This is a genomic window from Bacillus sp. M5A3_1b, assembly GCF_053345335.1.
Map to the genome: position 1 here is coordinate 1 of NZ_JBKEZY010000018.1, position 48,485 is coordinate 48,485.

General features: G+C 36.3%; 50 protein-coding genes, 2 tRNA genes and 1 rRNA gene. 1 reads left to right on the forward strand and 52 read right to left on the reverse strand.

What is annotated here, in order from left to right:
- Positions 1-429: 429 nt before the first annotated feature.
- From lysS to metG, 42 genes are all read right to left on the reverse strand, one after another.
- The gene (gene lysS, locus ACLBWW_RS27535; RefSeq protein WP_000369672.1) at positions 430-1,929 is read right to left on the reverse strand and encodes a lysine--tRNA ligase; all 1,500 of its coding nucleotides are present in this window, start codon (positions 1,927-1,929) and stop codon (positions 430-432) included.
- 159 nt (positions 1,930-2,088) lie between these two features.
- The gene (dusB, locus tag ACLBWW_RS27540) at positions 2,089-3,087 is read right to left on the reverse strand and encodes a tRNA dihydrouridine synthase DusB (protein ID WP_141520079.1); all 999 of its coding nucleotides are present in this window, start codon (positions 3,085-3,087) and stop codon (positions 2,089-2,091) included.
- Between the two features lie 23 nt (positions 3,088-3,110).
- The gene (locus tag ACLBWW_RS27545) at positions 3,111-3,314 is read right to left on the reverse strand and encodes a helix-turn-helix domain-containing protein (protein WP_000387029.1); all 204 of its coding nucleotides are present in this window, start codon (positions 3,312-3,314) and stop codon (positions 3,111-3,113) included.
- On the reverse strand, positions 3,266-3,781 hold the full coding sequence (folK, locus tag ACLBWW_RS27550; RefSeq protein WP_001059453.1) for a 2-amino-4-hydroxy-6-hydroxymethyldihydropteridine diphosphokinase: 516 nt from the start codon (positions 3,779-3,781) through the stop codon (positions 3,266-3,268). Before folK ends, ACLBWW_RS27545 begins: the two co-directional genes overlap by 49 nt.
- Positions 3,778-4,140 carry a dihydroneopterin aldolase gene (gene folB / locus ACLBWW_RS27555; RefSeq protein ID WP_000358076.1) on the reverse strand — a complete coding sequence of 121 codons (363 nt, stop codon included), beginning with the start codon at positions 4,138-4,140 and terminating at the stop codon, positions 3,778-3,780. The genes folK and folB overlap by 4 nt, the downstream gene beginning before the upstream one ends.
- Entirely contained in the window at positions 4,141-5,001 is an 861-nt protein-coding gene (gene folP / locus ACLBWW_RS27560; protein ID WP_048542168.1) for a dihydropteroate synthase, read from the reverse strand.
- The gene (gene pabC, locus ACLBWW_RS27565) at positions 4,976-5,848 is read right to left on the reverse strand and encodes an aminodeoxychorismate lyase (RefSeq protein ID WP_048542169.1); all 873 of its coding nucleotides are present in this window, start codon (positions 5,846-5,848) and stop codon (positions 4,976-4,978) included. Before pabC ends, folP begins: the two co-directional genes overlap by 26 nt.
- Positions 5,842-6,429, reverse strand: a complete 588-nt coding sequence (pabA, locus tag ACLBWW_RS27570) for an aminodeoxychorismate/anthranilate synthase component II (protein ID WP_000602298.1) — start codon at positions 6,427-6,429, stop codon at positions 5,842-5,844. Before pabA ends, pabC begins: the two co-directional genes overlap by 7 nt.
- Positions 6,430-6,434: 5 nt before the next feature.
- Entirely contained in the window at positions 6,435-7,832 is a 1,398-nt protein-coding gene (gene pabB / locus ACLBWW_RS27575; RefSeq protein WP_001189683.1) for an aminodeoxychorismate synthase component I, read from the reverse strand.
- A gap of 219 nt (positions 7,833-8,051) precedes the next feature.
- Positions 8,052-8,975: a cysteine synthase A gene (gene cysK, locus ACLBWW_RS27580; RefSeq protein WP_048542170.1), complete on the reverse strand. Its 924-nt coding sequence runs from the start codon at positions 8,973-8,975 to the stop codon at positions 8,052-8,054.
- A gap of 113 nt (positions 8,976-9,088) precedes the next feature.
- Complete coding sequence (gene hslO, locus ACLBWW_RS27585; protein ID WP_447614376.1) at positions 9,089-9,964, reverse strand: redox-regulated molecular chaperone HslO; 876 nt, start codon at positions 9,962-9,964, stop codon at positions 9,089-9,091.
- A gap of 6 nt (positions 9,965-9,970) precedes the next feature.
- A complete protein-coding gene (locus tag ACLBWW_RS27590; RefSeq protein ID WP_000578367.1) occupies positions 9,971-10,759 on the reverse strand; it encodes a type III pantothenate kinase in 789 nt (262 codons plus the stop codon).
- Positions 10,760-10,982: 223 nt separating this feature from the next.
- Positions 10,983-12,884 (reverse strand): ATP-dependent zinc metalloprotease FtsH, encoded by a 1,902-nt coding sequence (ftsH, locus tag ACLBWW_RS27595; RefSeq protein ID WP_001079657.1) that lies wholly within the window; start codon positions 12,882-12,884, stop codon positions 10,983-10,985.
- An 85-nt stretch (positions 12,885-12,969) separates the two neighbouring features.
- Complete coding sequence (hpt, locus tag ACLBWW_RS27600) at positions 12,970-13,512, reverse strand: hypoxanthine phosphoribosyltransferase (RefSeq protein ID WP_000981845.1); 543 nt, start codon at positions 13,510-13,512, stop codon at positions 12,970-12,972.
- Entirely contained in the window at positions 13,509-14,939 is a 1,431-nt protein-coding gene (gene tilS, locus ACLBWW_RS27605) for a tRNA lysidine(34) synthetase TilS (RefSeq protein WP_447614377.1), read from the reverse strand. The genes hpt and tilS overlap by 4 nt, the downstream gene beginning before the upstream one ends.
- 219 nt (positions 14,940-15,158) lie before the next feature.
- Complete coding sequence (gene spoIIE, locus ACLBWW_RS27610) at positions 15,159-17,630, reverse strand: stage II sporulation protein E (protein ID WP_048542175.1); 2,472 nt, start codon at positions 17,628-17,630, stop codon at positions 15,159-15,161.
- 260 nt (positions 17,631-17,890) lie between these two features.
- Positions 17,891-17,962 (reverse strand) — tRNA-Glu (locus ACLBWW_RS27615).
- A gap of 13 nt (positions 17,963-17,975) precedes the next feature.
- A tRNA-Met gene (locus ACLBWW_RS27620) sits at positions 17,976-18,049 on the reverse strand.
- Positions 18,050-18,209: 160 nt separating this feature from the next.
- Positions 18,210-18,698 (reverse strand): S1 domain-containing RNA-binding protein, encoded by a 489-nt coding sequence (locus ACLBWW_RS27625; RefSeq protein WP_000021454.1) that lies wholly within the window; start codon positions 18,696-18,698, stop codon positions 18,210-18,212.
- A gap of 87 nt (positions 18,699-18,785) precedes the next feature.
- A complete protein-coding gene (divIC, locus tag ACLBWW_RS27630; RefSeq protein WP_048542177.1) occupies positions 18,786-19,145 on the reverse strand; it encodes a cell division protein DivIC in 360 nt (119 codons plus the stop codon).
- Positions 19,142-19,795 (reverse strand): spore cortex biosynthesis protein YabQ, encoded by a 654-nt coding sequence (gene yabQ, locus ACLBWW_RS27635; RefSeq protein WP_000059764.1) that lies wholly within the window; start codon positions 19,793-19,795, stop codon positions 19,142-19,144. Before yabQ ends, divIC begins: the two co-directional genes overlap by 4 nt.
- A complete protein-coding gene (gene yabP / locus ACLBWW_RS27640) occupies positions 19,792-20,100 on the reverse strand; it encodes a sporulation protein YabP (RefSeq protein ID WP_048542180.1) in 309 nt (102 codons plus the stop codon). The genes yabQ and yabP overlap by 4 nt, the downstream gene beginning before the upstream one ends.
- A gap of 58 nt (positions 20,101-20,158) precedes the next feature.
- Entirely contained in the window at positions 20,159-20,434 is a 276-nt protein-coding gene (locus ACLBWW_RS27645) for an RNA-binding S4 domain-containing protein (protein ID WP_001234876.1), read from the reverse strand.
- A 14-nt stretch (positions 20,435-20,448) separates the two neighbouring features.
- On the reverse strand, positions 20,449-21,909 hold the full coding sequence (locus ACLBWW_RS27650; RefSeq protein ID WP_048542182.1) for a bifunctional methyltransferase/pyrophosphohydrolase YabN: 1,461 nt from the start codon (positions 21,907-21,909) through the stop codon (positions 20,449-20,451).
- Positions 21,910-21,921: 12 nt separating this feature from the next.
- Positions 21,922-23,523, reverse strand: a complete 1,602-nt coding sequence (locus tag ACLBWW_RS27655) for a putative polysaccharide biosynthesis protein (RefSeq protein ID WP_048542185.1) — start codon at positions 23,521-23,523, stop codon at positions 21,922-21,924.
- 232 nt (positions 23,524-23,755) lie between these two features.
- Positions 23,756-24,292, reverse strand: coding sequence for a stage V sporulation protein T (spoVT, locus tag ACLBWW_RS27660; protein ID WP_048542186.1), 537 nt, complete (start codon positions 24,290-24,292; stop codon positions 23,756-23,758).
- Between the two features lie 136 nt (positions 24,293-24,428).
- Positions 24,429-27,959, reverse strand: a complete 3,531-nt coding sequence (gene mfd / locus ACLBWW_RS27665) for a transcription-repair coupling factor (RefSeq protein WP_000579706.1) — start codon at positions 27,957-27,959, stop codon at positions 24,429-24,431.
- 105 nt (positions 27,960-28,064) lie between these two features.
- On the reverse strand, positions 28,065-28,289 hold the full coding sequence (locus ACLBWW_RS27670) for an anti-sigma-F factor Fin family protein (RefSeq protein WP_000399441.1): 225 nt from the start codon (positions 28,287-28,289) through the stop codon (positions 28,065-28,067).
- Between the two features lie 70 nt (positions 28,290-28,359).
- Positions 28,360-28,920, reverse strand: coding sequence for an aminoacyl-tRNA hydrolase (gene pth, locus ACLBWW_RS27675; RefSeq protein WP_080377450.1), 561 nt, complete (start codon positions 28,918-28,920; stop codon positions 28,360-28,362).
- A gap of 72 nt (positions 28,921-28,992) precedes the next feature.
- Positions 28,993-29,946 carry a ribose-phosphate diphosphokinase gene (locus tag ACLBWW_RS27680; RefSeq protein ID WP_000107420.1) on the reverse strand — a complete coding sequence of 318 codons (954 nt, stop codon included), beginning with the start codon at positions 29,944-29,946 and terminating at the stop codon, positions 28,993-28,995.
- An 18-nt stretch (positions 29,947-29,964) separates the two neighbouring features.
- On the reverse strand, positions 29,965-31,344 hold the full coding sequence (glmU, locus tag ACLBWW_RS27685; protein WP_447614378.1) for a bifunctional UDP-N-acetylglucosamine diphosphorylase/glucosamine-1-phosphate N-acetyltransferase GlmU: 1,380 nt from the start codon (positions 31,342-31,344) through the stop codon (positions 29,965-29,967).
- Between the two features lie 327 nt (positions 31,345-31,671).
- Positions 31,672-31,965 (reverse strand): septation regulator SpoVG, encoded by a 294-nt coding sequence (spoVG, locus tag ACLBWW_RS27690; protein WP_000454041.1) that lies wholly within the window; start codon positions 31,963-31,965, stop codon positions 31,672-31,674.
- A gap of 152 nt (positions 31,966-32,117) precedes the next feature.
- Complete coding sequence (locus ACLBWW_RS27695) at positions 32,118-32,492, reverse strand: RidA family protein (protein ID WP_048542187.1); 375 nt, start codon at positions 32,490-32,492, stop codon at positions 32,118-32,120.
- Positions 32,493-32,616: 124 nt separating this feature from the next.
- Entirely contained in the window at positions 32,617-33,465 is an 849-nt protein-coding gene (gene purR, locus ACLBWW_RS27700) for a pur operon repressor (RefSeq protein ID WP_000702482.1), read from the reverse strand.
- Between the two features lie 54 nt (positions 33,466-33,519).
- Positions 33,520-34,389, reverse strand: coding sequence for a 4-(cytidine 5'-diphospho)-2-C-methyl-D-erythritol kinase (gene ispE / locus ACLBWW_RS27705; RefSeq protein WP_000772096.1), 870 nt, complete (start codon positions 34,387-34,389; stop codon positions 33,520-33,522).
- A gap of 196 nt (positions 34,390-34,585) precedes the next feature.
- Positions 34,586-34,765 carry an acid-soluble spore protein SspF gene (gene sspF / locus ACLBWW_RS27710; protein WP_001985066.1) on the reverse strand — a complete coding sequence of 60 codons (180 nt, stop codon included), beginning with the start codon at positions 34,763-34,765 and terminating at the stop codon, positions 34,586-34,588.
- Between the two features lie 91 nt (positions 34,766-34,856).
- Positions 34,857-35,117: a biofilm formation stimulator Veg gene (gene veg / locus ACLBWW_RS27715; protein WP_000044349.1), complete on the reverse strand. Its 261-nt coding sequence runs from the start codon at positions 35,115-35,117 to the stop codon at positions 34,857-34,859.
- A 238-nt stretch (positions 35,118-35,355) separates the two neighbouring features.
- Positions 35,356-36,219 carry a sporulation peptidase YabG gene (yabG, locus tag ACLBWW_RS27720; RefSeq protein WP_447614379.1) on the reverse strand — a complete coding sequence of 288 codons (864 nt, stop codon included), beginning with the start codon at positions 36,217-36,219 and terminating at the stop codon, positions 35,356-35,358.
- A gap of 110 nt (positions 36,220-36,329) precedes the next feature.
- Positions 36,330-37,208, reverse strand: coding sequence for a 16S rRNA (adenine(1518)-N(6)/adenine(1519)-N(6))-dimethyltransferase RsmA (gene rsmA, locus ACLBWW_RS27725; protein ID WP_000651555.1), 879 nt, complete (start codon positions 37,206-37,208; stop codon positions 36,330-36,332).
- A complete protein-coding gene (gene rnmV / locus ACLBWW_RS27730; protein ID WP_000692830.1) occupies positions 37,205-37,762 on the reverse strand; it encodes a ribonuclease M5 in 558 nt (185 codons plus the stop codon). Before rnmV ends, rsmA begins: the two co-directional genes overlap by 4 nt.
- 194 nt (positions 37,763-37,956) lie before the next feature.
- Positions 37,957-38,724, reverse strand: a complete 768-nt coding sequence (locus tag ACLBWW_RS27735; protein WP_048542189.1) for a TatD family hydrolase — start codon at positions 38,722-38,724, stop codon at positions 37,957-37,959.
- Positions 38,725-38,889: 165 nt separating this feature from the next.
- Positions 38,890-40,872: a methionine--tRNA ligase gene (gene metG, locus ACLBWW_RS27740; RefSeq protein ID WP_048542191.1), complete on the reverse strand. Its 1,983-nt coding sequence runs from the start codon at positions 40,870-40,872 to the stop codon at positions 38,890-38,892.
- Positions 40,873-41,393: 521 nt separating this feature from the next.
- Between metG and ACLBWW_RS27745 the strand changes: the two genes are divergently transcribed.
- Positions 41,394-41,678, forward strand: a complete 285-nt coding sequence (locus ACLBWW_RS27745) for an AbrB/MazE/SpoVT family DNA-binding domain-containing protein (RefSeq protein WP_000843039.1) — start codon at positions 41,394-41,396, stop codon at positions 41,676-41,678.
- Positions 41,679-41,698: 20 nt separating this feature from the next.
- Here ACLBWW_RS27745 and rsmI read toward each other — a convergent pair whose 3' ends face one another.
- The 10 genes from rsmI to rrf all read right to left on the reverse strand — a co-directional run.
- Positions 41,699-42,574: a 16S rRNA (cytidine(1402)-2'-O)-methyltransferase gene (rsmI, locus tag ACLBWW_RS27750; protein WP_000267812.1), complete on the reverse strand. Its 876-nt coding sequence runs from the start codon at positions 42,572-42,574 to the stop codon at positions 41,699-41,701.
- The gene (locus tag ACLBWW_RS27755) at positions 42,543-42,833 is read right to left on the reverse strand and encodes a GIY-YIG nuclease family protein (protein ID WP_000414343.1); all 291 of its coding nucleotides are present in this window, start codon (positions 42,831-42,833) and stop codon (positions 42,543-42,545) included. The genes rsmI and ACLBWW_RS27755 overlap by 32 nt, the downstream gene beginning before the upstream one ends.
- Positions 42,820-43,560: a tRNA1(Val) (adenine(37)-N6)-methyltransferase gene (locus ACLBWW_RS27760; protein ID WP_048542193.1), complete on the reverse strand. Its 741-nt coding sequence runs from the start codon at positions 43,558-43,560 to the stop codon at positions 42,820-42,822. The genes ACLBWW_RS27755 and ACLBWW_RS27760 overlap by 14 nt, the downstream gene beginning before the upstream one ends.
- Positions 43,561-43,681: 121 nt before the next feature.
- Entirely contained in the window at positions 43,682-44,035 is a 354-nt protein-coding gene (gene yabA / locus ACLBWW_RS27765; protein WP_000412057.1) for a DNA replication initiation control protein YabA, read from the reverse strand.
- A gap of 14 nt (positions 44,036-44,049) precedes the next feature.
- Entirely contained in the window at positions 44,050-44,877 is an 828-nt protein-coding gene (locus tag ACLBWW_RS27770; RefSeq protein WP_000272429.1) for a PSP1 domain-containing protein, read from the reverse strand.
- 5 nt (positions 44,878-44,882) lie between these two features.
- On the reverse strand, positions 44,883-45,866 hold the full coding sequence (holB, locus tag ACLBWW_RS27775; protein WP_046954526.1) for a DNA polymerase III subunit delta': 984 nt from the start codon (positions 45,864-45,866) through the stop codon (positions 44,883-44,885).
- A 35-nt stretch (positions 45,867-45,901) separates the two neighbouring features.
- A complete protein-coding gene (gene tmk / locus ACLBWW_RS27780; protein ID WP_048542197.1) occupies positions 45,902-46,528 on the reverse strand; it encodes a dTMP kinase in 627 nt (208 codons plus the stop codon).
- A gap of 1 nt (position 46,529) precedes the next feature.
- A complete protein-coding gene (locus ACLBWW_RS27785; RefSeq protein ID WP_088047077.1) occupies positions 46,530-47,951 on the reverse strand; it encodes an aminotransferase class I/II-fold pyridoxal phosphate-dependent enzyme in 1,422 nt (473 codons plus the stop codon).
- Between the two features lie 72 nt (positions 47,952-48,023).
- Positions 48,024-48,203: a sigma factor G inhibitor Gin gene (locus tag ACLBWW_RS27790; protein WP_048542201.1), complete on the reverse strand. Its 180-nt coding sequence runs from the start codon at positions 48,201-48,203 to the stop codon at positions 48,024-48,026.
- Between the two features lie 190 nt (positions 48,204-48,393).
- Positions 48,394-48,485, reverse strand: a 5S ribosomal RNA gene (gene rrf, locus ACLBWW_RS27795); the annotation flags it as partial.

Below are 48,485 nucleotides of genomic sequence, written 5' to 3' on the forward strand. Positions count from 1 at the left end.
ATGTATTAGGCACGCCGCCAGCGTTCATCCTGAGCCAGGATCAAACTCTCCAATAAAGTTAGTTTGTCTAGCATCTAAAAATAAAAATTGACGTTTCACATTGTTTGTTTCGTTCAGTTTTCAAAGAACTCATCCGCCGCTCGGAAGCGACTTTATCAATATAACATTTCGTTATATTTTCGTCAACAACTTTTTTCAATAAGTTGTTTTTCGTTTGTTTTGCTTGTTACCTTTCGTGGCAACGAATATAAATATACCAGTTTGATTATTAAAATGCAATAGTTTTTCTAATAAAATTTTTAACTTAGTAAAAAAGTATAAAAACAGCACATTTCTTCTATATAAATATAATTTCTCGCACCATCAAGAGCTACTATCCCTGCGTAGCTCATACTCAAATAAAAAAAGCTTTGGAGAAATCTCCAAAGCTTAGTCTTGTTTATGACGCATAGCAGGGAATAATAATACATCACGAATAGATGGTGCATTCGTTAACAACATAACAAGACGATCAATACCAATTCCTAGCCCACCTGTAGGAGGCATACCGTACTCAAGAGCTTCAATATAATCATCATCCATCATGTGAGCTTCATCATTACCTTGTTCGCGCTCTTTTAATTGCGCTTCAAAGCGTTCTTTTTGATCAATCGGATCATTTAGCTCAGTGAATGCATTTGCATGTTCACGTGCAACGATAAATAATTCGAAACGATCTGTGAATCGTGGATCTTCGTCATTCTTTTTCGCAAGTGGCGAAATTTCTACCGGATGACCGTAAATAAATGTTGGTTGAATTAATTTATCTTCTACTTTTTGTTCGAAGAATTCGTTTATAATATGACCAACTTCCATCGTATCCTTAATACCTACATTATGTTCTTTTGCAAGTTCACGCGCTTCTTCTACACTCATTGGATTCCAGAAATCCGCTCCAGAATGTTCCTTGATTGCATCTACCATATGAAGACGTGTCCATTCTGGTTCTAGATTAATTTCATAATCACCATATTGGATTGTTGTTGTACCTAGTACTTGCTTCGCAATATGCGCAACCATATTTTCTGTTAGTTTCATAATATCTTTATAATCAGCATACGCTTCATATAATTCAATCATTGTAAACTCTGGATTATGACGAGTTGATACACCCTCATTACGGAATACACGACCGATTTCATAAACTTTTTCTAATCCACCCACAATAAGGCGTTTTAAATGAAGTTCAATTGCGATACGCATATATAATTCCATATCTAACGCATTATGGTGCGTAATGAAAGGACGCGCAGAAGCTCCACCTGCAATTGCATGCATCATAGGTGTTTCCACTTCAAGATAACCATTGTCATCTAAGTATCTTCTCATTTCACGAATGATTTTACTACGAGTAACGAATGTTTCACGGCTTTCCATACTTGTGATTAAGTCTAAGTAACGTTGACGGTAGCGTTGTTCAACATCTTTTAATCCATGATATTTATCCGGTAACGGACGAAGAGATTTCGTTAATAGTGTAAAGCCCGTTGCCTTCACCGAAAGTTCTCCAACGTTCGTTTTGAACACTTTACCTTCAATACCTACTAAATCACCTAAATCTGCTGTTTTAAATAATTCGTACTCTTCATCTCCAACAGCATCTTTACGAACATAAATTTGAACTTGTCCATGTAAATCTTGAATATGTGCAAATCCAGCTTTTCCTTTACCGCGTTTTGTCATAATACGACCAGCGATAGAAACAGAGATTTCTTTCTCTTCTAATTCTTCTTTAGAGAACTCTCCATATAAGCTTAATAAGTCATTTGTTGCATTTGTACGTTCAAATCGTTTACCAAACGGATCGATTCCTTGCTCACGTAAGTTATGTAACTTTTCACGACGAACAAGCAATTGGTCGTTTAATTCTTCGTGGTTCATGTTATCCATGGTATTGATATCACTCCAGCTCTATTAATTTTTACAATATATACAGTATAGCATTTTCTACTCAACTAGAAAAACTGCCAGCAACTAGCTGGCAGTTCTTCTTTCTTTCACGTAATTATAGGAAGTGTATAGAAGAATGTCAATCTTCCCTATCTATTATTAACCAACGTGAATTGTTTGTTGTTTCGCTTCTACTTCTTCTACAAATGCACTTAATACATTCGCAAGGTCCTCACGCGTATTACAAGCATTGATACCATTACGTACAGTTGCATTACCACGAACACCCTTTAAATACCAGGCTGCATGCTTTCTCATCTCTCTTACAGCGACATTTTCGTTCTTTAAATCGATAAGACGATCTAGATGCAACATACATACGTCAATTTTCTCACGCACTGTCGGTTCCGGCATTAATTCACCTGTTTCCAAATACTTTACCGTACGATAAATCATCCACGGGTCCCCAAGGGCAGCGCGACCAATCATAACACCGTCTACACCAATTTCATCAAGCATACGCTTTGCATCTTGTGGCGTTTCGACATCACCATTTCCGATAACCGGGATATTTACAGCTTGCTTTACTTGTTTAATAATATCCCAATCCGCTTTCCCTTCATACATTTGTACTCGTGTACGTCCATGAACCGCTACTGCTTGTCCGCCAGCACGCTCAACAGCTTTCGCATTCTCAATTGCAAAAATATGATCTGCATCCCAACCAATACGCATCTTAACTGTAACCGGCTTTTCAACAGCATCTACAACTGCCGCTACCATTTCATATATTTTATTTGGGTCTAAAAGCCACTTTGCTCCCGCGTCACACTTAATGATTTTCGGTACTGGGCAACCCATATTAATATCAATAATGTCTGCTGTCGTATATTTATCTACGTATTTCGCAGCATCTACAAGAGTTTCTTTCTCTCCACCAAAAATTTGTAAACTTAATGGCTTTTCTCTTTCATCAATATATAACATATCTAATGTTCTTTTGTTATTAAGTAATATCGCTTTATCACTTACCATTTCAGCACAAACTAAACCTGCACCAAATTCTTTTACTGTTAAACGGAATGCAGAGTTACACACTCCCGCCATCGGTGCTAATACAACCGGGTTTTTCATCTCAATATTTGCAATCTTTAACACTCGACTTACTCCTTCCTTCATAGTCACTTCGGCATTAATTCCTCCACTGAAACCTTTAATGCCTTAGCAACTTCCACTACAAAATCTTGGGAAGGCGATCGATTCCCTCTCTCAACTTCACCTAAAACAGATACAGATACCCCTAACTCTTTCGCAAAACCTTCTTGTGTATAACCTTTTAGCTTTCGAAAAGCACGAATGCGTCTTCCCCATTTTTCTGCTTCCATACCGTTACTCCCTCTCGCCTTTTCATTTCTTCTACTTGTGAACGTGAAATGTTTTGTTTTATATCTTGATTAATCTCTAACAACGGAACGATAACAAAAGCTCTTTCGAACATCCGCGGATGCGGAACAATAAGATTCTCTGCTTCAATATTTTCTTGATTATATAGTAAAATGTCAAGGTCGATGGTCCTCGGACCCCATCTAATTTCCCTTTTTCTTCCTAAATCATTCTCTACTCTTTGTGTAATTTTCAATAATTCTTGCGGTGATAAATTGGTAGAAATTTTTATAACTAAATTTAAAAAGCAACTTTGGTCAGTATAGCCAACTGGCTCTGTTTCATATACAGATGAAATATCGTTAACTTGGATATACGGGTTTTTGTTTAAAAACTGAATCGCTTCAGTTAAATACGTATAACGTTCTCCGATATTTGAACCTAATGCAATGTAAGCTATATTATTCATGGACGTTCTCTCGTAATTTCCACTGCTACAGCACGATAATGCCCAGGTATCGGCGGATCTGGTTTAATTACTTTAATTGTACAACGGAAAATACTCTCATATTGTTTTAATATATCTGCAGCAATATTTTCAGCGATACTCTCTACAAGCTTATACGTTCTATCTTCAACAACTTTTCTACATAACTCGAAAAGCTCTCCATAATTGACAGAATGCTCTAAGTCATCACTTTCTCCTGCCTGTTTCAAATCCAACTCCACCGTTAAGTCCACTTTAAATCTCTGACCCAATTTATTTTCCTCTGGGAATACACCATGATAACCGTAAAACTCCATATCATGAACATAAATTTTATCCAATTACTTTACCCCCTTACCAATCATCGCATCCATCATCTTAGCCATACGTGCCATTTCCTTCACATCATGAACACGAACAAACTCACAACCCTTTTCAATGCCGAGACAAACGGTAGCTCCTGTTCCCTCAAGACGTTCCTCTACCGGTAAATCTAACACATGTCCAATAAAGGACTTTCTTGAAGTACCTAAGAGAACTGGATAACCCAGTACGTTTAACTGTTCTAAATTACGCATCGCTTCTAAATTTTGTTCAGGTGTTTTAGCAAAACCGATGCCTGGGTCTAAAATGATATTCTCATCTCGCACCCCAGCATCTTTAGCAATTTTGATGCTTTCATATAAATCAGCAATCATATCAGCCATTAAATTGCGGTAATTCATGTTATCGCGATTATGCATCAAGATAATAGGTACATCATAATGAGCTGCAACTTCAGCGATTTTTGGTTCCGCCTTTGCTCCCCAAACGTCATTAATAATATGAGCGCCAGCTTCGATTGCTTGTTTTGCAACTTCAGCTTTATACGTGTCGATAGAAATAGGCAACTCCACTTCTTTTGCAACCGCCTGAATCATCGGAACAACTCGCTTTATTTCTTCTTCCACCGATACTTTAGCAAAACCCGGGCGAGTAGATTCACCGCCGATATCAATAATATGAGCACCTTCATCTCGCATTTCTTTCGCATGGCGCACCGCAGCCTCTACCTCGTTGTAACTCCCACCATCAGAAAACGAATCTGGTGTTACATTTAAAATCCCCATAATTAAAGTTTTTTCATTTAAGTTCAATGTATATTCGCCGCAGCGCAAATCATAATCCCACTTCAAACTACACATCTCCTCTTCGCAATTCATTTCTGCTCCACAATTTCTCTCTCTGCATTTCATAAAGACTCATAAACCTTTTTGTAACCATACCTACTTTACCCGGGAAATCTCGTCCCTCTATATGATAAAGCGGGACAATTTCTTGAATCGAGTTTGTTACGAAGACTTCATCAGCTGAAAGTAATTCATCTTTTGTAAAGAAACCTTCCTTCACTTCGATGCCCAGCTCTTCAGCAACCTTTATAATAAACGCACGAGTGATACCATTTAAAATCCCTGTTTTTAGCGAAGGTGTATACAAAATATCACCTTTCACGAAAAAGAGATTCGAAACAATACCCTCTGCAACATAACCTGTTTCAGTAAGGAAAATACCTTCCTTATTCACAACATTTCCAATTTCACGTTTCCCTAAAATGTTATTTAAATAATGATGAGACTTTAAGCGAGACGCACCCTCTGGTGTATTTCGCACTTGTTTTAAAACAACCCCTTCTTTTTCCACTACATCTTCGGGGGCTGCTAAAGGTTTTATAAAAACAATAACAGACGGCTCTTCATACATTTCCGTTTGCAATCCAATTTCATCTATACCCGCTGATACATTAAAACGTACATATGCATGCTCTAATTCATTCTTAACGAGTAAATTCTGCAAAATAAGCAGTACTTCATCTTTCGTCATTGTCCATTTAATTTGCAATGTATCCAGTGCATCTATTAAACGGTCATAATGATCATCCAATAAGAAAGGATGACCATTATAAATACGAAATGTCTCAAAAACTCCAAGACCATATAAATAACCATGATCATAAGGAGAAATTCTCGCTTCACTTGCTTCTACATACTCACCATTTACGTAAATTAACACGATGTCACACTTGGGCTGTATTTACGAATGAAATTCTGCAACAACTCTTTCCCGTGGGAAGTCATAATTGATTCTGGATGGAACTGTACACCTTCAATCGGTAATGTTGTATGACGGAGCGCCATAATTTCCCCTTCTTCTGTCCAAGATGTTACCTCTAAGCAATCAGGTAACGTCTCTTTCTTAACGATAAGGGAATGATAACGTGTCGCAGTAAACGGATTAGGGATATCCGAAAAAATCGTCTTTCCGTCATGATGCATAAGCGACGTTTTCCCATGCATTAAGCGCTCCGCACGTATAACCTCTCCGCCAAACACTTGTGCAATGGATTGATGTCCAAGACAAACCCCAAAAATCGGAATCTTCCCAGCAAAGTATTGAATAACCTCCATACTAATACCCGCTTCATTAGGACTACACGGACCTGGCGAAATCATTAAAAAGTCTGGTTTCATATTCTCAATATCTGAAATAGTCACTTCATCGTTACGTTTAACAACAAGCTCTTGTCCAAGTTCTCCAAGAAACTGCACTAAATTAAATGTAAAAGAATCATAATTATCAATCATTAATATCATTTCTCTCACCTAACCGTTTCTTCGCTACGTTCTTTTGCACGCCATAAAGCAATCGCCTTTTTTAACGACTCTTTATATTCATTTTCCGGATTCGAATCAATTACAATTCCCGCTCCTGCTTGTACATGCGCTTTTCCATCTTTAGCAAGCAGTGTTCTAATTACAATATTCAATTCTGTATCTCCAGAATAACCGATCCACCCGATTGAACCTGTGTAAATCCCTCGACGAACAGGTTCTAATTCTTCAATAATTTCCATCGTACGTATTTTCGGAGCACCAGTAATTGTTCCCCCAGGGAATACAGCCTTCACTAAATCAAAAGCATCTTTATCTTCTTCCACCTCACCACGCACATTAGAAACAATATGCATAACATGTGAGTATTTCTCAATTACCATAAATTCATCTACTTCTACAGTGCCATATTTACAAACACGCCCTAAATCATTTCGTTCTAAATCCACAAGCATGACGTGCTCTGCTCTTTCTTTTTCATTCTCAATTAATTCTTTTGCTAATTCTTCATCCTCTTGCTCATTCGCCCCTCTAGATCTCGTTCCAGCAATCGGTCTTGTACTTACTTCGGTTCCCTCTTTCTTAATTAGCAACTCTGGCGATCCACTAACAATTTGAAAATCCCCGAGCTCCAAGTAACCCATATATGGAGATGGGTTAATCTCACGAAGACTTGTATAGATTTCTAGTGGGTGTGTTTGTAACGTTCTTTCTTGCCTTGTCGACAAGTTTACTTGGAACACATCACCAGCCCCAATATATTCTTGAATACATTCAACCGCCTTCATAAAACTTTCTTCTGTAAAAGCAACTGTTTCACTTTTCTCTTCAGGACATGCAAAAGGTATATTCACTTCTGGCGCTTCTGTCGCCCAAAGAATCTTCCATTCATTTAATCGCTCTTTTGCCTCTTCATGCTTATCTACATAATGTGTAATAATCCATAATACTTTTTCTTTTTGATCATAAACAAACACATCATCAAATAATAAAAAGAATATATCAGGTATATTAATGTCATCCTCCGCATGGGAAGGGAGTTTTTCAATATAACGGATGCAATCATAACTAAAGTAACCAATTGCACCACCTTGAAATGGAGGGTATTCCGGATTATAGTCCGTTTTCCATCGCTCCATATATTCCTGCATTAAATCTAATGGGTTTCCTTGTTTTATTGTTTCCTTACCACTTTCGCTTATATGTAACGTTTCACCCTTCCCTCGGATTACCGCTACTGGGTTCAACCCCACAATGTTATAACGACCGCCACGTCCACTCTCTAACAAAATATGTTGCGGTTTATCCTTAGAAAGAAATTTATACTGCTTAAAGAAATCTAACTGATATGGAATAGAAAGCGCTAAAGATTTTCTTCGTTGCATATCAACACCCCGTCTTCTTTTATCCCACCCTCTTAGATTAACCACCTCAAACTATATTCGTTATATATATAAAGTGGTTATACTCGAAGGCTAGTGAAAATAAATTAATTATACTACCTCTTATTTTACATGAAGTTTTCTAGTCATTCACTCTTTTCCTATTTCCAATCTAAAAAGAAAAAGCATCCTTTTCAAGGATGCTTTTTCAATCACATATAATTAAGACTCAAATTGATAAAGCGGTGTACTTAAATAACGTTCACCGTTACTTGGGATAATAACAAGTACTTTTTTCCCTTTACCTAACTTTTTCGCAACTTCTGTCGCTGCATAAATAACTGCTCCAGAAGAGATACCCACTAAAATACCTTCCTCTTTAGCCACTCTTCTTGCATATTCAAATGCTTGCTCTGCTTTTACTTGAATAATTTCATCATATACCTCTACATCCAATGTCTCTGGGATGAATCCCGCGCCGATTCCTTGGATTTTATGTGGACCCGGTTTCCCACCAGATAGTACTGGTGAATCCGCAGGTTCTACTGCATAAATTTTAATATCTTTATACGCTTCCTTCAGCACTTCACCAGCACCAGTAATCGTTCCACCTGTACCAATACCTGCAATAAACGCATCTAATTGGTCACCCATTTGTTCAACAATTTCTGGCCCTGTTGTTAAACGATGAATTTCTGGATTCGATTGGTTTTTGAACTGTTGTGGTATAAAGTAGCCATGCTCTTTTGCTAATTCAGTCGCTTGACGAATCGCTCCACCCATTCCTTCAGGCCCTGGAGTCAATACTAATTCCGCACCGTAAGCACGTAATAAATTACGACGCTCAATACTCATTGTTTCTGGCATTACTAAAATTGCCTTATATCCTTTAGCGGCCGCTACCATCGCTAAACCAATTCCTGTGTTACCACTTGTTGGCTCAATGATTGTATCGCCTTCTTTTAATAATCCTTTTTTTTCAGCATCTTCAATCATAGCTAATGCAATACGATCTTTAACACTGCTCCCTGGATTCATAAATTCTAATTTTAAGTATATATCTGCGCTGTTTGATTCTACGATGCGGTTCAACTTAACGATCGGCGTTTTCCCGATTAATTCTGAAACTGATTGTGCCACTCGCATTCCTGTCACTCCTAACACCGAGTATTTTTATTGGTTTTATCTATATTTAGATTTTGTCAGAAAATTCCCTGTTTGTCAATCTATTTAGAGGGTGGATTCCCTCACTTCCCTTATTACAAACTCTCAATTAAATTTGTAATATCTTCTTTAGAGAACTTGTATCGCTCATTACAGAAATGACAATGAACTTCTGTCTCTTCTTCTTCTTCGCGAATTTGCTCTAACTCTGTTTTACCTAAACTAATTAACACACTCTCAATACGTTCGCGTGAGCATGTGCAATTAAATTGAACATCCATCGTTTCTAATACTTTCACTTTACCTTCTCCAAGAACTGCATACAGTAACTCTTCTGGAGAAAGCCCTTGTTCAATTAACGTTGATACAGGAGGAATCTTCTGCAAACGATCTTCAATGAATGCAATTGTTTCTTCCTGTGCACCTGGCATAATTTGAAGGATAAATCCACCCGCCGCTAATACGCTGTCATCTCCATTTACAAGAACGCCAACTCCTACAGAAGAAGGTGTTTGCTCAGAAACTGCAAAATAATACGTGAAGTCTTCCCCTAATTCTCCTGAAACAATTGGAGATTGACCAATAAACGGCTCACGCATACCAATATCTTTAATTACTGTTACAAATCCCTCAGTACCTACCGCTTGATATACACGTAATTTCCCTTGTTCCGTTCCTTCAAAATCAACATGTGGATTCGTTACATAACCACGTACATCCCCATTTGCATGAGCATCTACTAAGATAGGACCAATCGGACCATTACCTTCTACCTTAATCGTTAACTTTTGGTCACCTTTTAACATCGCGCCCATCATTGTACCCGCAGTTAAAGAACGACCAAGTGCTGCCGAAGCTGTTCTCCATGTATCATGACGTCTTTGTGCCTCACTTACTGTGTTTGTAGTACGCACACTATATGCACGCACTTCTCCATCAAATGCTAACGCTTTTACTAAATAATCTTTCATACTCATTTATTCACCTTTCTCATGCTGTAAATTTGCATTACGCTCGTATAACATATACAAACCTTTTAATGTTAAAAATGGATCTACAACGTCAATTACATTCGATTCTTCTGAAATTAATTTCGCCAATCCACCTGTTGCAATAACTTTCGGTTCTTGTTTAGCTTCCTCTTTCATACGCTTAACAATACCTTCCACTTGTCCAACATAACCATAAAGAATACCAGATTGCATTGCACTTACCGTATTCTTTCCAACAACACTGCTTGGTTTTGTAATTTCAATACGAGGAAGTTTTGCTGCTCTACTATATAAAGCCTCTGCTGAAATCATAATTCCCGGCGTAATAACTCCACCCATATAATGCTTTTCTTCGTTAATATAACAATATGTAGTAGCCGTACCGAAATCGACAATAATAAGCGGACTTCCATACAAGTGGATTCCTGCTACCGCATTTACAATTCGGTCCGCGCCTACTTCACGTGGATTTTCATATTTAATATTTAGCCCTGTTTTTATTCCAGGACCTACTACAAGCGGTTTAATTTTAAAATACTTTTCACACATGCGCTCTAATGCAAACATAATTGGTGGTACGACTGAAGACACGATAATACCTTTCACATCTTCAAACGAAAGACCTTCATGCTCAAGCAACTGCTTTACAAGCATTCCATATTCATCTTCTGTCTTATGACGATCTGTTTCCATGCGCCAATGTTGACGAAGTTCCCCCTCTTCAAACACGCCTAGCACAGCATTTGTGTTCCCTACATCCAATACAAAAATCATATTCTCACCACTTATCTTATTTAATCTATATTTGTGCAGTATGTATAAAACTTATAAAAACATCATATCACACATACTTATATAATCAGCTTTTCTATCCTCATCATTTTACAAAAAGATTACGCTCTATTTCAATTTTTAATACCAGATTTACTTAAATTTTTTCTACTTCATTTCGTTCCACAAATAAAAAAAGGAGTGACTATCGTCACTCCTTCATCTCTTACTTATCTTCTGATTCTTCATCGTCCTTCTTCATATTGATGTTTACTTTCACATCATCTGAAGATGTTGGACGCTCTGGCAATCTGCCGTAATCATATAAATGATTGATTTGCTCTGCATCTAACGTTTCTACTTCAAGTAACGTTTTCGCAATAATATCTAGCTTATCACGTTTTTCAGTAAGAATTTGTTTCGCGCGAGCATAACATTCTTTTATAATAGTTTGCATTTCCACATCGATTTCATGTGCAATTGCATCACTGTAGTTTTGTTCTGAATGGAAGTCTCTTCCTAAGAACACTTGACCACCTTGTGAGCTACCGAATTGCATCGGTCCAAGCTTATCACTCATACCGAATTCGGTAACCATACGTCTTGCAATACCAGTCGCACGTTGGAAGTCGTTGTGAGCACCTGTACTTGCTTCACCAAACACAATCTCTTCAGCTACTCGACCACCAAGTAAACCAGTGATTTTATCAAGTAACTCTGGTTTTGTCATGAAGTAACGATCTTCTTTCGGAAGCATTACTGCATATCCACCAGCTTGACCACGAGGGACAATTGTTACTTTATGAACGATATCTGCTTCATCAAGGACAACACCAATTACAGTATGGCCAGCTTCATGGAATGCAACGATATTACGTTCTTTTTCAGAGATAACACGACTTTTCTTAGCTGGACCTGCAATAACACGATCCGTTGCTTCATCAATGTCACTCATATCAATTTTCTTCTTATCTTGACGCGCAGCCACTAAAGCAGCTTCGTTTAATAAGTTTTCAAGATCCGCACCAGAGAACCCTGGTGTACGAGTTGCAATTGCTCTTAAGTTGATATGATCATCAAGCGGTTTATTACGAGCATGTACTTTCAACACAGCTTCACGGCCATTTACATCTGGACGATCTACTGTAATTTGACGGTCAAAACGACCTGGACGTAATAACGCTGGATCAAGAATATCAGGACGGTTTGTTGCAGCAATGATAATAATACCTTCATTTGCACCGAATCCATCCATTTCAACAAGTAATTGGTTCAACGTTTGCTCACGCTCATCATGGCCACCACCAAGACCTGCGCCACGTTGACGTCCTACCGCATCAATTTCATCAATGAAAATGATACAAGGAGCATTTTTCTTTGCATTTTCGAATAAATCACGTACACGTGATGCACCGACACCGACGAACATCTCTACGAAATCAGAACCACTGATAGAGAAGAATGGAACGCCTGCCTCACCTGCAACAGCACGTGCTAGTAAAGTTTTACCTGTACCTGGAGGTCCTACTAATAGAACACCCTTCGGAATACGGGCACCAACTTCAGCGAACTTACGAGGATCTTTCAAGAATTCAACTACCTCAACAAGCTCTTGTTTCTCTTCATCCGCTCCAGCAACATCTCTGAAACGAACTTTTTTCTTTTCGTCATTATATAACTTCGCCTTACTTTTCCCGAAGTTCATAACACGGCTACCGCCGCCCTGAGCCTGGTTTAATAAGAAGAAGAATAAAATGAAGATAATGACGAACGGAATGATAGAAGTAAAGAACGTTACCCAAGCACTTGTTTCTTCTGCTGGTTGATACTTAACTTCAGCACCTTGCGCTTTGTCATTAATTTTCTTTTGTAATTCCTCAGTATTTGGTGCATAAGTAACAAATTGTTCTCCTTGGCTAGAGTTGTTAAATTGTCCTTTTACCTCAAATACACCATTTTTCGGTTGAAGTTGCACATTACGCACTTCACCCTTTTCTAGTTTAGTAATGAATTTATCGTAGCTAACTGATGTCGTTTTTTGTGTCGAACCATTAAAATAGCTCACGATTCCAATTACTACTAGGAATATCAGTAAATAAAAGATGGTATTACGGAAGATACGATTCATTCCTAACCTCCTCTCACGGCATAAACACTATAGTAAATCGTAACATAGAAAAACTTTCCTATACAATTGTGACGCCTGTATTTAATTAATTTGAGTAAACACTTGGTTTTAATACTCCTACATAAGGAAGATTACGGTACTGCTCTTTATAATCTAATCCATACCCTACAACAAATTCATGTGGAACAGTAAACCCAACATAATCCGCTTTCAAATCTACCTTACGGCCTGTCGGCTTATCTAATAACGTAACAATTTTTACAGACTTCGCTTTACGATATTTGAATAGGTCTACTAAGTAACTTAGCGTAAGACCGCTATCAATAATATCTTCAACGATTAAAATATCGCGACCCTCTACAGAAGTATCAAGGTCTTTTAAAATTTTCACTTCGCCTGTTGAAACAGTAGAGTGACCGTAACTAGATACAGCCATAAAATCCATTTCAAGATATGTATCTGTTCTCTTTAATAAATCTGCCATGAATGGCATTGCGCCCTTTAATACACCAATCGCAAGAGGTATTGTGTTTTTATAATCCTCTGCAATAACCGCACCTAATTCGCGCACCTTTTCTTGTATTTGTTCTTCAGAAATTAATACTTTTTCGATATCTTGATTCATCATTTCATTATCCTCCCGGAAGACTCCTTGCTTTTGTAGTGAATAATCATATATTTATCCTTCTTTGCCGCCTCTTTCGAGATAGCAAATGCAGATCGCTTCAACAAGGGTACCCAAATAATATTCCCACTTGCATCACAAACGACCGGCCATTCTTCTCTTTTTTCTCTTGGTACTTTTGCTTCGATAAAAATAGTTTTTATCTTTTTTGTGCCATTCATACCTTGTATTGACATGCGATCTCCATTTTCTCTAGAACGAATACGAAGTGGATATGATATATCATTATACTTAGCAACAAATACTGTTTCATTCATGTTACTTGGTATGTCTTCGCTCACCTCTGTTACAAGCTTATCTCCGTTCGATAGCGTAATTGTCCCGGGCACTGATAAATCTTGTAAAAAAGGAGAAACAATTTCTTGTTTAAATCCAAAGCTGCACTCCTCGTATGCGCGAACAATTTTTAAATCACCTGGGAAATCAAGTGAACCCGAAGGTTGTGTCCGCTTAAAAAACTCGATCACTTTGTCAATATGTATAGAAGAAAGAGAAGATGGAATCTTATATTCATAAAGATAGTTTAATATTAGTTGAATCCCTCTTCTTTGTAAAGGCATAGACATGGATTCAAAGGCAGGAATTGATAAGCTAATTTGTTTATCACTTTTTTTTGTAATTACTTTATTCATTTTCTCAAAAGCTAATTCCTGCAAATACGCCTCATCCTCTTGCATCTGCATGCTAAATTTTTGAAATTTCTCATGCACTTGTGAACTTTCTTCTTTCAAATGAGGGAGAACATATTTACGTAATCGATTCCTTGTATATACTTCCTTTTTATTACTTGGATCTATACGGGGAATTATTTTTAGCTTATTACAGTAATCAACAATCTCTTCCTTCGTTACTCCAAGTAACGGCCTAATTAAATATCCATTATGAAAAGGACGCTTCACTGCAATTCCTGCATATCCTTTCGGAGTACTCCCTCGTACAAGGCGCATTAAAATCGTCTCTACTTGATCATCACCATGATGTCCAAGAGCTACATATCTCGCATCATATTTCTTCATTATTCTTTCCAAAAATGCATATCTGCATTCTCTAGCAGCAACCTGTGCATTCATTCCGTGTTGCTGTTGATATTGCGACACATTAATCCTTATCGTTTCGCAAATAACTCCCAGCCCTTTACAAAGGTCCTGCACAAACTGTAGGTCCTCATGAGATTCATCACCTCTAAACATATGGTCCACATGTGCCACTACAATTTCGAACTGTTTTGCTGCTCTTTTTTCTAACAAATAATATAGAAGAGCCAAAGAGTCAGGACCACCAGAAACCCCTACAACAATTGTTGAACGTTCCTTTAATACATCATGCTGCTTTACAAAGTCATCTACCTTTTCAACAAATGTATCTTTCAACTTCGTAATCACCTTTCATTAAACAAGAACAGCAACGTTAGTTACCTTGTTTATAATGGTACAACTTTTACAAACATTGTGCAAAAAAAAGATATACAAAAATTACATTTTTATCTTACATCATCCGTACATATTCACAAAAGTAATAACATTATCTTTTAAAGTAAAAAAACCTAGGCATCCACCTAGGTTTTTAGAAAGAAACATCACACTTAAAATTTATTGTGCCTGCATTCCTACAATTGGAATCGTAGCCCACTTCGGCATATTTTTCTTCACTTTCGCCACAACGATAGTCATATCATCATTTATATAACCATCACAAGAGCGAATCACCTCTTCCATAATGATATCAGCAATTTCTTGCGGATCTTCGGTTTGTAATTCTTTAATTTTTCGTTTCATCCATAGTTCATGATTTTCTACATGTTGCGCTCCCTCGAAAATCCCATCGCTCATCATAATAAGGATATCGCCCGTTTTTAATTGTTCACCTACTACATCAACTTCAACATCCTCAATAATGCCCATCGGCAAATTACTTGCCTCAATTTTCAAAATATTATTCGCGCGTTTCACAAAACTCGGCGTCGATCCAATCTTTAAAAATTTCGCACTCGCATCCCGCAAATCCACCATAGCTAAATCTAACGTCGTAAACATCTCTTCTGTTGTTCTTAAAGAAAGAATAGAATTGATAGATTTAATCGCTATTTCCTCATCAATGCCTGATTGAAGTATTTTTTGTAATAATTTTACCGTTTCTTTACTCTCCATATGAGCTCTTTGCCCATTTCCCATACCATCACTGATTGCAAGTGCATATTTACCAACACTTAAATCCATCATCGCATAAGAGTCACCAGAAACAAACCCACCGCCTTTTGCAGCTGTGGCCAACCCAGTATCAAGAGAATACGTTTTTGCCGAACCAAATGATATTAAGCTGTGGCCGTTCGGATAAGAAGATTTTTCTTCATGTTTAACAACAATATTTTCCTTTAGAATGTCAGAAAGCATCGGCGCAACTAACTTTTCACATTCTCCATGTTCATTAGATGCAACTGGAATCAACATTTCAATATCAATACTTCCTCTATCTAAACAATATATATCAACATGCTCTACTTCTACGCCAAAATCACGAAACGCTTGCATAATCTGTTCTTCCTGCACTTGATGATTTTCTCGTTCTCTTTGGATCTCCTTAGCAAAATCCTCCATAACTTTTGATACACCTAATAGTTGCTCCGCTACTATTCTACGGTTTTCTTTCATTTGTTTTCGTAATTTTTGTCCTTCATAGAAGTGATCTAATTCACCCGCTACTAAATCCGTCACTTTCTTCCCTCTCACACAATGCTTGTCCCATTCACGAACTAACTTCCGATTATGCTGCAACGTCCCCTCTTCCGTTTCACTCATTATTTGTTTCATATAATCGTACGTTTTGTCGAAATTAACTACCCAGCATTGGTCCTTTTTAAAGCATGTTTGACATGTTTTTGCAGTAATTGTACTTAAGAACAAATCCGCTTCTGTCTCTTTATCTTCCTCCTCCACATATCCATATACAGAAAAGCTATTAGATAAAGCAGCAAATACATGGGCAAATTGATTAATTTTATTCGCTGTAACATCACGCATCCTTCTTAAATACTGTTGTTGATCTTGCGAATGTTCCTGTGTGCCTGGCATGAATTTAGCAATACGATCCATAACAAGTTTCGGTGTTAATAAGAAGAACATAATCGCCACACCAGATTCAATTAAAGTTGTCACAATGTTTGTTTGCTTGTCTACATATAGCGTAATCAAGCTCGTCCCAATTAATAAACCTAAACTAACACCTAAACGCTTCCCTTCTTTTAACAAACCACCAAGCAACCCAGAAAAAGCAAGTAGACTAAGTTGAGACAAACTGGAGACATTGGCTAAACTTAATATTAATCCAGTGACGACCCCCACCGTAGATCCTGTAGCAGCCCCCGCAATAAATGCAAACACGAGCACTAAATACCTAGTAAAAATATGTTGAATAGAAGCGTCATATACAAACCAATCTGTTGTACCTGTTAAAACAGATGCTAGTAATATAATTAAACAAACAATTTCTTCTGTCTCTAGCGCTTGTTGTTTACCTTTTCGTTCTACTAAAAGCGGAACACTTTGTAAAAATATCATAGTTAATACGAAGCTAAGCCCTGCCTCAATCGTACTAACGAGTAAATCGTACATGGTGACAGTTTGTTGCGCGAAATATACGACAACTAAATGTGCGGTTAATGCGGAGATAAATACTTGGAATGGAACAAGTCCAACAGTTTTACGTGTAAACCGACTAAAGAAGATATTATAAATGAAGAAAGTAAAAATAGATGCAAAGGTAAAGAATAAATTATCTATCGAAACTGAAAGTGCGCCCCCCATAAGAGCCAAGAACGCGAGCGGCATTTTATCCCGCTTCATAACATAAACAGCAGCAAAAAACGGCAGTGCAAACGGCAAAATGTTTGTTAATATATATGCTCGTCCCAAAAGAAAACCAATAACAACAATAATAAATCCCCATCTAAAGAAAACCTGTTCAAACTTCATTCGCAACTTACTCGTCCACTTTACTGCTCCAAGCTGACTCTCATTCATTGCCAATGCACTTGTATTCATAGTATTCCTTCCTGCTTTAGGCATATTTTTAACACCACCTGCATAGTTTAATTACTGTCATTATAAAAGATGATTATTGGGATTTTTGTCAAAACAACAGTTTTCACTTTTATAATCGTTCGACTTTTTATTCGAAATAACTCTACATATATACACGGTATGTAATTTATTCTCACCATTTTAATTGAACATTCAGAAAATATAGGGTGATTTTGTAGAAGTGTTGTATGTCTTAATTTATTTAACAAAAAAAGATCATGCAAATTTGCATGATCTTTTTAGGATGACCCGTACGGGATTCGAACCCGTGTTACCGCCGTGAAAGGGCGGTGTCTTAACCACTTGACCAACGGGCCGTTAAATTAAATATAGCGGCGGAGGGGATCGAACCCCCGACCTCACGGGTATGAACCGTACGCTCTAGCCAGCTGAGCTACACCGCCATGTCGTCTTATTTAACGGACAATTAGTATCTTACCTCAGATATATTTTAAAGTCAACACATCTTGAAAACTTTTTTTAAAATATATTTTCACATATAAAAAAGCACCCCGAGCAATCGCCCTGGGTACCTCTCTATATGCTAAGAATTAAACGTTCTTATTATCCGCGACGTGCGCCACGGCCACCACGTTTAGATTCTGTGTTACGCTTTAAAGAAGTTAAACGATCTTCACTGTCCTTTAAGAAACGTGCCATCTTTTGCTCGAATGTTTCTTTTGGAGCTCGTTCGTTACCGCCGCCACGGTTATCTCTGTTGAAAGAACGATTACGTTGTGGACGTCCAGAACGTTGTTGATCGCCACCGCCACCGCGTTGGTATTCACCACGTGGACGATCTCCTTCTGTTTTTTCACGCTCTTTCGCTTTTTTAATAGATAGACCGATCTTACCATCTTTTTCAACGTTAATAACTTTTACTTCTACTTGGTCGCCCACTTTTAAGTGATCGTTAATATCTTTCACATAATTATCAGCAACTTCACTAATATGAACAAGACCCGTTAAGCCTTCTGGCAGCTCCACAAAAGCCCCAAAATTTGTAATACCTGTTACTTTACCCTGTAACTTGCTGCCTACCTCGATTGACATAAAAAAAATGCTCCTCCTTAGTGGTTAAAAAGTCAAATTTTACTTTATTATATATAATCCTAAAATATAGTGTCAATAAGACATACTCTACTTAGAAACAGGAAAAATTATCTCCCCTTTTCCAGAGAAGAAATAATCCCTTCTAGCAATCTTTAATACGTACTCTTCATCATTTAACTTTTGAACTTCGTCTTTTAGACTCTTTTCTTTATTCGTTAATGAATCCAGTTCTTTTTTCATGTCCTTAACTTTTGCTTCTTTTGCTCTAATGGAACTGTTTTGTTGATAAAACGTTACACCAATACTCGCAATAATTGTAAAAGCAAAGACAAGAAAAACCGCTAAACGGCGATAAAGTCGCTTCCTGTTCTCATCCGTTTGTATTATATGCTCTTTAACAGGATTTGGACTCTGTTTTTCGATTGTTCTTTGTCTCAGTTCCCTCATTTCCGAGGTCCCCCTAACTTCTTTTTTATACGCCCCCATAATTGGAAGATGTGTCCCTTCAATTTTGCTATATATTGCAGGAACCCTACATGTTTCATTATAAAAAGTTTAACACGATTAGGGAGAAGTTTCCATATGAGCGAAGCAATAAATCGAACAGGCCAGAAAAAAACTTTCCATATGAAAAGTAATATCCAAATCACCATTTTCCATAACACATGTCCAATTGAAAGCAGTATACGAAATAAGAATAATATAAATGCAATAAATAGCTGCGCTATAATAATAACAGGTTTTATCATGAGTAGCTTTATAATTTGAACAAAAAAGTGTGTTGTTTGCATAAAAATATAGATGAGAAAATTTAACAGTCTCATGTATATTGCTTTCAATAAGCTTTGATATGCCGCAAAACCACATAATAATGCCAAAAATACATATATACGTAGTTCAGCTTCATTTACAAGAAGCAGTACATAAAAAACGAATAATGCTTGGACAATCCAAAATAGTATATCATGTATAAATACAAGCCAACGTTTACGTTCTTGCCGCTTTAAAAATCGTTGGTATGTATCTAAAGACGCTCCAATCCAAGCACCCATTCCGATCATTGAGAGCATCGTATACAACTGAATTGTTAGACTCATTTAAACAACTTACTAAAGAATCCTTTAGTTTTCTCCCCTTGATTCTCATCAATATACAGCATCTCATGAACTTTCCCTTTAATCGATACAACACCTTTTTCTACATCTAAATTTTTCATTTGCAAATTTTGACCACGAATTGTTAAAAAACCCATTACGGTCTCAAGTAAAAACTCCTCGCTATCAAAACTCTCTACCTGCTTTACACCGGTAATATCAATTACACGCCTGCCACGCATAATAATATCATGCTCTACCGAAATATTTTGTTGGTTAGAAGACATAGGTGAGTAACCATTATCCACGTAAATCCCCCCATAGATTTATACTAGCTAATAGTAATGTATGAAGGGATAATTGATTTTAGAACAAGCCTTCTTCAGCCTTTACTTTTTCTTCGCGAACTAAACTATACATATTTGCTGCATCTTCTTTTTTAGTCGTTTCTTTCAATTCGTTTATTTTTACAGTTACTATTTTTTGACCAAAACGAATTGTTAATTCATCAGCTACTTTTACATCTGAACTCGCTTTTGCCACTTGACCATTAATTGATATTCTTCCTTGATCAGCTACTTCTTTCGCTAATGTTCTTCTTTTAATTAAACGTGATACTTTTAAAAACTTATCTAGACGCATATCAAATCCCCCTATTAACGCTCTGTTTGTTTTGCCTCTTCCCATAAAACGTCTAACTGCTCTAATGATAAATCTTGCATCTCTTTATTCATTTCAGCTACCTTTGCTTCCATGTATAAGAAACGACCGACAAATTTCTCATTCGTTGAACGTAACGCCTCTTCGGGATCTATTTTATAATGACGAGCTATATTCACAAACGCAAATAGTAAATCGCCAAATTCACCTAACATTTTCGCCTCATCCATATTTTTAACTTCTTGTTGGAACTCTTGCCATTCTTCTAAGGCTTTCTCTATCATCGGTTGTACATCAACCCAATCGAAACCAACTTTGCCAGCTTTTTTCTGGATTTCATAGGCGCGTAGTAACTGTGGCAAACTTTTTGGAACCCCATTTAAAACAGATTCTTTCACGAATCCTTTTTCTTGTTTTTTAATTTCTTCCCAATTGGCAATTACTTCATCGGCATTATTTACATCCGTATTCCCAAATACATGCGGGTGGCGGCGAACCATTTTCTCAGATAAAGTTCGAATAATATCATCTATAGAGAACCAACCTTCATCCTCCCCGATTTGAGCATGCAACATAACTTGTAATAATATATCACCCAGTTCTTCTACTAAGTGATCATCATCCTCTTCATCAATTGCTTCCAACACTTCATAAGCTTCCTCAATTAAATACTTCTTTAAAGATTGATGTGTTTGCTTTTTATCCCACGGACAACCATCCGGTCCACGAAGGTCTGCAATAATTTCTCTAAGCACATCAAACTGTTGATACAAGGACGCACGTTCTTTAACTGGTGGTACATATACACTCGTTAAATTATTCAACTCTGTTTCATGATCTAACATGTACAACGGCACCTTTTTAACTTGTTCAAATGAAGTCCCTGCAGCTGTTACGATATACACTTCATAATCATCTGATAGCATCTCCATTAATGTTAATTTCACATCAGATGCAACGAATGCGTCATATACTTGGCAAAAGATTAAATGTTGACGTAATTCTAATTGTCCTCTTTCAAATGATGTGGCGTCAATTAATTGGAATCCTTCAATCGGATCAATCTTTAGACTCGCAAACATAGGATCAAGGAAACTTTGTCCACCTTCAATGCGCACTTCAACATTCGCTACTTCACCTTTTTCCAACAGTAGCTGAACCGTTCTTTCCGCTACAAGCGGATGCCCTGGCACGGCATAGATGATTTCTGTGCCTTCAGCTTGTTCTAACAATGTATTTGCGATTGTTTCATATACAATTTCAAATGTATCATACGCTTCATATACACTGTCAAAGGCTGTATATTGTATACCTTCTTTCTCCAACTCTTCTATAACGGGATGTTCCTTCGTTCTAACAAACATGTGATCTGCTTCTTTTATTTTTCGATATACACCCATCGTTAACTGATCTAACTCACCAGCACCTAATCCTAAAATAGTAATGATTCCACTCACAACCTGCCACCTCTATCCACTCTTCTTCAATGAACCTTCTTTTTTCTCTTTTTTCATAAAGGTTCCTATTTCCGCTTTTGTAAATACACGTAATTTTAAAATTAAAAACACATATGTTAATCCACCGATAGCTACACCTAATAATGCCTCAAGTGTTGCAATTCCTCTATGCCTTGTATCAATCACCAATCCAGACATTTGCATCAAACGTATAAATATTATTAATACAAACCCCATACCGATACCACTAATAACTACACCTAACATATTACGCTTATCGATAAGCGATTCGGATACAGCTTGCATAAGTAATGCACTATTTAGCACAGAAATTACAATTAACGCAACTAGTGTTGCAATTGCAGCTCCCTTCACACCAAAATACGGCATTAATGTATAATTTAAAGCTAACTTTAAACAACCCCCAAATATAACGAATATTGCTGGTTTTAATGTTTGTCCTAACCCTTGCAAAATAGAAGCAGTTGTAATCGACAATGAACTAAATAAAATAGATAAAGATAAAATGGATAAAACATCTGACCCATCACTATTTTCAAACAACATAATATTCGTAGGCTGAATAATACAAGTTAATCCAATGGCAGCTGCAAATCCAATAACAAATGTTATTTTCATTGCTAACTTTACCTTTTCTCGAATAAAGGAAAGATCTCCTCTTTCCTTCGCCGCCGTAATAATTGGAATAAGTGACAATGAGAAAGAAGTTGTCACGACAGTACCTAATTGCATAAGCGGGATACTTCTGTCGTAAACACCTTTTAATACCTTTGCACTTTCAGCTTGCTCTCCTGCCCCAATAAGTAAGGAATAGAAGGAAATGGAATCAGCCATTTGTATAAAAATAAGTACTAAGTTACTAACACAAATCGCCAATCCCTGCCAAAACAGAATTTTAATGATCCTCTTTTTTCCCTTAATTCTCTTTACACTCTTGAAAAATATAGAACGAAAGTCATGACGCATATAAAGTACAAGTACGATAATCCCAATTAGTCCGCCTGCGATTGAACCTAACATAGCACCTGCACCGACTGTATATAAATCAAATCCGCGAGCAATTAGGAATAGAGATAAAAATACAATAATAGAAACACGAATTGTTTGTTCTATCACTTGCGAAACAGCTGTTGGCATCATATTATTGAACCCCTGAAAATATCCTCTTGCTACAGATAAAAACGGCATCAATATGAATGAAAATGAAATAACACGTAATAACTTATCTAAGTGTATATCACCCATGGCTGCTGCAATTGTTTCGGCACCAAAAAACAATGTAAAAAAGCCTACGAAACCAATTCCTAATAAAAACCAAAAAGATACACAGATAATTTCTTCTGCTTCTTGTTGTTTCCCTCGCTCTAATCGTTCCGCAACCATTTTTGAAATTATAATGGGGAACCCATAAGTAGCTAAAATTAAACAAAATCCATAAAACGGATAAATTTGTTGGTAAATATAAAAACCAATATCACCCGCTATATTTTGATATGGAATACGGTAAAAGGCGCTTAATACCTTTGTAACAAAACTTGCGATTGTTAATATAATAGCCCCACGCCAAAAGGCTTGATACTTCTTCGATTCCATACAAGAAAACTCCTTTTTCTATTCTCACCCCTCGTATTATATCATAAAGAAAAGGACAAGCTTCCTTGCCTACACGAGTAATAATACGTTCGTGCAACGCTAGAAATGTTCAACGAAAAAAGGTAGCAAAGCGCTACCTTCATTCAATATACATATATCTCCAAATATTTAATTTCTCAAAAAGAAATATCATAATTAGGAAAGATTGCTACTTCTAAAATTCGATATAGCCTTACTGCTCCATTTGTTTCGCTAAAAAGCTTGCAGCTGTATTTACTGACTTATGCTCTACTTCACTTATAATATCCTCTTTAGAGAAGATAACAACAGCTCCAATTGGATCCCCATTCGCAATAATCGGACCAATTGTATAGGAACTCACTTTTTCTGTTACTCCATCAATAATTGAAATTTCGCTTTCATCTGTCATAATTACAGACTTACGCTCTTCCATTGTCTTCTCAATTAAATCGCCAACACTTTTATTTAAGTATTCTTTTTTAGATACGCCTGCTACTGCGATAATAGAATCACGATCGCATACAAGCACATTATGTCCTAAGCTATCGTATAAAGCTTCCGTATATTCCTTTGCAAAATTACCTAGTTCACTAATTGGAGAATATTTTTTCAAAATCACTTCTCCATCGCGATCAACAAATATTTCTAGCGGGTCTCCTTCTCGAATACGTAAAGTTCTACGAATTTCCTTCGGGATTACTACCCTACCTAAATCATCAATTCGACGTACGATTCCAGTTGCTTTCATTCTAATGCTGCCTCACTTTCTACTGATGATCAAAGTGGTGAATTTACCTGTTCATGTAAAAATCACCAACTGTTAGACATAGTATTTTACACATTAGTTCTTCTATGCACGCCGAATTGTATTTTTTTATCTTATATTAGGCATTTATGACTTCTTTTTTTACATCTGGTAGGCCTTTTAATAAATTTTCAGCAATTGTTAACCACTTCGATGTCTCTAAACCATTTGTTTTCATAACGATTTTCAATTGCGACCCTTCCATTCCTAGACCAATCATACGTCCAAAACTATTTCCAAGCATGAATAATTTTCCGCCATCAATATTTTGACTTGCTTGTTCTGAGAACAGAATTGTCACTTCAAATTTATTTTGCTTAATTAACTCAATTTGTTCTTTCATTGCCAATACTTTAATATTTGCAATTTGCAATAAGTAACCAACTTCTTGCGGGTAATCACCAAATCTATCTATCATCTCTTCCTGCAACTCTTCAATATCCTCAATTGCAGAAACACCTCTAAACTGTTTATACATCATAATCTTTTGTTTACTATCTGAAATATAAGCATCTGGTAAATATGCATCTACTTCTAAATCAATTTCAACATTAACTGTATTTTCAACCCCATCTGTTCCTCTACGCTGTTCAATTGCATCTTTTAACATTTGAGAATATAGATCAAATCCGACAGAATCAATAAATCCATGCTGTTCGGCTCCTAACAAGTTACCTGCACCACGAATGGATAAGTCTCTCATCGCAATTTTGAAACCTGACCCAAGCTCTGTGAACTCTTTAATGGCTTGCAGACGCTTCTCTGCAACTTCTGATAACACTTTATCTCGTTTGTATGCAAAGTATGCATATGCAACACGATTAGAACGTCCAACACGACCACGAAGCTGATACAGCTGCGATAATCCCATACGATCTGCATCAAATACAATTAACGTATTTACATTCGGAATATCTACACCCGTCTCAATAATTGTTGTACTTACAAGAACATCATGCTGCCCTTCTAAAAACGATAGCATAACAGACTCTAATTCACCTTCGTTCATTTTCCCATGTGCATACGTTACACGCGCGTCTGGAACTAACATCGAAATTTCATCTGCTTTTCTTTCGATATCCTCCACACGATTATATAGGAAGTAAATTTGCCCACCTCTTGCAAGCTCTCGTTCTATCGCTTCTCGCATTAACGCTGGATTATACTCTACTACATACGTTTGGACTGGGAAACGATTTTCTGGTGGTGTCTCAATAACAGATAAGTCACGCACACCAAGCATAGACATATGGAGTGTACGCGGAATCGGAGTTGCCGTTAATGTTAACACGTCAACATTTGCTTTTAATTGTTTAATTTTTTCTTTATGCGTTACACCAAACCTTTGTTCTTCATCAATAATAAGAAGACCTAAATCTTTATAAGTAACGTCTTTAGATAAAATACGATGCGTTCCGATTACGATATCTACCGTACCATCTTTTAAGCCTTTAATTGTTTCATTTTGCTGTTTTCTCGTACGGAATCTACTTAATAATCCTATATTGATTGGATAATCTTGAAAACGCTCTCGAATTGTTTCATAGTGTTGTTGTGCAAGGATCGTTGTCGGCACTAAAATTGCAACTTGTTTTTCATCCATAATTGCCTTAAATGCCGCACGGATAGCTACTTCCGTCTTTCCATATCCTACATCACCACAAAGAAGCCTATCCATCGGACGTCCACGTTCCATATCTTTCTTAATCTCGTCAATAGAGCGTAATTGATCCTCTGTCTCTTGATATGGGAAAGAAGATTCAAATTCTTGTTGTTCTGCTGTATCTGGTGTATATGCATAACCTTTTGAAGCTTCGCGCTCAGCATATAGTTTAATTAGGTCATCCGCAATGTCTTGTACAGATTTTTCAACTTTCGTTTTGACCTTTTTCCAATCATTTCCGCCCAACTTATAAACTTTAGGATCCTTACCTTCAGATCCTACATATTTCTGCACTTGGTCAATTTGTTCAATTGGAACGTATAACTTATCATTACCTTGATATTTAATATTCAAGTAATCTTTATGAACACCATTAATCTCTAGTGTCTCGATACCTAAGAATTTACCTATACCATGATTTACATGAACTACATAATCTCCAACTTTTAATTCCGAATAACTTTTAATACGTTCAGCATTAGATAACTTCTGCTTACGTTGTGATTTTTTAACTTTTTTATGAAAAAGCTCTTTTTCAGTAATAACAACAAGCTTTTGCATCGGCATTTCAAATCCTGCATGTAAATCACCTACAGCAATTTGCAACCTTCCAGGCAATAATATATCTGTGCCCTCTACGATATCTGCCTCAATATCATAATCACTTAAAATATGTTGTAGTTTTTTTACACGTTCATCATCTGTGCCGAGCACAACAGTCGTAAAATGCCCTTCGTTCCATCTATCAATTTCAGTTTTCAACAACTGCATCTGCCCATGGAAATCTTGCATTGTTTTACATGTCACATTCACAATGTTTTGCGGATGTGTATGTGCTATATGACGTAAGAATAACGTTAAATATACAAAACTTCTTTTTTTATGATGAAGAAATTCCTCAAACGAGTGTGAGAAAGATAAATCTTGAATAATTGTTCCCTCACCAAGAAGTGATATATACCATTCCGCCTCTTCCGTTTCAAGATGTGATGCCGTTTCTTGAATACGGGAAATCTCATCCAAAACTACAATACCATCTTCTGGTAAATAATCTATCAGACTAGCAGGTTCTTTATAGAAAATAGATAAATATTTAAACATCTGTTCTATACTTTGCCCGTTTTTTAACATCTCAATTTCATGACTTACCGTTTCAAGCACTGTAGTCTTCAATTTATCATCGGAAAGTTTTTGCATCGTCTTAGTCAAGCCTTCCTCAAGATGCTCAATTCCCGACTTCAATTCTTCCTGTGAAAATAAAAACTCTGTTGCTGGACCAAATCTAACACTTTCTTTTTTATCTTGAGAGCGCTGTTCATCCACATCAAATAATCGAATAGAATCAACTTCTGTATCGAAAAATTCAATACGAAATGGTAACTCTTCAGTTAATGGGTAAATATCTAATATTCCCCCGCGCAAACTGAATTCCCCAGGAGCTTCTACCATCGACTTACGCTCATAACCAATATGATGTAAAGTATGCAAGAATGTATCTAAATCAATCTCTTGCCCTAGATTGATTTCGATTTGCCTTTGCTTCCACAACTCTTTCATTGGTAAAAATCTGCGTAGTCCTGCAACTGGCGCTACAATAATCCCGTTCTCTCCTGCCGCTAAACGATTCAATACTTCAATACGTTGCGCCTTCAATTCTGGGCTTGCAACACCAATTTCTGATGCTATCAATTCATTTACTGGGTATAACCACACATCTTTTTCACCAAGTAACGCCACTAAATCTTCATGCACTTTTTGTGCTTGATATAAATTATGCGTCACAATAAGTTGTGATTTTTTTGTTTTTTTATATAAGGCCGCCATTAATAACGAACGAGAAGAGGTTGCCATACCTGATACAAGTTGTTCTTTTAAACCATCTTCTAGTCCATTAATAACCGATTGGATCTCTTCATTTTTATAAAATTGCTCTAATAAACCTATCATTTTCAAAACCCCTCTCAACATAAAGAGCAAGCCACTATATTTTATGCAAATATTTTGGAAAAAGAAAACAGAAAAATGCTTTGGACATGCCAAAGCGACAACATTTTATTGCAGAAATTTTTCATATTCATAATACTCAGGATAAGATGCGAGCGTTTCTTGACACGATTCACAAATCGTTTTTATATATATATTTCCATTCTCATGAAAATGAATCATCTCTACTACTTCTTGCTCTGTTAGTTGAAATAAAACGTCGCTATACACTTTTTCTGCAGTAACGGAGCCTACATTACTCCCGCAATGTCTGCAATAATAATACCCTTCCATACTAGCCTCCTAAAAATCTAATTACTACTAGTATGGGTAAAAACAAGACAAAATATTCCCAATCATAACCTTAACTATTGAAGGTATTCATGATTTGAAGAAAAGGTTTATTTAACCATTCTTCACATGCATCCGCTGCTTTTTCAATAGAATGACTCACATCAGGAATTTCTTCCGATGTAAAACGTCCTAATACGTAATCTACTACCTTCATGCCATTTTTCGGACGATCAATTCCCATGCGGATACGTTGAAACTCTTGTGTTCCTAAATGTGAAATTGTTGATTTCACACCATTATGTCCACCAGCACTACCTTTCATACGAAGGCGTAATTTACCTACAGGGATGTCTAAATCATCGTACAGAACAACGAAGTCCTCAACATCAATTTTATAGTAATCCATGAGCGGTCGAATACTTTCCCCAGATAAATTCATATATGTAAGTGGCTTTAATAAGATTACTTTTTCTCCATTAACAAATCCTGCACCAAATACTCCTTTAAATTTTTGCTCATTCAAAGAAATATTCCAACGCTTTGCAAGTTCATCAATCGCCATAAATCCAATATTATGCCTTGTTAATTCATATTCTCTACCTGGGTTCCCAAGTCCTACTATCAATTTCATTCTTGTACCACTACTTTCTTTTTTCGATACGAAAAGACGTAACCAATCTTGGTTACGTCTCATTCTATCCAATTAATTGAATAATACACTTACAGATTCTTCTTCGTATACACGAATGATCGCCTCTCCGATTAGTGGAGCAACTGAAAGTTCATGTACTTTGTCGATTTTCTTCTCTTCTGGTAATACGATAGAGTTCGTTACAACTAACTCTTTAATATTTGAGTTTTGGATACGCTCAATTGCTGGACCAGATAATACTGGGTGTGTACAGCAAGCATATACTTCAGAAGCACCGTTCTCAACAAGAGCGTTTGCTGCTAATGTAATTGTACCAGCTGTATCAATGATGTCATCAATTAAAATTGCTGTTTTACCTTCAATATTACCGATAATGTTCATTACCTCTGATACGTTCGGACGAGGACGACGCTTATCAATAATAGCGATTGGTGCTTTTAGGCGATCTGCCATTTTTCTAGCACGAGTTACCCCACCGTGGTCTGGTGACACGATTACGATATCTTTAAGACCTTTTGTTTCAAAGTAATCTGAAAGAATCGGTACACCCATTAAGTGGTCGATTGGGATATCAAAGAACCCTTGAATTTGTGGAGCATGTAAATCTAGAGTGATTACACGAGTTGCACCTGCTGTTTCAAGCAAGTTTGCTACAAGTTTCGATGTAATTGGTTCACGAGAACGCGCTTTACGGTCTTGACGCGCATAACCATAGTAAGGAATAACAATATTAATTGTTTTTGCAGATGCACGTTTTAATGCATCGATCATAATAAGTAATTCCATGATATGTTCGTTTACTGGGAAGCTTGTAGATTGAATAATGAATACATCGCAACCACGGATACTTTCTTCAATGTTAATTTGAACTTCTCCATCACTAAAACGATCAACAGAACATTTTCCTAGTCCTACTCCAATGTGCTTTGCAATTTGCTCAGCAAGTTCCTTATTAGAGTTTAAAGAGAATACTTTCAAATTAGAATTTAGATATTGAGTCGACATCTAGATTAACCCTCCACATTATGATTTTTTCTTATTCAGCAATTGATCAACATAGTCCTCTTTGTTAACTTGACGTGCACGTGCTACAGATAATGCTTTTGATGGAACATTCTCTGTAATTGTAGAGCCTGCTGCCACATAGGCACCATCTTCAACTGTTACAGGAGCGACAAGGTTTGAATTACATCCAATAAATACCCCGTTACCAATCACAGTTTTGAATTTATTCTTACCGTCATAGTTCACCGTAATTGAACCACAACCAAGATTCACGTCTTCTCCAACTTGTGCATCCCCGATATAACTTAAGTGTGAAGCTTTACTTCTATTACCAAAAACAGTTTTTTTGATTTCCACGAAGTTTCCAACGCGTACTTCATCTCCAATAATTGAATCTGGGCGAATATGTGCAAATGGACCAACCGATACTTCTGTACCAAGTTTACTATCATGTACAGTAGATTGTCGAATTGTCGTACGATCTCCAATTTCACTATCGCGAATTACTGTGTGCGGTCCAATTTCACAATCAGAACCAATTACAGTATTCCCCTCAATAATTGTTCCTGGATGAAGAACTGTATCACTACCGATAATTGCATCAGCAGAAATATACGTGTTACTTGGATCAATAATTGTAACACCATTTACCATGTTTTTACGGTTGATACGGTTTTTCATAATAATTTCCGCTTGCGATAGAGCGACTCTGTCGTTAACACCTAACGTTTCATCGAAGTGCTCTGTTTGATAAGCCGATACGATATGACCTTCATTTTTTAAAATCTCAATAACATCTGGCAGGTAATATTCACCTTGTACGTTATCATTTGAAACTTTAGAAAGTGAGGCGAATAAAGCTTTATTATCAAAACAATACGTACCTGTATTGATTTCTTTAATAGCTAATTCTTTCTCATTTGCATCCTTATGCTCAACAATCTTTTCAACATGACCATTCTCATTACGAACGATACGACCATAGCCAGCAGGTTCTTCTATGTAAGCTGTTAGCACCGTTGCCATTGCCCCTGCTTCTTTATGCTGCTGAAGCAATGCTTCCATCGTTTCAGCAGTTATTAGCGGCGTATCACCACAAATAACTAAAGTTGTTCCTTCTTCATTTGCAAGTATACTTGCAGCTTGATCGACAGCGTGTGCTGTACCAAGTTGTTCTGCTTGTAATGCAAACTCACTTACGTTTCCTAGCTGTTCTTGTACCATTTCAGCACCATGTCCTACGACTGTTACAAGTTTCTGCAATCCTAATTGCGTTACTTGATCGACAACATGTTGTACCATAGGTTTTCCACATACAGGATGAAGCACTTTGTATAGCTTAGACTTCATACGTGTGCCTTTGCCTGCAGCTAGAATCACTGCAAATCTGTTTGACATATAGACCCTCCATCGCAACCTATTTATCCATTAACGATATTATCCTAAATCATCATATATTTCAAGAAACACATTTTAACTATTAAATTTTACCATAATTCTCATACGATGTTTTACTCTTTAGTATCTTTTTTAAGAAATAAGCTATACTATTTAAATTGATTTTGAAAAAATTAGAAGTTTTCTTCTTCATTTTAATGAATTCTGAATTTTCCGCACGTAAAATGTATAAAACTCCAAAAAAAAAAAACAAACTCCTGTAAATGCTTACAGGAGTTTGTTGCAAAATTATAGGGATTTCTTTAAAAAGCCCTTTTCATTCGAATTTTACGAAGCACCCGCTTCTTCAAACTCAACCTCTTCTAACTCGCCTAAACGATGATACTCTGTTAAAACCGCATCTTGAATTTTAGAGCGTGTACCAGAATTAATTGGATGTGCAATGTCACGGAATTCTCCATCTGGAGTACGTTTGCTTGGCATTGCTACAAATAATCCATTATTACCATCAATTACACGAATATCATGAACAACAAATTCATGGTCTAGAGTAATAGAGGCAATTGCTCTCATGCGGCCTTCTGTGTTTACGCGGCGTAATCTTACGTCAGTCACTTCCATCTTGTGTTCACCACCCTTTTCTAAATAAGCGATATATTTGTATAAATTCCACAAATTTTCTATTTTCCCTTTAATTTTTTAAAAATTTTTAAGATAAAAATTTTTAATGTAATTGAATATAGAGATTAGTGGAGGTTATCGCTTACAAAGAACTACTTAACTAGGGCAATTACTTCGATTTCAACTGAAACATCTTTCGGTAATTTTGCTACTTGTACACAAGAACGAGCTGGCTTATGAGTAGAGAAATAAGAGCCGTATACGTCATTAACAGCATTAAAATCATCCATATCTTTTAAGAATACTGTTGTTTTTACTACTGAATCAAATGAAGCACCTGCTTCTTCTAATACCGCTTGTAAATTTTGAAATACTTGCTCTGTTTGTACTGTCACGTCTCCTGCTACAAGCTCTCCACTTGCAGTTAACGGAATTTGTCCTGAACTGTAAAACATATTATTTACAATAATCCCTTGTGAATATGGTCCAATTGCTTGTGGTGCATTGCTTGTTTGAACAACTTTCATATTTTTCCACCCTTTTATTATTTATTTTTACTCTTTAAAAATAGTGCACGAAAAGCAGTTTGTCCATCTATTTTATAATTTATAAATAGAATAAAAAAAAGATAAAGCGATCTGCTTTACCTTTTTACTCAGCCTCTACAAGCCCTTCATCAAATGGTGCCAGTGAATAATTTCCCTTTTCCACTTGAATCGCTTTTTCTTTCACATCAACTTCTGATAGACGAATTAATGATACAAAATTATTAATTAGTCGTTCTTCAATATCCGTGGATTCTACTAATACACCAATACCAACAACATTAGCCTTAAACTCTTCTAACATACTCATCATACCTTGAATTGTCCCGCCAGCTTTCATGAAGTCATCAATAATTAAAACATTTGATCCCTCTGGAAGGCTACGCTTTGCTAACGTCATTGTTTGAATTCGCTTAGAAGAACCTGATACATAGTTAATACTAACAGTTGGGCCTTCTGTTACCTTATTATCTTTCCTTGCAATTACTACCGGTACATCTAAGTAATTTGCCACCGCATAAGCAAGTGGAATCCCCTTCGTTGCCACCGTCATAACCGCATCAATTGGTTGCCTAGCAAAAACAGAAGCAAACAAACGACCTGCGCCATTAATATGGCGAGGATTACTTAAAAGATCTGTCATATATAAGTAACCACCAGGCAAAATACGATCTGGATTTTCAAATAAGCTACAAAGCTCACCAATAATTAGATTTGCCTCTTCCTCACTTATATATGGTATATATTTCACTCCTCCTGCTGCTCCTGGTACCGTTTGCAATGTGCCGACCCCTTGTTGTTCAAACGTTTGCTTAATAATAACTAAATCTTCACTAATGGAAGACTTAGCTGATTGATACCTTTCAGCAAAAAAAGTGAGAGAAACTAGCTGACGAGGGTTTTGTAACAAGTAATACGTCATATCGACTAATCTTGTACTTCGTCTAATTTTCATACTCTCACCTCAAATCACGAATATTCTAAACAAATCATAACGTATTATACGTCTTTATTCAAGCGTTTCTCGCTCTCCTAATAAACGTACTGCGTATACTTGTTCACAAAATCCTTTTAATCCGTTATATATACGATGCATTCGCGAATCATGGTGCACAAGACCAAATACCGTTGGGCCACTTCCACTCATTAATACAGCATCCGCCCCAAATCGCTTCATCTGTGCCTTAATACGTGCAACTTCAGGATGCATCGCAAACGTTACATCTTCTAAAACATTACCAACAGTATCACAAATCCCTTTGTAGTCCCCAGCATTTATGACGTTAACCATTTTATCTACATTTGGATGTGTAACTCGATTTAACTTTAAATTTCCATACACATCAGCAGTAGATACACCAATATGGGGTTTTGCTAAAATAACCCAACAAGAAGGTGGAGTTTTTATGTGCTCAATTTGCTCTCCTCTTCCAGTGGCAATTGCTGTCCCACCATATACACAAAACGATACATCTGATCCGATTTTTGCGCCAAGCTCTGCTAACTGATCAATTGTAAGCCCTAAATTCCATAATTTATTAAGGCCACGTAATGTCGCTGCTGCATCACTACTTCCACCTGCTAATCCAGCTGCTACTGGAATCGTTTTTTCAATAGTAATAGATACGCCTTTTTTCACATTAAACTTCTCTTTTAATAATTTCGCCGCTTGATAAGCTAAATTTCTTTGGTCGTCTGGGACATACCGATTATGGGATAAAATTTCAATACGGTCTTCTGCTAATTCCATTAGTTCTAAACGATCCGCTAAATCAATTGTTGTCATAATCATTTTCACTTCATGATATCCGTCTTGTCTTTTTCCCAGTACATCTAACGACAGATTAATCTTTGCTGGTGCTTTCACTAGTAGCTTCAATCTATTCACCCACTCTATGTACTCAATCTTTTATCGTTTATTTTACCATAAATTTATAGTAAGACGATGACACTTCCCTAATTATAACGAAAAGCATTCAGAATGAAACTACTTATGTAAAATGATGGCACCTTTTCGAGTACAAAAAGCCGAGGAATCACTCCTCGGCTACCGTAGCATAGAAAGTATCTTACAACTACTGGTTTTGTTTCATTAATTGCTGTTCTGCAATTTCTATAGCACGTTTCACCATGTTACCAGCATCTTTCGCACGAATTCCGCCCCAGCCTTCTTTCTGAACAACATCATAAAAGCCTAGCTCTTTTGCAAGCTCTTCTTTAAATTGATTTGACATGACACCTCTTCGTCTACTCAATGCAGAGTCCCTCCTTATTTTGCTACGGTATAATTAGTATGCAAAATAATATAGCTTTTCATTTGTGGGAATATATGTAACGATACATGAATTATAAAATCACTTCATTATGAGGTTCACCATAAAACGTTAACTCTACTGTCTCTGTTAAAACATCCGCATAGCTATATGATACACGTTGCAACGCATCTTCTTGCTGATCCAATTGTACAACAAAAACAGAACGGTACGTTTCTGCAAGTACACCTGATTGTTCTACTGTTTTTCTTCTCCCACTATTCGCCTTTAACATCAGTCTCTGTCCAAGATGGTGATCTAATTCGCTTTTAATTTCATCTAAACGTTTTGACATATACTTCGTTACACCTCGCTGTAATTTAGATTGAACACTTAAAACACGATATATCTATCCCAATTATTAACCGCAACTCACAGACAATATCATTATAAAAGCATCATGCGTTCAAATAGATAGAAGAAATACTATATTGTAAAAGTATCATTATGTAGTCTGCGCGTTCTTGTCTCTTTTTATCCAAGCTGATTTAAATCCTTCCCATACAAAAAAGCAAGATACATATGTACCTTGCTTATTCTTCATAATGTTGAAAGGGTAAGCCAGTTCGTAAAATCCCCCTCGTCTCAATCCCGCCAAGTCCCTTTTCGCCAGTAATCGTATTACGTACAACATCCCATACATTTACTCTTTCCATAAATGACGTAAAACTAATTTTACCAACCACATATACAGGATCTAGTGCGTGAATATTAATTCTAGATGGTGAACTAGCAAAGTTAGCACCCGCTCGAATTAATGCTTCAAAGTGTGATTGGCATGCCCCAGCAAAAATAACGAGTTGATCCAATGATGGATATTTTTTTCTCACTTCTCGAACAGCCTGTACAAAATGCCTTGAATGCCTATATGCTGCTAAATCTCCCTTTACTCCTTTTGATTTTGTATATGCATCGTGCCCCGTAATAACTAAAATGTCTGGACGAAAATGATCTATTAAATTTACTACCTTTTCATGCATCTCTGTTTCTTTACAATGAATACCTTGTACAGGAACACCAATTTTATTATATAAGTCTAAGCACTTGCGCAAATATAACGGGTCACCATCTATATGCAATACACGTCCTGGCATTTGAAAATAATTCACCTCACTTGTATATCCACCCGTTGAAGTGTGTTCATGCCTTTGTTTCATTAATACATAATCTTGTTGAAACAAACGATACGTACGCTCCATCGTTTCTTTCTCACGCTTCGCTCTTTTTTTATGCTCTCGTTGATCTATACTAATTAAATCTTCAAGTGGCGCATCTGCCACCAGTCTAATTTCCTCTCCAAATAATATAGCTATCTCGCCTTTTATTTCTATAATACGAAAAAGGATATCCCTATTATGAGAATATCGTTCCACTAATTCTCCAACATGTAAAGCCATTCTCCTACCTCCAAACTCGTTAGGCCATCTTACCTGTTTTTAAAGTATGAATGTAGGAGAGGAAAGGTGACAAAAAGGACAGTTCAAGTTGAACTGTCCCTTTTCTATTCTTATGACAATTTATGAAGAACTAATGCATTACTTAATGTTGCAAACTCTTCGATAGATAGCGTTTCGCCTCTTCGTTTTGGATCAATTCCCACTTCTGTTAAAATTCGATCCAACAGCTCTTTATCTTTCGGGAAACCATTTAAATTATTTGATAAATTATTCATTAAAGTTTTACGACGCTGTGCAAAACTTGCTCGTACTACTTCAAAGAAGAATGTCTCATCTGTTACTTCTACAACTGGTTTTGGGCGCTTTAGGAGACGAATAATCGCAGAATCAACATTTGGTTGTGGCACAAACACTGTACGTGGTACAGTCATAACTGTTTCCACTTCTGTATAATACTGAATAGCAATGGATAAAGAACCATACTCTTTCGTTCCAGGTTTAGCAGCTAAACGATCTCCAACTTCTTTTTGCATCATAACAACAAATCCACGAACCGGTAATTTCTCTTCCAACAATTTAAATAAAATTGGCGTTGTAATATAGTACGGTAAGTTCGCTACTACCATTACATCTTGCCCTTCCTCAAATTGCTCACTAAACACCTCATGTACATCTGCCTTTAGTACGTCTTTATTTATAACTGTAACGTTGCTATATGGAGCTAACGTCTCATCTAAAATCGGTAATAACCTCTGATCAATTTCAAAAGCTACTACTTTTTTAGCACGCTTCGCTAATTGTTCTGTTAACGCACCGATACCTGGTCCAATTTCAATTGCACCACTTTCTGAACCAATTTCAGCGTGATCGACAATACGATTTAATACATTCGTATCAATTAAAAAATTTTGTCCTAAACTTTTTTTGAATGAAAATCCATACTTTTCAACAATGTCTTTCGTACGATTTGGCGTTGCGATATCCTTCATTTTCTTTCCTCCTGTATGACTTGCTTATAAGCTTCTGCAAACGATTCTTTTGAAACTTGAAACATTTGTAAACGTTTATGTAACTGTTTTGCGTTTGTATAACCAATCTTTAATAGCTTACCCATTCTTTCTCTGCGACTCTTTGCCATTTCTCCGCCCACTAAGCCTGCATCGACTAAATCGCTCCAACTGATTTCACTTGTGTAAGCTTCCATTTCTTCATGTATATTCTCTAAAGCACGGCGAATTGATTCATTAGAAGCATGTTCAATCCCGACACCCTTTTTCCTTTTGGCAAGTGCTTCTTCCTTCGGTAAAAAAGCATGTTTACATCCAGGCACCTTATCAGAAATAATTTTTCGAATACGCTCTCCAGGATAATCCGGATCTGTGAAAATAATAACGCCCCGTTTTTGCAGCGCTAATTTAACTTGCTCAATAACATGATCACCGATTGCTGAACCGTTCGTTTCAATTGTATCCGCATCAACAGCACGCTTAATCGCAACTGTATCATCTTTACCTTCTACAACGATAATCTCTTTAATTTTCATGCTTGCCTCCACACTCGTTTCGTCTCTACTTAGTAAAACAAAAAAATGACGACTTTTCCATTATTATTTTCCCCATTCTTACATTTTAAAAAATAGAATGTCCAAAACTTTGTTCTCTCTCCTTATTGTAACACTTCCTCATTCGCCCTTATTTTTTCACAAAAATAAAAAAGAATGGGTTCTCCCACTCCTTTTTATTCAACACCAAATAAAGCTTTTGCATTTTTTGTTGTTATTTCTGCTACTTCCTCATAAGAAATTCCTTTTAAATTCGCAATTTCTTCTGCTACGAGTTTTACATAACTCGGTTCATTTCGTTTTCCTCGAAATGGATGTGGTGTTAAATATGGACAATCTGTCTCTATTAACAATTTCTCTAATGGAATCTCCACAGCAACTTCTTTCGGCTTCTTAGCATTTTTAAATGTAACTGGTCCACCTAACGAAATTAAAAAGTTCATATTAACACATCGCTCTGCTACTTCTACGCTGCCGCTAAAGCAATGCATAATGCCTCCCACTTCAGCTGCATTCTCTTCTTCTAGAATATCAACAATATCTTGAGTTGCATCGCGATTATGTATAATAATCGGCAATTTCACTTTTTTAGCCAATGCAATTTGTTTACGGAATACTTCCTTCTGTATTTCTTTTGGAGACTTATCCCAATGATAATCTAATCCCATCTCTCCAAGCGCAACGACTTTAGGATGAGAAGCAAGTTCTTCTAACCAAGCTAGATGTTCTTCTGTCATGTCAATTGCATCAACTGGATGCCATCCAACCGCAGCGTAAATAAAATCATAAGTTTCAGCTAATTCAATCGCCTTTTTTATCGTTACTTCATCAAAACCAACAACAACTGTATAGGTAACTCCCGCTTCTTTCATTCGTGCAATAACCTCTTGCAAATCTTCTTCAAATTGCTCTGCATTCAAATGTGAATGTGTATCAAACAACATAATACATAACTCCTTTTATATTGAAATCAAGTTTATTCTAAAAAATAAGCTCTTTAATAACTTAACGATAACAATACTATAATTTTAATGCAAAAATAGAGAGTGTAAAAAGAAAAAAGACGCTTCACACATGTTACACGTGAAACATCTCTTTTCTTGTCTTAATTACTTGATTTTTGTACCGTTTGGTAGATTTTGGTCGATTGATGCTAATGACAATACGCCATTCTCTTCACCCGCTAAAATCATACCTTGTGATAATTCACCGCGTAATTTTACAGGTTTTAAGTTTGTTACACAAATAACCTTTTTACCTTTTAGGTCTTCCGGCGAATAGAATTTTGCAATTCCTGAAACAACTTGACGCTTTTCTGTACCTAAATCCAGCTGAATTTTTAACAACTTATCTGCTTTTTTCACAGGTTCAGCTGATAGTACTTCAGCTACACGTAATTCTACTTTAAAGAAATCATCAATTGTAATTTCTTCTGCTTTCGGTTCTTCTTCTTTTTTCTCTTCTACTTTAGGAGCAGAGCTTTTCATTTGTTCTTTAATGTACCCTACTTCTACTTCCATTTCTAAACGAGGGAAAATCGGGTTTCCTTTTTCTACTTTTGTTCCAGCTGGAATACAGCCAATTGTAGATAGGCTTTCCCAAGATTTATGTGCCTCTTCAGTAAGTCCAAGCTGAGCAAACATCTTACTTGGTGCTACTGTTAGGAACGGCATAAGCATAATACCTGTTTGACGAAGCACCTCTGCTAAGTGGGCCATTACAGAAGCTAATTTTTCACGATCATTCTCATCTTTCGCTAATACCCACGGTTGTGTTTCATCAATATATTTATTTGCACGGCTAACCAATTGCCAAATTGAGCTTAACGCTACAGAGAATTCCATATTCTCCATTGCCTCTTCTACTTTTTTCAATGTATCTTTTGCAAACGTTACTAACGTTTCATCGAATTCCGTTACATTTTCTTTAAATGCAGGGATTTCTCCGTTAAAGTACTTATCAATCATAGCTACTGTACGATTTAATAAGTTACCTAAGTCATTTGCTAAATCGAAATTAATGCGCTCCACAAATCCTTCTGGTGTGAATACGCCATCAGATCCGAATGGAACTTCACGAAGTAAGTAATAACGTAATGCATCTAATCCGTAACGATCGATTAAAGTAACTGGATCTACTACGTTTCCTTTTGACTTACTCATCTTTCCATCCTTCATTAAAATCCAACCATGAGCAAAGATTTTTTTCGGAAGAGGTAAATCTAATGCCATTAAAATGATTGGCCAATAAATTGTATGGAAACGAACGATTTCTTTTCCAACTAAATGTACATCAGCTGGCCAGAATTTCTTATACATCTCTTCATTTTCTGTTCCATAACCTAATGCTGTAATGTAGTTAGATAATGCGTCAACCCATACGTAAATAACGTGTTTCGGGTTACCTGGAACACGAACTCCCCAGTCAAATGAAGTACGAGAAACAGCTAAATCTTCTAGGCCTGGTTTAATGAAGTTATTAATCATCTCATTCTTACGAGACTCTGGCTGAATGAAATGTGGATTATCTTCATAGAATTTTAATAGTCTGTCGACATATTTACCCATTCTAAAGAAATACGATTCTTCACGAACAAGTTCTACATCATGACCACTATCTGGGCTTTTTCCTCCAACTACTTTTTCACCTTCCATAATTGGATCTACTAATTGATGCTCTGTATAGAATGTCTCATCTTGTACAGAATACCAACCTTCATATTCATCAAGATAAATATCACCTTGATCTACTAGTTGCTTGAAGATTTTTTCAACAACATCTTTATGACGATCTTCAGTTGTACGAATAAAATCATCATAAGAGATATCCATTTTCTCCCAAAGTTCTTTAATTCCTGCAACAATGTTATCCACATATGCTTGTGGTGTAACATTTAATTCTTCTGCTTTCTTTTGTATCTTCTGTCCATGCTCATCAGTTCCTGTTAAATAATGAACATTGTATCCTTGCATACGCTTATATCGTGCCATCGCATCTCCTGCTACTGTTGTATAAGCATGTCCAATGTGTAATTTTCCACTTGGATAATAAATTGGGGTAGTAATATAAAAGGACTTATTTTCCTCTGTCATTGTTTTGGACCTCCCGGATAACCTCATATGTATTTATAAATAGTATATCAAAAACTTATATATAAAGTGAAACTTTAATCTGTGGGGGTTTTGTTCACTCCCGCGGATTATTAGCCCGCACCAATCAGGCTTTTACGAGCAATCCGACTCCAACTTAACTTCTTTGCTCCAGCCAAATTTTAAATTTAGAATCTTACTGCTTGGCAAATAGCGGGATAAAAACGAGTTAATACTTAATATCTTTATCATCTATTGCTCATATTTCAAGAAAATATACAGTCCTTACTTACAATCTATAAACTTTTCTGAAAATAAAGTGAAATAATAGTAGAAATTACTCTCATTCTATTATATATAAGAAGTAAGAAATCTATAAATCTTTTTAAAAAATATAGAATTAAAGAATTGACGGAAATGTAAATGATTGGTATCATATGTCCATAGGGTATTTTGTCGAAAAATGACGAATCTAGAAAATAGACTCGAAACTTATAAACTATTTCTTTAGGAGGAAAAAAATTATGAAATCTACTGGTATCGTTCGTAAAGTTGATGAATTAGGTCGTGTAGTAATTCCAATCGAATTACGCCGTACTTTAGGTATTGCAGAAAAGGATGCTCTTGAAATCTACGTTGATGACGAGAAAATCATCTTAAAAAAATATAAGCCAAACATGACTTGCCAAGTAACTGGTGAAGTATCTGATGGTAACCTATCTTTAGCTGAAGGTAAAATTATCTTAAGCAAAGAAGGCGCTGAGCGAATCTTAAACGAACTTCAAGATTATATCGAAACAGCAAAATAAGCTTCTCAATTATGAGAAGCTTATTTTTTATCGACATGATAGATTTGATATACATCGCGTTTCGACAAATCTCGATCTTTAGCGACTGTTTTTATTGCCTCTTTTGAATTCATACCTTTTTCGTTTATATAATGTTCAATATGATCATATACCGAAATAGATTCCCACCATTGTTCTTCCGGGGTAGGTTCTTCCGTTGAACCAGCTACTAAAATACAAAACTCGCCACGAACTTCATTTTGTTTCGTCCACTCAATTGCTTCCTCAACTGTTCCACGAATAAATTCCTCAAATTTTTTCGTTAACTCTCGACATAATACAATTTCTCTATTTCCCAACACTTCTTGCATCGAGATTAAAGTATCATCTAAACGATGGGGCGCTTCATAAAACATCATTGTAGTTTGTACATAACGAAGCTTCTCTAACTCCATTTTTCTCTCTTTTTTATTTCTTTGTAAAAATCCATAGAAATAAAATTGTTTTGTTTCAAGACCTGATGCAATTAATGCTGTAAGGGCTGCATTTGCCCCAGGAAGCGGGATTACATGATACTGTTCTGCTACAGCCTCTACAACAATATCGTAACCTGGATCGGAAATACAAGGCATACCAGCATCACTAACAAGTGCTACAGTCTTTCCTTCGTCTAACTTCCCTAATATTTTCTTACCACTTACTTCCTTATTATGCTCATGGTAACTCATAACGGGGGTTTCAATTTCGAAATAATTACAAAGTTTTTTCGTTTGTCTCGTATCTTCAGCAGCAATTAAATCAGCTTCTTTTAAAATTCGGATTGCACGAAATGTCATATCTTCTAAATTTCCAATAGGAGTTGGTACTAAATATAAAACTCCCTTTTCATTTTGTTGAAAGCTTTTTTGTTGCCACATAGCGTTCTCCTTTTTGCATATATTCTTCTTTTTGTTTTCTATTTAACTGCTTAAAATAATACTCTGCTTGCATAGCTGTACGCTTATCTTCATGAAATTCTATGTATTTTAAAACAACAGGAAGTCTAGCACGCGTATACCTAGCCCCTTTTCCACTATTATGGGTCTGAATCCGCTTCTCTATATGATTTGTATATCCAGCATAATAACTTCCGTCAGAGCACTCTACAACATAAAAACAATGCTTATTCTTCTCCATATAAAATTGAACGAATCTCCTTTGTATATTCATTATTTGCTTCATATACAAAAAGAGGGGGCAATATTTTCAAATCTGCGTTTCCATCCTTAATTCCTTCAATTAACAATGTATTCGCTTCTTTCCCTGCCTTAGGATAAACAAATCGCACACGCTTTGGTTCAATTTTGTATTTACGCATTAATGTAACAATATCTAGCAAACGACCTGGACGATGTACAAATGCTACTTTCCCACCTTGCTTTACTAACTGACTACTTGCAGATACAACATCCTCTAATGTACACATAATTTCATGACGAGCTATCGCTAAATGTTCATTCATATTTTTCTCAGAAGTTGCAGGTGTTTGAAAATAAGGGGGATTACATGTAACTACATCATATTGATGACGTCCAAGTTTCTCCGGCATATCTTTCAAATCCCCATGTATTAAGTGAATTCTTTCTTCTAACTTATTGTATTGAACGCTTCTGATTCCCATATCATATAAACGTTCTTGAATTTCTACACCTGTAATGTTTCCCTTTGTTCTGGTACTTAATAAAAGGGGGACAACTGCGTTACCTGTACACAGATCAAGTACATTACCTTTTTGAATCGGCACCCAAGCAAATTCTGCAAGTAAAACAGCATCTAACGAGAAATTGAATACTGATGGGCTTTGTACAATCTTCATATCTTGCGCTAATAAGTAATCTAAACGTTCATCTTCATATAAATTCATATGTTACTCCTTTTCTTACACTTAACCTACCCTATTTCATCTTCTACTAATAAAAAAACATATTTCATTCTACTCTCATGTATAAAAAATTACCTTTCCAATTATCATTGGAAAGGTAATTTCACTTTTTATTTAAAAATGACAGGCAGAATAAACAATCTCCCTCTTTACGTACACTTCCATAATGCAGATTACAAATATGAAAACCTTCTTGATATAGCCTTGCTAAATTATCATAGCCTTCGCCAATATCAGTTGTCTTCGGCTTCACTTCTTTACGTTTTTGAGTTTTTTGTTTTTCCTTAATCTGCACTTCTTCAAAGCGGTGTCGCAAATTTTCATTTTCCATTTTTATATGTTGGTTCTCTTCCAACAACTCTGCAAGATGTTGTTTTAATTCTCCCAACTGTTTGTATAAATGTCCAATTTGCTCTTCCATACTAGAAACCGATGCAAAAATATCTTTTTTCTCCACAAGCACCCACCTCATTAATCTGTGGTTTGACTCGAAACGACCCCTTTATTCACTAACTCATCTAACGTATATTCTACTATCCGTTCCTTGTCTACTAGTTCCACTTGAATTAATCTTTCTAAAATATTTAATCCGATAACACGGCCAGTACCATGCGGGGTTTGTATACGTTGATCTAAATCAGGAAGTTGTTCCTTTGCTGCCTCATATTCATCATTCTCATATTTTAAGCAACACATTAAGCGACCACATAAACCAGAGATTTTTGCAGGATTTAATGATAAATTTTGATCCTTTGCCATCTTAATGGATACAGGTTCAAAATCTCCTAAAAAAGTAGAACAACAAAGCATACGACCACACGGACCAATACCACCAAGCATCTTCGCTTCATCACGAACACCAATTTGTCTTAGTTCAATTCTTGTCCTAAAAATTGCCGCTAAGTCCTTCACTAGTTCGCGGAAATCAATCCGACCATCCGCAGTAAAGTAGAAAATAATCTTATTGCGATCGAACGTATACTCTACATCTACAAGTTTCATATCAAGATTATGCTCTACTACCTTTTGCTGACAAACTTGATATGCTTCTTTTGCAGCATGTTTGTTCTCTTCAACAATGGTACGATCATTTTCATTTGCAATACGAATAACCTTTTTTAGCGGTAATACAACGTCGTTTTCATCAACTTGCTTTTTGGTAATAACTACTTTTCCGTACTCAATACCTCTTACTGTTTCTACAATTACAAACTCATTTTCAGAGATATCGAACTGATTCGGATCGAAGTAATACACCTTTCCGGCCTTCTTAAAGCGAACACCTACTACATCATACAAAACGGTCATCCCTCCTGCAACCGCAACACTAACTGTTCGAACACAAGCTGCGCATTTACATTAGCGTTGATTCTATTTTTTGCCTCTAATATATTAAAGAGAGCTGATACAATGCGCTTCTGAGCATAGGAGAAAGATTCAAACATCTCTTTCTGCTCATGAAAAACAAGACGATCTTCTTCTCCAAGTTGAACATATAATAAATCCTTATAAATAAGGAGCAACATATCTAAACCTTGCTGTAATTGTTCTTTCTCTCTAAAGTGTTTCCCCCATTTTTCTTGTACAAAAAAAATAGAGGCTTTATCCTTTTCGAGCGCTTCACATAATTTTATCACTAAAGCTCGTGCTTGTGCAAACCATTCATCACTACATAAAGCTAAAGCTTCATCAAAACTATTCGTGAGTTGCGCAGCAAGTGTCGATAAAGATGCCGTAATACCTTCATCCTGTAATCTTCTAATTAAAGATTCCGTAGGTAACGGTCTAAATGTAACAACTTGACAGCGAGATAAAATCGTATTTAAAATTTGATGACTTTGTTCAGTAAGTAAAATAGCTGTTGTATCACTACTTGGTTCTTCTAAAAATTTTAAAAGTGTATTCGCTGCATTTGCTGTCATACGATCTGCGTGCTCAATAATATATACTTTTTTATTTGCTTCTAATCCTGTTTTTGAAAACTCTTCTTGTAAATCATGAATTTGCTGCTTCTTAATAGATAATCCGTCTGGTTTTACAATATGTAAGTTAGGGTGGTTACCTGAATCAATTCGCTTACAATTTGTACATACGTGACAAGGCTCTACCCCATTCCGCCCAGAACAGAGAAAACTCTTTGCCATTTGAATTGCCGTTGCAAACTTTCCAGTCCCTTTCCCTCCCTCTAACAAGTAAGCGTGGGATATACGCTCTTTTGCAATGCTATTCATCAACATTTTTACACCGATGGGTTGTATAGCAGAAAGCTGCTCCCACGTCTTCGTCATAATGCATACCTCACTTATTTCATTCTTTCCTTCTATTATAACAATTTATCTTCTATAATCTGAACAACTTCTTCTATAAGTTTTTCCATTGGTTGATCAGCATTTACCAATACAATACGATCTGAGAAACGTTCTACAACTTGTAAATATCCTTCACGGACACGTTTATGGAAAGAGATATCTTCCATATCTAATCGATTTACTTCACGTCCTGCATCTTTTTCAATGCGAGCTAAACCAATCTCTGGTTCAATGTCTAGGTAAATCGTTAAACTAGGCATACAGTCCTCTGTTGCGAAACGATTTATTTCAAATACTTTATCCATACCTAACCCTCTTGCATATCCTTGATACGCTAAAGAGCTATCTATAAAACGATCACATAATACAAGGTAGTCCTCGTTAAGTGCCGGCATAACCTTTTCCACCAAATGTTGTCTACGTGCAGCAGCATACAGAAGCGCCTCTGTACGTGCTTCCATCATCGTATATTCTTGTTTATGTAAAATTGTTCTAATATCCTCTGAAATTGTAATGCCACCTGGTTCTCTCGTCGCCATTACCTTTTGTTCTTTTTGTTCAAAGTACGGCAATAAACTTTTAATTAACGTTGTTTTACCTGAACCTTCTGGACCTTCAATTGTTACAAATAATCCCTTCATTCTAAAACCTACTTTCTATATCATACACTTTCATATATTTCGTGCTACCTTGAAAACGAGCGCCTGATTGCTCTAAATACATAATTTGCTCTTTATGTTCTGAAGTAATTCTTTCTCCATACATAATCAATGGAATTCCAGGTGGGTACGGAATTACCATTTCTGCCGCTATCATCCCAACTGCTTCTTCTACAGATACTACTTTTGTTTCATATCCTTCCAGTTGTTTATATGTATACGGTAAAGGAGAAAATTCTCCTTTATAAGTATAACGAATAGATTCCTTCTTGTCTTTCACCTCATAATATTGCAATGCCCCTCGGATCATCTCTATAGCCTTCATATACTCCTTATTTACTTGCAAGGGCAAAATAAATAGGACATTATATGGATCCGCCATTTCTGTATATATACCGACCTTTTCAAATACAGACTGTAATTCGTATCCTGATAACTGACAACGTGTCTGTACAGTAACCTTTAACTCGTCTTGTAATGGATATTGTAAAATAGCTATTTGTGGAATAGAACACAATTCGTCTTTAAATCCCCGTAAAAACTCGACAATTTCATCATGTCCCTTTTCTTTTATACGTGCTATTGTAAAGCGTGCAATATCAAGAGAAGTCATAATTGGATACGATGGACTACTAGATTGTAGCATACTTAAATAGGTAGAAACTTTTTCTTCTTTCACTAAGCGACTATTTATATGTAAATAGGAACCCATTGTCATCGCGGGTAATGTTTTATGTGCAGAATGAACTACAATATCTGCACCATATGCTAATGCTGACTTTGGAAATGCTCCCCCTAAACAAAAATGGGCTCCATGTGCTTCATCTACTAAAACAGGGATTTTATGTGCATGTGCATAAGCGATGCTTGCCTCTAGATCCATCCCCATACCATAATAATTAGGATGCGTTAAAATGAGTGCTTTAGCATTTGGATATTTTTCAATTGCTTCCTTAATAATTTCATCATGAATTCCCACTGGTACATTATAAGCTTCATCAATCCATGGATCTAAAAAAATTGGATTTGCGCCCGCTAATTTTAAACCATTAATAATTGATTTATGACAATTTCTTTGTACAAGAACAATATCATGTTCTCCACAACAAGACAAAATCATTGCTAGGTTCCCTACTGTTGAACCATTAATTAAAAAATAACTTTTTTTCACTCCATATACATCAGCTAATAATTGTTGTGCCTCATCTATACATTCAAACGGACTATGTAAATCATCTAACCCAGACAACTCAGTTACATCGATAGATAGTATATCTTTAAACTCCCCTACAGCTTCCTGAGGGAAGTTTAAACCATTTTTATGACCTGGAACATGAAAGGATAACGGCCCTCTTTCTTTAAACTCTGTTAATGCCTCATATAAAGGTATGCGATTTTGATTCATCTATATCTCTTCCTTATTATTTCATTCTTCCTCTATTATACAGAACAAAAAAAATAATAGGCATATGCCTATTTAAAAATATGATACTTCTAATTTCCGAAGCTGTTTTAAATAATATATATACTTCGGATCATTTGTCTCCGTATTCACCATATCCTTTTCACATTCATAACATATTAAATTATTATAAACATATATCCCTTCTTTTCTTTTTGTCTCACAAACAATACAAACTTCATTTTGTGCTTTCATAACCTTCCCTCCCTATTTAAATGGACATATTTTATACTTCTATTCCTTAACAATTTACAGAAAAATATACATCCACCTCTTATATAATATGATTAACCCTTGGGCAACGTGTTTGTATTACCATTACTTCTTTTTTCGTACTGTTTGAAAACAGAAAAAAACACAAGTCAAAAGACTTGTGTTTTTAGTTGCTTGGCGACGTCCTACTCTCACAGGGACAAGGTCCCAACTACCATCGGCGCTAGAGAGCTTAACTTCCGTGTTCGGTATGGGAACGGGTGT

Bases quoted from the DNA above. Each gene is read 5' to 3' on its own strand.
- lysS (WP_000369672.1), bottom strand. From the start codon at position 1,929: ATGGATAACATGAACCACGAAGAATTAAACGACCAATTGCTTGTTCGT.
- ACLBWW_RS27545 (WP_000387029.1), bottom strand. From the start codon at position 3,314: ATGGAAGCAGAAAAATGGGGAAGACGCATTCGTGCTTTTCGAAAGCTA.
- folK (WP_001059453.1), bottom strand. From the start codon at position 3,781: ATGAATAATATAGCTTACATTGCATTAGGTTCAAATATCGGAGAACGT.
- folP (WP_048542168.1), bottom strand. From the start codon at position 5,001: ATGAATTGCGAAGAGGAGATGTGTAGTTTGAAGTGGGATTATGATTTG.
- pabA (WP_000602298.1), bottom strand. From the start codon at position 6,429: ATGATATTAATGATTGATAATTATGATTCTTTTACATTTAATTTAGTG.
- pabB (WP_001189683.1), bottom strand. From the start codon at position 7,832: ATGCAACGAAGAAAATCTTTAGCGCTTTCTATTCCATATCAGTTAGAT.
- cysK (WP_048542170.1), bottom strand. From the start codon at position 8,975: ATGCGAGTGGCACAATCAGTTTCAGAATTAATCGGGAAAACGCCGATC.
- hslO (WP_447614376.1), bottom strand. From the start codon at position 9,964: ATGAAAGATTATTTAGTAAAAGCGTTAGCATTTGATGGAGAAGTGCGT.
- ACLBWW_RS27590 (WP_000578367.1), bottom strand. From the start codon at position 10,759: ATGATTTTTGTATTGGATGTAGGGAACACAAATGCTGTGCTAGGCGTG.
- ftsH (WP_001079657.1), bottom strand. From the start codon at position 12,884: ATGAATCGTATCTTCCGTAATACCATCTTTTATTTACTGATATTCCTA.
- hpt (WP_000981845.1), bottom strand. From the start codon at position 13,512: ATGATGAATCAAGATATCGAAAAAGTATTAATTTCTGAAGAACAAATA.
- spoIIE (WP_048542175.1), bottom strand. From the start codon at position 17,630: ATGCCTAAAGCAGGAAGGAATACTATGAATACAAGTGCATTGGCAATG.
- ACLBWW_RS27625 (WP_000021454.1), bottom strand. From the start codon at position 18,698: ATGTCAATCGAGGTAGGCAGCAAGTTACAGGGTAAAGTAACAGGTATT.
- divIC (WP_048542177.1), bottom strand. From the start codon at position 19,145: ATGAGGGAACTGAGACAAAGAACAATCGAAAAACAGAGTCCAAATCCT.
- yabQ (WP_000059764.1), bottom strand. From the start codon at position 19,795: ATGAGTCTAACAATTCAGTTGTATACGATGCTCTCAATGATCGGAATG.
- ACLBWW_RS27645 (WP_001234876.1), bottom strand. From the start codon at position 20,434: ATGCGTCTAGATAAGTTTTTAAAAGTATCACGTTTAATTAAAAGAAGA.
- ACLBWW_RS27655 (WP_048542185.1), bottom strand. From the start codon at position 23,523: ATGGAATCGAAGAAGTATCAAGCCTTTTGGCGTGGGGCTATTATATTA.
- spoVT (WP_048542186.1), bottom strand. From the start codon at position 24,292: ATGAAAGCAACTGGAATCGTACGTCGAATTGATGATTTAGGTAGGGTA.
- mfd (WP_000579706.1), bottom strand. From the start codon at position 27,959: ATGATAGGTTTATTAGAGCAATTTTATAAAAATGAAGAGATCCAATCG.
- ACLBWW_RS27670 (WP_000399441.1), bottom strand. From the start codon at position 28,289: ATGGAAGGGTATTATTATTGCAGACATTGCGGGAGTAATGTAGGCTCC.
- pth (WP_080377450.1), bottom strand. From the start codon at position 28,920: ATGAAATTGATAGTAGGACTTGGGAACCCAGGTAGAGAATATGAATTA.
- ACLBWW_RS27680 (WP_000107420.1), bottom strand. From the start codon at position 29,946: ATGTCGACTCAATATCTAAATTCTAATTTGAAAGTATTCTCTTTAAAC.
- glmU (WP_447614378.1), bottom strand. From the start codon at position 31,344: ATGTCAAACAGATTTGCAGTGATTCTAGCTGCAGGCAAAGGCACACGT.
- spoVG (WP_000454041.1), bottom strand. From the start codon at position 31,965: ATGGAAGTGACTGACGTAAGATTACGCCGCGTAAACACAGAAGGCCGC.
- ACLBWW_RS27695 (WP_048542187.1), bottom strand. From the start codon at position 32,492: ATGAAAGTTGTTCAAACAAGCAATGCACCACAAGCAATTGGACCATAT.
- purR (WP_000702482.1), bottom strand. From the start codon at position 33,465: ATGAAAATTAGACGAAGTACAAGATTAGTCGATATGACGTATTACTTG.
- veg (WP_000044349.1), bottom strand. From the start codon at position 35,117: ATGTCAAAACGTTTAGATGAAATTAAAAGCGAATTAGATCACCATCTT.
- yabG (WP_447614379.1), bottom strand. From the start codon at position 36,219: ATGGCTTTACATGTTGGAGAATTAGTGGAACGATATTCTCATAATAGG.
- rsmA (WP_000651555.1), bottom strand. From the start codon at position 37,208: ATGAAGGATATCGCAACGCCAAATCGTACGAAAGACATTGTTGAAAAG.
- rnmV (WP_000692830.1), bottom strand. From the start codon at position 37,762: ATGAAAATTAAAGAGATTATCGTTGTAGAAGGTAAAGATGATACAGTT.
- ACLBWW_RS27735 (WP_048542189.1), bottom strand. From the start codon at position 38,724: ATGTTGTTTGATACACATTCACATTTGAATGCAGAGCAATTTGAAGAA.
- metG (WP_048542191.1), bottom strand. From the start codon at position 40,872: ATGACAGAGGAAAATAAGTCCTTTTATATTACTACCCCAATTTATTAT.
- ACLBWW_RS27745 (WP_000843039.1), top strand. From the start codon at position 41,394: ATGAAATCTACTGGTATCGTTCGTAAAGTTGATGAATTAGGTCGTGTA.
- rsmI (WP_000267812.1), bottom strand. From the start codon at position 42,574: ATGTGGCAACAAAAAAGCTTTCAACAAAATGAAAAGGGAGTTTTATAT.
- ACLBWW_RS27755 (WP_000414343.1), bottom strand. From the start codon at position 42,833: ATGGAGAAGAATAAGCATTGTTTTTATGTTGTAGAGTGCTCTGACGGA.
- ACLBWW_RS27760 (WP_048542193.1), bottom strand. From the start codon at position 43,560: ATGAATTTATATGAAGATGAACGTTTAGATTACTTATTAGCGCAAGAT.
- holB (WP_046954526.1), bottom strand. From the start codon at position 45,866: ATGACGAAGACGTGGGAGCAGCTTTCTGCTATACAACCCATCGGTGTA.
- tmk (WP_048542197.1), bottom strand. From the start codon at position 46,528: ATGAAGGGATTATTTGTAACAATTGAAGGTCCAGAAGGTTCAGGTAAA.
- ACLBWW_RS27785 (WP_088047077.1), bottom strand. From the start codon at position 47,951: ATGAATCAAAATCGCATACCTTTATATGAGGCATTAACAGAGTTTAAA.
- ACLBWW_RS27790 (WP_048542201.1), bottom strand. From the start codon at position 48,203: ATGAAAGCACAAAATGAAGTTTGTATTGTTTGTGAGACAAAAAGAAAA.